Genomic DNA, 56,529 nt, shown 5'->3' on the forward strand with positions numbered 1-56,529 from the left:
CACGAGGCCGCGCTCGCCGCCCAAAAAGCCCATCGCTACGTCTATCCCGACAAGCGACTGACCTTCCAGTACACGACCTCCTCAACATCCCTCCAGAAAAAGCTCGGAGTCGCGTGATGACGGTGCATGTCACCAACCGCGACGGCGAAGAGAGCGAACTCGAGGCGCTCGAAGGCTGGCGTTTGATGGAGATCATCCGCGACTGGGGCCTGCCGATCAAAGCCGAATGCGGCGGTGCCTGCGCCTGCGCCACCTGCCATGTCTATGTCGAGCAGGACTGGCTCGCTAAGCTGCATCCGCCTCTGGAGGAGGAGATCGAACGGCTCGACGACGCTTTCGATGTCCGGCCGAATTCCCGTCTCGCCTGCCAGATCCTGATCTCGCCAGAACTCGACGGGCTCAAGGTCGCGCTGGCGCCGGACCACGGCTGAGGCATTCGAGATAAGCGAGGGCTGAATGACGACACGCTATCTTCGACCCCGTAGCCTCACCGAGGCGCTCCAGCTCAAGGCGGAGAGCGCCATGCCGCTGACGGTCCTGGCGGGCGGCACCGACGTCTACCCCGTGCGCACCCAGCGTGCCGCCTGGTTCGAGCCCCAAAATCGCGATCTGCTCGACCTCAGTCTCATCCCCGAGCTCGCCGGCATCGATCACGGCCCGGACGGCATCCGTATCGGCGCGATGGCGACATGGAGCGCCATCGCTGAGGCCGATTTCCCGCCTGCCTTCGACGCCTTGAAACAGGCAAGCCGGCAGGTCGGCGGCGTCCAGATCCAGAACCGGGCCACGATCGGCGGCAATCTCTGCAACGCTTCGCCCGCCGCTGACGGGGTGCCGCCGCTGCTCGCATTGGAGGCCGAGGTCGAACTCGCCGGCCCCCATGGAAGCCGGCGATTGCCGCTCGCCTCATTCGTGCTTGGGAACCGCAAGACCGCACTCGCGCCCGATGAATTGCTGGTCGCCATCCATGTGCCGGCACAACCGGCGCAAGCGCGCTCGACTTTCAAAAAACTCGGCGCGCGCGCCTATCTGGTGATCTCGATCGCCTCCGTCGCCATCAATCTCGCCTTGGATGAGCAGGGGCGCATTGCTTCGCTGCGGATCGCCGTCGGGGCCTGCGCGGCCGCGCCGCAGCGATTGAGCGCGATTGAGGCCCGGCTGCTCGGTCAGCTGCCCTCGCCTGCGCTGGCTGAGAGCGTCAGCGCCTCCGATCTCGCGCCCCTGTCGCCGATCGACGATGTCCGCGCCAGCGCCGCCTATCGCCGCGACGCCGCGCTTGTCCTGGTGCGGCGTGCGCTCGCCGGTTTGCTGTCTTCGCCGCTGGAGGTCGCCGCGTGAACGTCCATGATCGCTCCACCCTCAGCTCCTCGGCTCCGGCCTCTGAGGGTATCGCCTTCCGGCTCAACGGCGCGAACGTCCATCTGAGCGACGCGCCCGACACCCGGTTGAGCGAGGCGCTGCGCGGGAGCCTCAGCGCCACCGGCACCAAGATCGGCTGCGACGCCGGCGATTGCGGCGCCTGCACGGTCCTGATCGACGGCGCACAGGCCTGCGCCTGCCTGACGCCGATCGGACAAGTGGAAGGCCGCGAGATCATCACCGTCGAAGGCCTGGCGCAGGACACGCTCGGCTCAGCCCTACAGAAGGCGTTCCACGCGCATGGCGCGGCCCAATGCGGCATCTGCACGCCCGGCATGCTGATGGCGGGCTATGATCTGCTCAAGCGCAGCCCGCAGCCCGACGAGGCCGAGACCCAGGATGCGCTTGGCGGCGTGCTTTGCCGCTGCACCGGCTATCTCAAGATCGTCGAGGCCGTGCGCGACGCGCATCTTTTCATCGAGCCCGCTCCGATCGCGCCTGCCGCGAGCAGTGCGTCCGTCGGCGCGCGCATGACCCGCCTTGACGGAGAGCCCAAGGTTACCGGCACCGAGATCTATGGCGCCGATGCCGCGCCGGTCGATGCGCTCTGGCTGCGCGCCGTGCGCTGCCCCCATCCTCGCGCGCGTTTCACCCTGGGCGATCTCGACGCCTTCGTCGCAAGCCATCCAGGCCTCGTGCGCATCTTCACTGGGAAGGACGTGCCGGGCGAGAATTCCTTCGGCATCTACCCGCATCTCAAGGACCAGCCGGTCTTCTCCACCAGTGAAACCCGCTATCGCGGTGAATGCGTGCTCGCCATCGTCGGCGAGAAGGATGCGGTCGAGGCGATCCGGCTGGACGAGTTCCCGATTGCCTGGGAGGCGCTGCCGCCGATGGTCGGCGTCAAGGCGGCGCTGGGCGAGAGTGCTTTCATCCTGCACGACTTCGCCCCCGACAATGTGCTGACGCGCGGCCGCGTCGAGCGCGGCGATGTCGAGGCGGGCTTCGCGCAGGCCGCTCATGTCACCGCAGGCAGCTTCGAGACCGGCTTCGTCGAGCATGCCTATATCGAACCCGAGGCCGGCTATGCCCGGCGCGTCGGCGACACGATCGAGGTTTTTGCCTGCACCCAGGCGCCCTATATGGACCGCGACGAGGTCGCCCGCGTGCTCGGCCTGAAGCTCGAGGATGTCCGCATCATCCCCTCGGCTTGCGGCGGCGGCTTCGGCGGCAAGCTCGACGTCTCGCTGCAGCCGATGCTGGCGGTCGCGGCCTGGGTCCTCGACCGGCCGGTGCGCTGCGTCTTCGGCCGCATCGAATCGATGATCTCCTCGACCAAGCGCCACCCCTCCTCGATCGAGGCCAGGGCTGCCTGCGACGCCCAAGGCCGGCTCGTCGCCTTCGCCATGGAGGGCGATTTCGACACCGGCGCCTATTCCTCCTGGGGCCCGACGGTGGCAGGCCGCGTGCCGGTGCATGCGACCGGCCCCTACAAGGTACCCAATGTCTGCAATCTGTCGCGCGCGGTCTACACCAACGGCCCGCCAGCAGGCGCCTTTCGCGGCTTCGGCGTGCCGCAGGCCGCGATCGCGCAGGAGAGTCTGTTCGACGATCTCGCGACTGCTGCCGGCCTCGATCGGCTGGAGTTCCGCCTGATCAATGCCATCCGCGCCGGCGACACGACACCGACCGGCCAAGTCCTGCAAGCCAGCGCCGGCCTGGCCGAATGCCTGGAGAAGCTCAAACCCCATTGGCAGGCCCTGCTCGCGGATGCGGCGGCATTCAATGCAGGCGAAGGCCGCACGCGCCGCGGCGTCGGCATCGGCTGCATGTGGTACGGCATCGGTAACACCGGCATGTCGAACCCTTCGACCATGCGCATCACGCTCGACAGCACGGGCCAGCTCACCTTCTGGAACGGCGCGGTCGACATCGGCCAGGGCTCGACCACCGTGCTGACCCAGATCGCGGCCGACGCGCTCGGCCTGCCGGTCGAGGCCTTCACCCTGGTCATCGGCGACACCTTCAAAACCTTCGACGCTGGCAAGACCTCGGCCTCGCGCCAGACCTTCGTCTCCGGCCGCGCCTCGGAGGCTGCCGCCGCCGCGCTACGCAGCGAGATCCTGCGCCTGACCAATGCGGGTCCGACCGCGGCCCTGAAGCTCGCGGGCACGCAATTGCTGGTCGAGGAGAACGGCGTCATCGCGCGCATCGACCTCGCCGCCCTCCCCGCCAAGGCCGATGGCATCGTTCTGGAGGGCATCGGGAGCTTCGACCCGCCGACCGTGCCCTTGGACGAAAAAGGCCAAGGCATCCCCTACGCCACCTATGGTTTTGCGGCGCAGATCGCCTCGCTCGACGTCGATCTCGATCTCGGCACGATCAAGCTCAACCGCATCGTCGCGGCCCATGATGTCGGCCGCGCGATCAACCCGATGCTGGTCGAAGGCCAGATCCATGGCGGCATCGCACAGGGCATCGGGCTGGCGCTGCTGGAGGAATACCTGCCCGGCCGCACCGAGAATCTGCACGATTACCTGATCCCGACGGCCGGCGACGTGCCGCCGATCGAGATCATCCTGGTCGAGGATGCCGAGCCGCTCGGCCCCTCCGGCGCCAAGGGCATCGGCGAGCCGGCTCTGGTGCCGACCGCGCCGGCGATCCTCGGCGCGATCCGCCACGCGACCGGCGTGACGCCTCGGCAGGTGCCGGTGCTGCCGCATCGCTTGTGGGAATTGCTGCGGGCCAAGGACAGTGGCGACATGGATATTGGCGACAGGAATATTGGCGAGGAGACTCAGCCATGAACGAACTCAACCCCGTTCCCGCAGTGGATGCGGCACTCGCCGAGCGCTCGCGCAAATTCGGCGCGTCAGAGGGCAATGAAGGCATCGTCCGCTGCGACGCCTGCCCGGTCCTGTGTCGCATTCGCCCCGGCCGCTCCGGCGCCTGTTCGCGCTATGCCAATGACAATGGGCTGCTGATCCGCACCGACCCGGTCGTGCTGCTGGCGGAAGCCGTCGAGGTTGGTGGTCCTGTCGTGCCTTTCGCTGAAAATGCCGAGGATTGGGACGGCAGGATCCTGCCGGCGGATCGTGCCTTCGTCACCGGCATCGGCTCGGGCACGACCTATCCCGACTACAAGCCCGCCCCCTTCATCGTCTCCTCGCAGCATGAGGGGGTCGACACCGTCACGGTCGTGACCGAGGGCATCTTTTCGTATTGCGGCGTCAAGGTGAAGATCGACACCGACCGTCATCTCGGCCCGGAGACCGCTGCCGTGCGAGCCAATGGCGAGCAGGTCGGCCATGTCACCACAGCCGAATACGGCTCGCAGATGCTCTCGCTCGGCGGCGTGCGCCACCTCACCGGCGGTTCCAAGAAGGAAGGCAACGCCACCTGCGAGGCGATGCTGAAGCTCAGCAATGGCGAGGCCGTCGAGCTGACCATCGATGGCGGCCATGGCGTGATCGTGCAGGCCGGCCACGCGCCCATCGTCGACGGCAAGCCGGAGGCGCGCATGCGCGTCGGCTGCGGCTCGGCGACCATCGGCATCTTCGCCAAGCAGTGGCAGGGCCATGTCGACGAGGTCATCGTCGTCGACGACCACATCACCGGTGTGCTGACCGAGCATCAGGCCGGCCGCGTGCTCGACATGAAGCCCGCCGGCATTCGCGTGCGCGGGCGCAAATCGACGCCTGGCCGCTATTTCCAGGTCGCCCAGCCCGGCCTCGGCTGGGGCGGCACCGACATCACCGAACCGCTCTCGATCATCCAGAAGATCGATGCAGGTCTCGCCTGGCCCGGCATGCGCCTGTTGATGACGTCGACCACCGGCGAGGATTCGCTCTACTACGTCCTCGACGAGAACTTGCTGCCCGTCGAGGCCGAGATGCCGTTGGCCGTGCGGCAGGTCGTCGAGCGCATCGGCGAGAATTGCGAGCCCTCGCTCTGCACGGTCACCTTCATGGCCGGCGCCGGCGGCAGCTTGCGGGCGGGTGTCACCGAAAACCCCGTGCTGCTGACGCGCTCGGTTCAATCAGGCACGACACGGGTCACGATGGGCGGCGCGCCGGTCTATGTCTGGCCCGGCGGCGGCATCACCGTGATGGTCGATGTGCTGCGCATGCCCAAAAACGCCTTCGGCTATGTGCCGACGCCGGCAATCGTCGCGCCGATCGAATTCACCCTGCCGCGCGAACTCTATCTCGCCTCGGGCGGGCATGCCGACGAGATCGTCCCGATGGAGGAGATCTTGCGCGCCCATGGCGGGCAGGCGCGGATCGAGAGCGCGGCAGCGGAGAATCCATGGCCGCTCAGGCGGGATGCGGGGTAGCACTTCGCGTCATAAGCGCGAGGCTTCCACCTCCGCCACGTCATCCTGGCCGAAGCGAAGCGGAGCGCCGGGATCCATCGTAGAGCCAGGCGCTTTAAAGGATTGGCCCTCCGATGGATCCTGGAGCGCCGCTTGCGCGGCTTGTCCGGGATGACGTTATGCTGACGTCAGAACACATCATGCTCTCATCATGAAAACCCATCGCGTCTCCCGCCTGCCCGGCAACCGGCTGCATCTGCAGGAGGGGCCGAGCGATCTCGTCATCGCGGCCTTCGCTCCCAAGCCGCGGATCGAGCGGGCCTATGCCGCGGCCGAGGCGCGCTTCGATGGGCTTTTGACCGAACTCGCCGGCGAATTGCGCCTGTTGCGCCAGCCGCTCGACCATCAGCCGCCCTCCCTGAGAGGTGCCACGGCGCAACGCATGGCGCGCGCCTGCTGGGCCTTTCGGACGCAATACATCACGCCGATGGCCGCCGTCGCCGGCGCGGTGGCGGATACGGTCCTCACCGCGATGCTCGCCGCCGAACCCCGGCTCGAGCGCGCCTATGTCAATAATGGCGGCGATATCGCGCTGCATGTCACGCCCGGCCATCCGCTCGACATCGGCGTCGTGCCCTCGCTCACCCGCGCACGGCCGGAGGGTTTCCTGCGGCTCGATGCGGCAAGCCCGGCGCGGGGCATCGCGACCAGCGGCTGGCGCGGGCGCTCCTTCTCGCTCGGCATCGCCGACGCTGTCACCGTGCTGGCACGCTCGGCAGCCGAGGCCGACGCAGCCGCGACCGTCATCGCCAATGCCGTCGATGTGAAGGACGCGGCGATCCTGCGGCGGCCGGCGCGGGAACTCGATCCCGACAGCGATCTCAGGGAGTTGTTGGTGACGGTTGAAGTGGGACCGTTGTCACCGACGGCCGTGGCGACGGCGCTGGGGAACGGCGTCAGGGTCGCTGAGACGCTGCTGTCCGAGGGGCTGATCGAGGGCGCTCTGCTCGCCCTGGCGAATGAATGGCGCAGCGTGGGTGGGGCGTCCAATCTGTCATGATCGGGCGCGGGGAACCCCTCTCCCGGATGGGAGAGGGGCAGGGGTGAGGGCCCGCCGCTGATTGTTAGGGCGCAACTGCGCCGCAGCGCCTTCTATTGAAAGGGCACACCCTCATCCGGCGCTCCGCGCCACCTTCTCCGGCCCATCTCGGGCTTGCCCGAGATGGGCAACCCAAAGTGTCAAAGTCGGCAACAGCCGACTTTGATACGGGAGAAGGGAAGAGGCCGTCGCAGCCTGTGGGAAACGCTCCGGCATGGATCCCCTGTGTCTGCGCGGAGCCTATCCTTCGGCCGGCCAAAGGCCGGACCCGAGGGCTCCGCCCAAGAATGACGCCCCGACTACACCGACAGATACTGCGTCCTGACCGCCTCGTTGCCCTTCAGCTCGTCCATCGTGCCGGTGAAGCGGATCATGCCCTTCTCGATGATCGCGGCGCGGTCGGCGACATTGCCGGCGAAGTGCAGGTTCTGCTCCGAGATCAGCACCGAAAGACCCTCGGCCTTCAAGGCCAGGATGGTCTTGGCCATGTCCTCGACGATGACCGGCGCCAGCCCCTCGGACGGTTCGTCGAGCAGGACGAGCTTGGGGTTGCCCATCAGGGTCCGCGCGATCGTCAGCATCTGCTGCTCGCCACCCGACATCGCCCCGCCCGGCCGGTCGCGCATGCGGCCGAGATTGGGGAAGAGCGCAAACAGCCGCTCCGGCGTCCAGTGCGGCGCGTCAGAGCGCGCCGGGCGCTGCGCGACCGAAAGGTTCTCCATCACGCTAAGTTCGGAGAAGACGCGCCGGTCCTCCGGCACATAGCCGATGCCGAGGCGGGCAATCTCGAAGGGTTCGCGCCCCTGAACCGCCCGTCCCTCAAAGGTCACGGTTCCGCCGGCTGGAGGCACCAGGCCCATGATCGCCTTCATCGTGGTCGATTTGCCGGCGCCGTTGCGGCCCATCAAGGCCAGCACCTCGCCGCGGTTCATCGTGAAGCCGAGGCCCTGCAGGATATGGGCGCGACCGTAATAGGCGTCGAGTCCCGCGATTTCGAGTAACGCACTCATCTCAATGCCCTCCCGAGGTCGCGCCGGAGCCGAGATAGACGGCGCGGACATTGGGATCGCGCCGGACCTCCTCGGCCGTGCCATGGGCGATCAGCCGGCCGCGATCGAGCACGATGACGCTGTCTGAATGGGTGAAGACGACATCCATGTCGTGCTCGGTGAAAAGCACGGCAATGCCCTTGGCGGCAGCAATATCGGCGGTCAGCGCCATCAGTTCGATGCGCTCGCGCGGCGCCATGCCGGCGGTGGGCTCATCCATCAGCAGGAGTCTCGGCTGGTTGGCCAGCGCGACCGCGAGCTCGACGCGCTTGAGATCGCCATAGGCGAGCACGCCGCAAGCTCGCTCCGCCTGTTCCAGCATGCCGACCTGGGCGAGCAATGCGTCGGCGGCCTCGACATGGCGGTCGCGGGCGCGCCCGAACGGGCTCCAGATCCCGCCGGCATGGGAGATCAGCGCCATCTGAACATTCTCGCGCACCGTCATTGAGGTGAAGGTCGCGGTGATCTGGAAGGTGCGGCCGACGCCCATGCGCCAGACCACGCGCGGCTTCATGCCGGTGATCGGCCTGCCCGCCAGCAGAACCTCACCGCCATCGGGCCTGAGCTGGCCGTTGAGCATGTTGAAGCAGGTGGTCTTGCCCGCGCCATTGGGGCCGATCAGCGCCAGCATCGTGCCGGCCTGGACGGAGAAGGAGACACCGTCGACCGCGCGCACGCCGCCGAAGGATTTTTGCAGATCGCGCACGACCAGCACCGGATCTTGCGCCGCGGCGGGGACCGCCGCCTGCAGCTGCGGGACCGCGTTCATCGTCCGCCCTCCGCTGCGAGCCGGGCGGCAGGCTCGGGCTGCCTCGTCCAGCGCTCGCGCAGCAGCAGCGAAGCGCCGACCAGCCCGCGCGGGAACAGGATGACGAGCAGCACGATCGAGAGCCCGAGCCCAAAGCGCCAATACATCGTCGCCTTCATCAATTGCTCGCTCAAGCCCGCATAGGCGAAGGCGCCGATGACCGGGCCCGCCACGGTCTGCACGCCGCCGAGCAGCACCATCAGCAGCGCATCGACCGAGCGCGGGATCGCCATATAGGTCGGGAAGACCGAGCCCTTGAAGAAGGCAAAGAGCGCGCCCGCAATGCCCGCAGCAAAGGCCGCGACCGCGAAGGCGACCCATTGGATGCGCATCACGTCGAGGCCGATGGCCTCGGCCCGCAGCGGGTTGTCGCGCCCGGCCCGCAAGGCGTAGCCGAGCGGTGAGAAGATCGTCAGGCGCAAGGCGAGGATCGAGAACACGCAGACGCCGAGCGTGAGATAGTAGAAGCCGGTTTTCGAAACGGCCCAGGCCGAGGGCCAGACACCAAGAATGCCGTTGTCGCCACCGGTCAGCTCGACCCATTGGAAGGCGGTGGCCCAGGCGATCTGCGCGAAGGCGAGCGTCAGCATGGCGAGATAGACGCCCGAGAGGCGCACGCAGAACCAGCCGAAGACGACGCCCGCAATCCCCGCCAGGAAGGGCGCGAAGATCAAGGCGGGCTCCATCGAAGCGCCCAGCCATTTCACCGCCAGCGCCGCGCCATAGGCGCCGAGCCCGAAATAGGCGGCGTGGCCGAAGGAGGCCATGCCGCCCGGCCCCATCATGAAATGAAGCGAGGCGGCGAAGAGCGCGAAGATCACGAGTTCGGTCAGCGTCAGCAGGATATGGTCCGGCGCGACCAGCGGCGCGAGCACGAGCAGCAGGAGCGCGATCAGCCCGGCAAGCTTGGTCAGCTTGTCGGCCGGCAGCAGCAGCGGCTCGGCCGGACCATGGCCGCGCGCGCCGCCGATCGGCGCCTTGCCCATCAAGCCATAGGGCTTGACCACCAGGACCACCGCCATCACCAGGAAGACCAGCACCAGCGTGATCTTGGGAAAGATCAGGATGCCGAAGGCGTGCAGGATGCCGATCAGCACGGCGGCGAGATAAGCCCCCGTCACGCTGCCCAGGCCACCGACGACCACGACCACGAAGACCTCCGAGATCATCGACAGGTCCATATGCAGGTTGACCGCCTCGCGCGGGAGCTGCAGCGCGCCGCCGAGCCCTGCCAGCATCGAGCCGAAGGCGAAGACCGAGGTGAAGAGCAGGCGCTGGTTGACGCCGAGCGCGCCGACCATCTCGCGGTCCTGCGTCGCAGCCCGCACCAACGTGCCCCAGCGCGTCTTCTGGAACAGAAGCCAGAGGATGAGCAGCACGAGTGGCCCAACCGCGATCAGGAAGAGCTCATAGGTCGGGAAGCGATTGTCGAACAGGATGACGAAGCTCTTGAGGCCCGGCGCGCGCGGCCCGAGCTTGTCCTCCGGCCCCCAGGTCGCAAGCGTCAGATCCTGCAGCATCAGCACGACGCCGAAAGTGGCAAGCAATTGGAAGAGTTCCGGCGCCTGGTAGATCCGGCGCAGCACCAGGACCTCGATCACGACGCCGAGGAGCCCGACGAGCAGCGCCGCGAGCAGTACGCCGCCCCAGAAGCCAAGCGGCTCCGCCGCACCGAAAGAACTCACCAGCGTCCAGGCGAGATAGGCGCCGAGCATATAGAGCGAGCCATGCGCGAAATTCACGATGCGCGTGACGCCGAAGATGATCGACAGCCCCGACGCAACGAGAAAGAGCGAGGAGGCCGAGGCCAGCCCGTTCAGCGTCTGGGTAAGGATGAGGTCGATCATGCTGAATCCACCTTGAGCCAAAGCTCCGCCGTCATCCCGGACGCAGCGAAGCGGAGATCCGAGATCCATCCTAGAGCTCCGGAGCCTTCCGATGGATCCCGGATCTGCGCCGCTACGCGGCTTGTCCGGGATGACAGAGGTTCATGAGCCAGTTAACCAGAGGTCGCCTCACCCCGCCGGGCGCAGCGTCTTCACCTCGGCGTCGCTAGGCAGGTATTTCGCGCCGTCGGCATAGCGCCAATCGACCATCACACCCTTGCCGTCCTTGACCGCGGTCTTGCCGACAAAGGCGCCCAGCGTCGACTGGTGGTCGATGGCGCGGTATTCGGCCTGGCCGAAGGCGGAGGGGAATTTCAGGCCTTTCATAGCATCGACCAGCTTCTCATTGTCGGTCGAGCCGGCCTTGGCGAGCCCGGCCGCAATCGAGTTCATCGTATCGAAGCCGACCACCGAGCCGAGGCGCGGATAATCGTTGAACTTGGCCTTGTAGGCGTCACGGAACTTCACATGCTCCGGCGTCTGGATGTCGGCATGGGGATAGCCGGTGACGATCCAGCCGACCGGCGCTTCGGCGCCGAGCGGATCGAGATATTCAGGCTCGCCGGTCAGCATCGAGACGACCGCCCTGCCCTCGAACAAGCCGCGGGTATTGCCCTGGCGAACGAAGTTCGAGAGATCGGCGCCGAAGGTGACGTTGAAGATCGCATCGGGCTTGGAGGCCTCCAGCGCCTGCACGGTCGCGCCCGCATCGATGCGGCCGAGCGCCGGGAATTGCTCGGCGACGAATTCGACATCGGGCTTGGCCTTCTTCAGCAGCTCCTTGAACCACTTCACGCCGGATTGGCCATATTCGTAGTTCGGCGCGACCAGCGCCCATTTCTTGGCCGGGAGCTTGGCGGCCTCCTCGACCAGCATCGCCGCCTGCATGTAGGTCGAGGGGCGCAGGCGGAAGGTGTAGCGGTTGCCCTTGGCCCAGACGACCGCATCCGAGAGCGGCTCGGAGGCGACATAGAGGCGCTTGTTCTGGGCGGCGAAGTCGGCGATGGCGAGCCCGACATTGGAGAGGAAGCCGCCCGAGAGCAGATCGACCTTCTCGGCGTTGATCAGGTCGCCGGCATGGCGCACCGCATCTTCCGGCTTGCCGCCATCGTCGCGGAAGATCGTCTCGATCTTGCGCCCGAGCGCGCCGCCCGCCGCATTGATCTGCTCCAGCGCCAGCTCCCAGCCCTGGCGATAGGGCTTCAGGAAGGCGGGCTGGGCCGTGTAGCTGTTGATCTCGCCCACCTTGATGGGCCCTGCCCCTTGCGCCCGCACCAGGGCCGGCGCAGCGATCAAGGCAGCGCCGGCGGAGGCGCCGGCTAGAAGTGACCGACGGTCGATCGTCATCGCTGTTCCCCGTTCTGGCCCGGTGGCGAAACGCCCCGATGCTCGTTGACAGATGTCGCATGCCGACGCCGCTGCGTCAGCCTGCATAATCATTTGTGTACTTATGAATTTGAAGAGCCCTAAATCGCTTGTCAACGCCTAAAAAACGTCAGCCTCTGCGCAAGCCGGAGGCAGGTTTCAAGGCGGCGCGCAGCCCCGGCAAGGCCTCCTCGCCGAGCCTCACTCGGCCGCACCGAGCGACAGGCGTAATGGCGAGACCTGCGCCTCGTGCAGGGCCTGGTAGGGGCCGCCGGCGTGCACGAGGTCCTCATGCCTGCCCTGTTCGGCGATGCCGTCCTCCGTCACCACCACGATGCGGTGGGCATGGCGGATGGTGGCGAGCCGATGTGCGATGACCAAGGTCGTGCGGCCGCGCGCCAATTCGCTGAGCGAGGCCTGGATCGCCTGTTCGGTCTCGGTGTCGAGCGCCGAGGTCGCCTCGTCCAGGATCAGGATCGGCGGGTTCTTGAGGAAGATGCGGGCGATGGCGAGGCGCTGCTTCTGCCCGCCCGAGAGCTTGACGCCGCGCTCGCCGACCACGGTGTCGAGCCCGGCGGGCAGATCGGCGATCATCGCGTCGAGCCTGGCGCGGCGCGCAGCCTCGGTGATCTCGGCCTCGGTGGCATCGAGCCGGCCATAGGCGATGTTTTCGCGGATCGTGCCCGCGAACAGGAAGACATCCTGCTGCACGATGCCGATCTGCCTGCGCAAGCCGGCCAGCGTCATGTCGCGGATGTCGATGCCGTCGATGCTGATGGCGCCGGAATCGACCTCATAGAAGCGCGGCAGCAGCGAGAGCAAGGTCGTCTTGCCGGCGCCGGACGGGCCGACGAAGGCGACGGTCTCGCCGGGAGCAATGGCGAGATCGACGCCCGCCAGCACAGGGCGGCCCTTGGCATAGCCGAAACCGACGCTGGTGAAGCGGATATCGCCTTCGAGCGCCACGGGCACGATCGCGCCCGGCTTGTCCGCGATATCGGGCTGCGTCGCGAGCAGCTCCTGATAGCGCCGGAAACCGGCAATGCCCTTGGGATAGGTCTCGATCACGGCGGCGATCTTGTCGAGCGGGCGGTAGAATACGCCGACCAGCAGCAGAAAGCCGACGAAGCCGCCGATCGTCAGCGAGCCCTGCACGACATACCAGGTGCCGGCCAGCATCACCGCGAGCTGCACCAACCGCATGCCGAGATAGTTCAGCGCCTGGCTCGCCGCCATGATGCGATAGGCGTCGAGCTTGGTCGCCCGGTAGAGTTGGTTGTCGCCGGCGAAGAGCGCGCGTTCATGCGCCTCATTGGCAAAAGCCTGCACCACGCGGATGCCGCCGATATTCTCCTCCAGCCTGGCATTGAACGCGCCGACGCGGCCATATTGCGCCTGCCAGTTGCGGGTCATGCGCCCGCCATAGCGCGCCACGATGAAGCCGGCGAGCGGCACCACCAGCGCCGTCATCAAGGCCAGCTCGACATGGATATAGGCCATCAGCACGAAGGCGCCGAGGAAGGTCATCACCGCGATGAACAGGTCTTCCGGCCCGTGATGGGCGACCTCGCCGATCTCCTCCAGATCCTTGGTGACGCGGGCGACAAGATGCCCGGTCTTCTGCTCGTCATAGAAGCGGAAGGAGAGTTTTTGCAGATGGTCGAAGGCCTGCCGGCGCATCTCGGTCTCGATATTGATGCCGAGCCGGTGCCCCCAATAGGTCACGATCGCCATCAGCCCGGAATTGACCGTGTAGATCAGCAGGAGCCCCGCCCCCGCCATGAGAATCAAGGGCCAGTCGCCGCGCGGCAGCAGGATGTCGACGAATCCCCTCACCGCCAGCGGAAAGCAGAGTTCGAGCAGGCCGGAGATCACGGCGCAGCCGAAATCGACGAGGAACAGCGTCCTATGCGGGCGATAATAGGCGAGGAAGGCGCGCAGCATGGCGCTCTCATAGCAGCTTGCGCCCTGCTTGTGCCCGGTTTTTCCTGCCGGGCCGGCATGCCGGAACGAGGGCCAGAGCGCGCCAAACTGCCTCTTTAGCGCCCAGTCGGGCCAAATATGATAAAATGGCGCATTTATGGGCAGGAAGATTAAAATAGGGACAGCCATGCTGTCCCTTTCCTCTTGTCCAGAACCAAAAGAAGTCCTATCTCTTGTGCACCGCAGCAGAGATGCTGTGTCGCCCTCCTTGGGCGTTTCCTCCCTAGACTTCGGGCTGCGCTTCGGCGTAGCCCTTTTTTCTTTTGGGGCTATGCGCAGCGCGTTCGGCTGCGCGAAGGCCACGATAATCCCAAAGACACGGTGCCTCGCGGCGGATCGTCCACAAGCCTGCATTCTGCACTTGCCATCCGGGCTCGGTTTGATTAGACCCCGGCTCACCAACGCGAACGCACCGCGCCGTTGGGGGATCGTCTAACGGTAGGACCCCAGACTCTGACTCTGGTTGTCTAGGTTCGAATCCTAGTCCCCCAGCCACTTCGCTAGTGGTTGATTTTAAAGAAAAACTTCAAATCGCCGCAACGGTCGGACGTCGTGCAGCATGCTGCCGCAGGCTATGGTGGCGCCCTCAATCAGGGCATCTTCAATGCATCCCAACGATATCGCGGATTTTTGGTCAGAGTGCTCCGCGGCGGATCGGGTGCATCCTCGCGATAGAACCGCGTGGGATCGGCTCAGACTCGGCTTCAGCCCCAATGCCCTGCCTGCAGGGTTTGTAGGGCCGATTCTGAGTGCGCCCGTCGTTCTCTTGTTCTTGTCGCCGGGCTTGCACCAATCGGACGAAGCCGCATCTGATAACCCGGTTGAACAAGCTCGCTACGTGCGCATTCGGGCCGGGCGCGAGCCGCTTCCCGATAAAGACTGGCCAGCGGGATACGCTTGGTTCCGCAAGCGGGTCGCGCCCTTCACAACCGATTATGAGAATGCTCGGCATCGGATCGCCGTTCTAAATATCGGAGGATACAAGTCGGTGGACTTCACCGACCACGGCGCGCTCACCGCGCTCCCGTCATCCCGGTTTGCGGTGACTTGGGCTCAGGACGTGTTGTTTCCGCAGGCAGAGCGCGGGGAACGCGTTGTCGTCTGCCTGCGGGCCTCCAAATGGTGGGGCCTCACGCCGGGGCAGAGATATGCCGGCAAGTTGTTCGCGCCTATGGTGAACCGCGCCGGTGACATCTCGCGGGACCAAGGCAGCGGCCCTACGAGATCAGAGATTGAAGAAGCTGTGCTAGCAGCCCTGTGATCGCTGATGCCGACCGCCTTGTCAGCCATGGCTATGTGCGCGGCCGGCAGCCGTGGCGAAGGGTTATGACCATTGATTCTTAAGTCGTTGCTCGACGATGCTGAACGTCTTAAACGCCAGTCTAGCTTTCGTTGTGGAGACGCGATCGCGCTGTTTGCCGAGAGCTTTATCGATTTCCGCTCTCGTTATGGCAGATTCAGCGCCAACAATTATCTCCCGCAATAATAGGTCTGAGTCAAAATTGACGAAACATCGCCCCTGTTTGTCGGGGTCTTTCAATTTTGCAAATAATCTATATTCGCGTTCATATTGCCAATGACGGAATTTCGTTTTTACCAGCGCGCGCATCATTTCATGGGCTTCATCACTTTCTGCATCTATTGCAGCAAGCATAGAGTCATCCCATGCGAGACGTTGTCTTTGATAGCACACCTTTTCGAGCAGGTGATCCGGAACGTCAAACCCCAGGCAAAGGCCGGCATGTCGATCAGCATAATGGCTCCATTGAACTGGATTATGCCAATTGGCACTGAAGCATAAAATGCCTCCGAATTTAGCTAGGCCCGATTTTACGTTTGACCATGCCGCCCTCTCTGCTGGGGTTTTTGTCGCATAACCCAGAAGTTCGAACGGATCATTTAACCTATCAAGGCGCGAAAGCTTCAATCGTCTCAGCCGAATTGCTTGAAGGCCAAACTTTCGATTTATGAAGTGGTAAACTCTCATCAGATTCGAGCGCTACCGTGGTTCCCTGTCGCTCAAGTTTCGATTGTAGGCAGCATCTACGTCAAGGCGGAAACGCGAAATGCCCGCCGATCTGCACCGGCGGGCCTCTTGTCGTAAGTCGCCCTGGGCTCGGGCGACTATGTTCGGGCGGCCTGCCGCAAAGCGGTTGAAGCATATGCCAAATCCCGTTTCGGCGCGAGATGTCGTGCCTACAGGCTTTGCGCGGCACTAATCCTTGACGGGCGGATACATCCTGACTAGATTTTGACTGTCGCGTGACGGCCGGCGGAAACGCCAATCGACACCCGCGTAAGAGTTTCCAGAGGGGTCGAGCGAACACGCGGCACACCGGCAACGGTGGCGTCGAGAACGCGCGCGCGGACCAAACTGGCCGCAACCGGACGTAGTAAGGCGGGATACAACGCCAAGGCGTCCGCGGGGCATAAAACCGAGTTGGGCTGACATCAGGAGCCGGTGATCAACCGGCCACGCGAGGCATCCGTGTCCGCGGCACGTTCTGAGAGACCTCCGTCCATGATGAAGACGCCAAGTCGCGGTCGAGTTGCAGGTCCACCGGGTAAGGTTCCGAAATCTAGGAAGCCGGCTGTTCCTCGCGTCTCGAATCCTAACCTCGCTCTATCCAGCATCATCAATACGCTCCGCAACAACCGCGGTGCCGGCGATGCATACAGCAGGGGGTCGCTGCATATTAACGACCAGCAAAGCGGGCAAGAAGTCCGTCTCGAATGGGAGAGCGGTATCCCCGAACGTTGGTGGCAGGGGCTGTATCGCGTAATTTCCGTTCAGATCAAAGCGAGCATCAAGGGGCGGATTAGTCTCTGATACTGGGTTACCTGAGGATGTCATGAGGCCCGCCGATCTACACCGGCGGGCCTCATGTCGGAAATCTCCTTGGGCGCGCTCTCGACAACCGGATTCAGGCCGATCTACACCTGTGGCGTGCACCGCAAATGGTGTTGGCTGGCTTGGGGTCTATCGTGAAGTCGATGGGATTGATTGCTGCGGCGGCTGTCGGCGCGGCATTGGGCGGTTGCGTGTCGACAACTGAGGTAATGGACAAGCTGATGGCGTCGCAAGAACCGCCATCGCCGGCGATCCGAAAGGCGATCGTCAATGCGGCCCGCGACTATCTTGCTGATCCATATTCGATCCGCGACGTTGAGATTTCGAGCGTGATGGTGGCCGGCAACACCGGGCTTCATGTCGTTTGCGTGAAGTTCAACGCGAAGAACCGAGTCGGCGGATACACGGGGCGCACGGCGACGGCCGTGCGCTTGCAAGGGCTCCAGCCCGTTGGCGCGACCGAAAACGCACCGGGCTGCGTAGAGCCTCGGCTGAAGTATTATCCGTTCCCGGAGTCGGACGTGCTGCGCAAGCTTTAATGCGAAAGGCCCGCCGATCTGCACCGGCGGGCCTCTTGTCGTAAATTGCCCTGGGCTTAGGCAATATGCTAGCCGTCGATGAATCGGGCGCCGTCGCTCTCAACCACGTAGGCGTAATCCGAGCATCGGAAGATCGTAGTCATCATCTCCACGTTAGGATCGGAGCCGATCCGAGCTTTGAACGACAGATTGTTCCCATCAGACTGAATAACGTCGATGCCGCCAACTCGCTCAACGATAGCGAAACTGCCCGGCAGGTCTTCGACCTGCACAAGGTGCCGTTCCGTGGCGTCCGCCTCCTCCAAGTCTAGGCGAATGCATTTGCCATCCATCACGCAGCTTCCCTTTTTTCCTCATAAAGTTGCCCGTTGACCTGCACCTCGGCGAAGCGGCTGGGCTCGATCACGCCTTGATAGAGATACCAAATCTTCGCCTTCGCCTTTCCCCCGCCGGTCTCGATCATGATATTCAGCCAGTCGGGCCGCAAGCGCTTCCGAGCCCACGGGAGCCAGAGCCGCAAAGAGCGGTCATTGGACAGGATCACAACCTTGATCCGCACGGCCCGCTTGTTGGGATATCGCGCTCCTACAGGCGGCAAGCGCCCAAGGCCTTTCGGCGCGGACCTCGCCGGTGATCGCCACATTCATGCCGCCCGGTCCATCACCAACAGTCCCGGCACGCGTTCGAATTCCGCCTTGTTAAGCGTCACCAGCGCGGCGCCGTGGCGGCGGGCTTGGCCCGCGATGAGATAGTCGTATGGGCCGATCGGCGTGCCGCGCATTTCCAGCGCGGCGCGGATCTCGCCGGCATGGGCGGCATCGTCCTCCTTAAAGGGAAGAACGGCGATGCCGAGGCTGAGGAAGTTCTCCAGGAGCTGTTCCGCCGCCTCGCGCCGCTCGCTCCTAGCGAAGCCGTAGCGCAGCTCATAGAGCGCCACGACCGGCAGGCGATCGGCGTGCCCGCGCGCAACTGCTCGCCGAGCCGACGGCGCAGCGCCGAGCTGCGGCCGTTGACGATCCAGAGAACGATATTGGCGTCGAGGCAGATCATCCGTTGAAGAACACGCGCGGATCGGGATCAACAGGCGCATCCTCCGGGAGGCCCTCGGGCAGGAAGCCCTTGGCGCCCATCGCGTCGAGCTCCGCCCAGAACCGGTCAAGGTCGATCGGCGGCTTCTCCATCGGCTCAAGGATCACCTTGTCGCCGACCTTGCTGACGCGCACCTCCTTGCCTTCGAAGCGGAACCCCTTGGGGAGGCACACAGCCTGGCTGCGGCCATGAATAAACAGCTTCGCAGTGCGCTTTTCGTCTGCCCTCGGCATCGCGCGCTTCCTTCGACATCTACCCGAGATAGATATCAAATCGCGAGCGCTTCGGTCGACTCTTTGAGCAGCGCCGGCAGGCCTTTCCAGCGGATGCGATGGCCCTAACAGCCAGGCAAGTTATCTTGGTCAGTCGGCTCGCTCATAACCGCGCCGTCATCCTGGACAAGCCGCGCAGCGGCGCAGCTACGGCCAGGATGACGGCGTGGTTCCGAGTATAACAACCAGCCTCTAAGCCGCTTCCGAGCGCGCAGCCTCGCCGCTGAGATAGCTGCGTTCGAAATGGCTCATCACGCAGGAGACCATGTCGCGCGCGACATGGAGCTGGTCTTCCTGGAAGGCCAGAGCGCGTGGCGAATTGAGCACGATCTCGTAACTCGGGAAGTAGTCGACGAAGTCGAAGCGCCGGAAGAGCTCTTCGGCGACCGCTCGCAGCACCGATTTCGAGCCGCTATTGGCGACGATGACGTCGGCGTCCTTGAAGGTCGCGCCCAGTGGCACCGGCGAGACGGTGACGACGAAGCGCATCTCCGGATGGCAATGCTCGCGGATCATCGCGATGATCTGCAGCATGTCGGCAAGCGTCGCCTCATAGCCGTAATCGATGAATCGGAAGCGCTCCGGCATGCGCGCGAGCCAGGCCGGGCCGGGATGGGCGTTCATCGCAAGCCCCGTCTCCGCATCGAGCCAGGTCTCGGTCAGGCCCAGGGTGAAGAAGCAGATGCGCGCCTGCTTGATCGTCGCGGTCGCGGCGCTCAGGCGCTTGCGGTTGGCGAAGGCGGTCTCGCGGTCGAGCAGGCGCAGGCCGCTGGCATGCGGATCGAACCACTGGTCCGGCGCGAGTTCGATCAGGCCGTCATGCGGATAACTCTCGTCGAGCAGCACGCGCTTCAGTTCATGCGTCATCGAGCGCACCGAATATTTGTTCAGCGCGCCCCGGCTCAATTCGCCGCCCGCGGCCCCGCCGCCGCGCCCGGTCGTGGCGTCCCAGGTCTCGAAATGCTCGGCCGGCACGCCATGGCCCCGGGTGACCAGCGACAGGCCGCGCATCATCAGGACGTTCTCGACCTCGCGCGCGAAGCAGGAGCCCATGGTGAAGATCGGCCAGGACGGATCGATCTGGAATTTCGGCTTGTGCTCGATCTGGACGAAATCGCCGGTGGTCAGCCGGGCTTTCGCCATCCGCTCGGCCTTGCCCGAGGTCCAGCCGCGAACCGGGTTGCCGCGCATGATCGAGAGCGCGGTGCCTGCGTCGTATTCGATCTTCATCGGTATGCTCCTGCCGCTACGGACCGCCGGCGTCGCCGCCGCGGGCCCCCTCTAGAAAACCGATCGGAAGGGCACCGGTAAGAGCCGGCGCCCTGCCCGCTCACATCCGGTGCGGCACGCCGTTCGCCACCAGGAAATTCCGCATGCGGTCATAGGATTGGGCATAGGATTTCGAGAGCGCGTTCAGCGCCGCCTCCTGATAGACGGCGCGCCAGCCGCCCTCGGCCAGCGCCGCTTCCGGCACGACCGGAATCTTCAGCGTCTCCGCCAGTTCCTGGCTGCGCGTGTCATAGGCGACGAGCACGCCGGGCACGCCATGCGCCACCGCCGGCAGAACGCCATGGACGCGGTAGCCGACCGCGAGGTCGAGGCCGGCAGCGAATTCGTCGTAGCGCTCGACATCGAAGAAGCTGAACAGCTTCTTCTCGTAGATGTCGCGCATGCGCGCATCGTCGGGCCCATCCCACCAGCCGGAATGGACGAATTCGGCGACGGCCTTGGCCTTGGCGGCATCGTCGCGCAGGAAGAAGGCCTTCTCCTCCTGCTCGCCATGCGAGGACATCACCATGTCGCTCTGGCTGTCGACCTTGAGCAGGGCCTGGCGCTGGTTGCGGATATAGGTCTCGGGATTGGCCGTGTAGCTGCTGTCGAACTCGCGGCGCAGGCTGAAGGCGACCTTACGGATCTCGCGCTGGTCGGGAATCTTGATGGCGAGGTCGCGGTTGCGGGTGCGGAAGATCGAGGGGCAGCCGACGACCTCGACATTCTTGACGCCGTTATGCCGCAGCGTCTCGGCGCTGAAGGCGCCGCGCACGCCGATGGCGGCGCAGCGATCCCCGACGATGCTCCAGAATCGCTTCGAGCCCTCGGAAAGCTCGATCGCGCGGTTCAGGCTCGCCTGCGCGCCGACGCCGATGGCGTAGACCGGCAGCTTGACGCGCTCCAGCACCTCGACGGCGCGGAACCACTCCATCTTCTCATGGATGAAGTTCGAGCCGCGCACGAAGACATAGTCGAACTCGCTGGCGTAGCGCTCGATATCGGCCTCGGTCGGGTTCATGATCTTCATCGGCTCGAGATGCGCGTAGCGCAGGAGCTTCAGCGTCGAGTCGTAGACGATCATGTCGCCGATGTTGAAATAGTCGGAGAGCAGCTTCTCCATCGGCGCGCGATACCAGCGCACCTTGTCGTGGTCGTAGACCTCGCCGGCCGGGTAGATCACCAGCGCTCTCAGTGCCTTCGTGGTCGCGACAGGCCTCAGATACGAGCCCGGGGCGAGCGCTCCCGTCGCCGCATCCATGACCGCGACCGAATGCGGGCGCCCGTCGGGCAGGCGCGGCAGCGGTATGGTGAGTTCGGCAACGGTCGCATCGCCGGGAACCAGCACGCCTGGATGAATCGTGGCGTAGTCCTGCCCATCGAGCAGAAGCCGCAGATCCGGCCAGCCGCCCTCCGGCCGGCGGGCGGCCGAGACGACGATCTCGCTCGTCGTTGCGCGCAGGATCTTCACGGCCTGCCCTGTCGAGCTGGCGGTGGCGAGGTTGAGCACGGGCGCGTTCATGGTGTCTCCTTCACGATCCGGACCTTGATCCGGACGAGGTCCCGCTCCGGCCCGATCTTGCAGCCGGAGACATGTAGCTTCGTCATGAACAGGAAGGCCTCGTCGCCAGTCGTTTCGAAATTGCGTGAGGGCGAGGCCGGGTCGGCGATCGCGCCATAGGCGTAGCGCTGCTGGTCGCTACAATCCTTGCTCCACATCGTCGGATGCGTGACGAGCGTCTGCAGCGGCGTCCAATTCAGCAGGTCGCTCGACCAGCTATAGGCGACGCGCCCGCCGACGACGCCCTTGGACGGGTCGGGGCCGAGATGGAAGATCGCGAGCCAGCGCCCGCTGGCCTCATGCCGCGTCACCGAGCCGACCGTCGTCGGCAATTCCTTGAGGGGCTGGCAGGGTTTCGCCTGCGACAGGTCCCCGCGATAGGGATCGACCGCGCGCAGGGTGAAATCCGCGCCGTCATAGGCCCGCCAGCTCGTCGCATCCGCGATAGTCGTCGTCTTGAACAGGCAGACGCCGGGCTTTTGCCCCTCGCCGCCCGTCGTCGCGATCAGCACGTACCAGGCGCCGTCACGCTGGACGATGTTGGAGGGGTTGAAGAAGCCGCGATGGCGCCCCTGCCCGACATCCTGCCGGAAGGTCGGGGCCGCAACCACCGTCGGCGGCTGATCGGGGGTAAAGCTGCGCCCGCCATCGCGCGAGCGCGCCGCGGTCACGACATTGTACCAGCAGCTCATCGCCTCCTTGAAGCGACAGGCGCCGGGATGCTCATTGGCGTGATACTCGTCATGCATCAGCGCGAAGACGTCGCGGCCATTGCCGGTCCAGGTCGCGCCGATCCAGCTGAAATCGCTGAAATCGCCGGGATTGGCGCTGCGCTTGGCCTGGAAGGCGATGGCGCAGGACGAGGCGACCCGGTCGAGTCCACGGCCGATCATGGCACGGCTGCGATGGTGGCTCGCAAAAGCAACGACCTCGCCGCGATCGTCGCGATAGGCCCGCAGCGGCGCGTCGGGGATATCCCATTGCTCGCAGCGCTGCCGGGCCCAGTCGAAGACGGTCTCTTCCTGCGCGCCGGGCGCGATCTCGACGCGGTAGCCCGACGCCTGCGCGGACAAGGCGGAGGGCACTGCCAGCAGCATGAGCGCCGCCAGCGGCCCCGCAAGCTCGGCGCGACACCGCCGCATCATGCGACCTTGCGCTCCGGCTCGGCAGCGGTGGCCTTCTGCCCGAGCATCTTGTTGTCGACGCGGTTCTCGACCAGGAAGTCGCGCATCGCGCCATAGACCTGCGTGTAGTTGGCGTTGAAGCGGTCGAAGCGCGCCTGCTCCCAATACTCCTCCAGGCGGAACTCCTGCCCGGAGAAGACGTCGAAGCTCGGGATCTTGAAGGTTTCCGCGAATTCGACGGTGCGGCTGTCATAGGTGAAGTAGATCGACGGCGTGCCATTGGCGAGCGCCATCAGATTGCCGTGCAAGCGATAGCCGAGCACGAGGTCGAGCCCGCGCACGAGTTGCTGATATTCGGCGACCACGTCGGAATAGAACATCGCGCTGCGGTAGAGCCGCTCCATCTCCTCATCGAGGAACCATTCATTCGCCCAGCCATTCTCACGCAGGGCGGCGATCGCCTCCTCCTTCTGCTCGGGCGAGCCGAGCGCGAGCTTCTTCTCCTCGACCTCGCCCTGGGCCATCAGGGTCACGTCGAAGCGGCCCGCCATCGTCTTCACCAGATCGCGATGGAAGGTGAGGTAGCGCTGGATGTCCTGGGCATAGTCCCTGGAGACCTCGCGCCGCATCGTCACCCCGACCGTCTTGACCTGGTCGAGCGCCGGCAGGCGGATCGCGAGATTGGGATTGTTGGCGCGGAAGGCCGTCGGGCAGCCGATGATGCGGACATTCTTGATGCCGAGCTCATTGAGCACCTCGGCGGAATAGGTGCCGCGCACGCCGAGCGAGGCGGTGGAATCCGCGATCAAGCGCAGCACGGTCTTGGTATCCTGGCTCAATTCGAGCTTGCCGCTGACGGGCGCCTGCGCGCCGATGCCGAAGGCGATCACCGGGATCTTGAGCCGGCGCAGGACATCGACCGTCCGTTCCCAGTCCATTTCGGCATGGACATAGTTGGAGCCGCGCAGGAAGACGTAATCGTATTCGGCATTCAGCCGGTCGATCTCTGCCGGGTCGACATGGCTGATCGGCAAGGCGTCGAGCTGCTCGAAGTTCAAGAGCTTGAGCGAGGAATCGAAGACGAAGGCGTCGCCGATATTGTGATAGTGGTTGATGTGGCTGGCGAGCTGACTGTGGTCGTACCAGCGCACATTATCGTGGTCGTAAACCTCCCCGGATGGGCTGATAACGAGGATGCGGGCCATCTTTGCTTTTCCCTTTTTATGTCCGCTTGGCATCAGGCGATCATTGGCGTCGCCGTGCGGCTTGCTGGCATCGGCATGCCTCGCTCAGCGATCAGGCGCTGGTAGAGCGAGACATGGGTCGCGGCGCATTCGACATGGTTGAGCGGCGGGGTGATGCCGCCGCGCAGCCGTGACCACAGATCCGGCTCGCTCAGCGCCCGGGTCATGCAGTCGACGAGATCCTCCGGGCTGCCGGAGCGGAAATGCAGGCCGTTGACTTCATCGGTGATCTTCTCGGCCATGCCGCCGAGATTGCTGGAGAGGATCGGCCGGCCGTGGAAGAAGGCTTCCTGGATGACGATCGGCGAATTCTCCCACCAGATCGAGGGCATCACCACCCAATCGACCGAGCGCATCAGGTTCGGCATCTCATGGTTCTGGAACGCGCCGCAGAAGCGCACGCGCCGGCCGGCGCTCTCGACGAGCTTGGCGAACTTGTCCTGATAGGCCTGCGGCTGGCGCTCGAGATTGCCGCCATAGACCAGCAGGATCGAATCCTCGCCCCAGACCGCATCGGGAATGCGCGTCACGGCGTCGATCAGCACATCGGCGCCCTTATAGGGCGTAAGCTGTCCGAAATAGGCAAAGCGCGAGCGCCGCGCCGTCGGCTCCGGCAGCGGCCGCGGCGGCGCGACCTCGGGCACGTCGATCCCGTTCTCGATCACCGAGAAGCGCTCCTCCGGCAGTCCCCAGGCCTGGTAGCGCTCGGCGAGGAAGCGGCTCGGCGAGATGTAATGGTCGGCGAGGCCGAGCACGCCCTTGATGAAGGTCTCCCGCGCCAGGAAGCGGGCCGGCGAGATATCCGGAAAGCAGGCGTTGCAATCCGTCGGCGAGGCCCGGTAGCAGAGCTTGAACGCGCCGGTCTTCACCATCTGGCCGTGATGGTGGCAGATCGAGAGATATTCGTGGAACGTCACCACGATCAGCGCGTCGGGCAGCGTGTCGCGCACGGCGAAGATGCATTCGAGCCCGAGCCCGATGAAATGGTGGAAATGCACCACATCGGGCTTGAGGTCGCGCAAGGCCCGAACGAAATCGCGCTCGATCTCCTCCGTGGCGCGGTTCGAGATCAGGAAGTGGTCGTAATCCTCGGCATAATAGAGCAGCTCGCCGCCCTGCTGGCGCAGGCTCATCAGCGCCGTTCCGGCATGGCGCGGCGTGGGCGCGCCGACGCGGGCGAGATAATGCGTGTCGACGCCCTCATGGGCCTGCAGACCCTTATGCAGGTTGTAGGACGCGATCTCCGCGCCTCCGAGCGAAAACGACGGGTGCGCATGGGACACAACAAGAACCCGCATCGTCATCCTCTCATGTTCGAAATTGCGAGCGCCCAGCGGCGGTCGAAACTGGTCCGGTCCGCGAGCTGCGCCAGCGCCCCGATATGGGGCCGCGCCATCTCGCCATCGTCGACGACATAGACCTCGACCTCGGGCACCCAGAGCGAGGGCGCGCCGCCCATCCTGAGCTTGAGGCAGAGATCGAGTCCCTTCTCACCGGTGGTGAAGTAGTTCCGCGCGAAGCCGCCGGCCTCGATGAAGGCGGCGCGCGACAGGACGCAGCATTCGGTCGCGCCCGCCGCGACCTCCATCGGTCCGAGATTGCCGATGGCATCCAGGGGATAGCCGACATAGCGGTTGGAGACGCGCCGGTTGGCCCCCTCGCCATCAAGCCAGGCGCCGGCCCAGCGGATCGAATTATCCTCGAACAGCAGGGTCGGGCTCGCAACGCATTGCCCCCCTCGCCCGCGGAAGGCGCGCTCGAGCCGGCCGAGCCACCCCGGCATCCTGATCTGCGCAGCGCCCGACAGCAGAGCCACGGTCTGGAAACGGCAGGCTCGCACGCCGGCCTCCAGCGCGTCGCAGGCATCCTCGACGCCCTCGACCAGGACGAGCCTGACGGAGAGCCCGTAGAACCGCGCCAGACGCCGCGCCTCCGCGCCGATCTTGTCGAAGCTCTCGCCAGGCGCCGCCAGCACGATCGGAATGGGCCGGATCTCGGGATCGATCGCGAGAAGCGCGAACAAGGCCGAGAGCTCGCGATGACGATGGTCGAGCCCGATCACCAGGCCAAGCGGCGCCTCCGGGTCGAAGGCGCCGACATCGAAGGTCTCGACCACGCGCGGCGGCGCGATCTCGGCCGCCTGCAGGGCCGGGGCGACCTGGCGCTCGACCACGAGATTCGCCGTCGAGGAGCGCGGGTCGAGCAGGCCGAAGATGCGCTCCAGCGTCGGACGCGGCTGGCCGCGGCCAGGCTCCAGCGGCAGGAAGGCGGGGCCGGAGCTTTCGATCTCGAACTCCAGATAAAGCGGCTGTCCGGGCTCCGGTATCAGTTTCGGCGCAAAGACGATGAAGCCGTGGCTGCTGCGGCGCGCGGCGAGAGCGGGACCGAAACGCGGATCCTCCATGAAGGCCGCCGTAACGTCGGGCCGCGTCACACGCGTCCAGAGCCGATCGATGACGCAGGACTGCGCACCGCTGCGCAAGGTGACCGCACTGACCTTGCGCTCCGGATCGAACAGCCAGCCGATGATCAAGACGCCGGCGCTCTCAATGATGGTGGCGCTGTCGATGCCGGCGCGCACGGGCACGTCCAGCAGGCAGACCGTGTCGCGGCCGTCGAAGCGCTGCGAAGCACGGCGCAATTTGTCGGTCGTCGCCTGCGGGGCCGTGCCGCGCTGCAGGCCATCACGCAGATGGCCTGGAACGGTGATCGGCTCGAGCAGGACATAGCGCTCATAGACTTCAAGCGCACGCCAGCCATCGGTGCCGCGGAAGAACAGGCGCTCGATCTCGCTGGGATGGCGGATGGCGCAATCCTCCAGCATGCCGAAGAAGCCGCGCGCGCCCTCGCCGAGATCGTCGCGCTCGAAGGTGCCAGCCTCCAGAGCCGCCGGCGCTAGTCCGCCACTTGCGATCAGCAGCTTGGTGCGCCCGGCGGCGAAATTCGAACTCCAGCCCTGAAGGAAGACGCCTTCGTCGAGCGCGCCCATCACTTCGACGAAGCCGCCGGGCTTGGCGACCGACTGCAGCAGCATCCCGACCGCGCGCAGCCGGCGCGGGTTGGATTTGCCCGCCAGCAATATCTCGAGCAAGCCGTCGACCACGGTCGGGAAGGCCTGGCCCGCCTCCTCCGCCAGCGCGGCCAGGAAAGCCTGCAGCGGCAGCGGCTTCGGTGACAGGATCAGGCGCAGCGGCCGGCCCGGCCGCCCGAGCAGGATGGCGCCCGGCTCGGCGCGGTCGGCCGATGGCGCGGGCGCCAGGCACAGGAAGCCCACCGCCATGGCGGGCTCGGCCTGAGGCCGGCGCCAGGTCAGCGCCATGGTCTCGACCTTGTTGCGTGGATTGCCGTCGACCGCGACCGGAACCTTGCCCGGTATAGCGTCGCAAGCGCTCATGATCAGGATCGCGTTCTCGCCCAGCGGCGTCCAGGCGACGGTTGGAGCGGGACTCAGGCGGGTTCGTTCGGGAACGATGACTTCGCTCATGGACATCACCGATCAACCAGCGTCACGGCGAGCGTGACAAAGGACAGGAGGGCAGCAAGCCCCGACAGAAAGCCGAGAATGACGGTGACCTGCCGCAGCGGAGCACGCGCCTCCTTGCGGATGGTGACCAGCCGCTCGTCGAAGCTCGCCAAGGTTGCGTCGAAGCGCAGTTGGAAGATGTCGAGCTCGGCGAGACGCCGGCTGATATGATCTTCCCGCGCCGCCTCCACTTCGGCATCCCGCGCCGGGGCGCGGTCCTCGTTCAGGCGCAGTGCAATCTGGTCGAGCTTTTCGCCAAGCTCCTTCTGCGCGATCTGCGTGCGCCGGTTCAGCGCGATCAAAGCCTCGACGCGGTCGAAGAAACGGGCCAGCGGCACGGCGATCGCCGCCTCCGCCGCAAGCTCCGCCGGCGGTGGCAGCCTGAGTTCGAGCTCCGCACCCGTGCTCGGCGAGACGCCGATAATGGTCAGATGATCGCGCGCCGCGGCGACGGCATCGTCGAGTTCCATGGCGAAGGCGTGCTTGCCGTCACCGATGCCGTTGCGGCGCAGATCGATCCGCCCCTGATCGGCCTTCGCCTCCTGGACCGGCGCGCCATCGCGCAGCAATTTGACCGTCAGGCGCTCCTCGGGGCGCGCCTCGTCCCAGATCCAGCCATGCAGCCGGTTGCCGTCGAGCGCATCGACGCGGCCGTTCAGGCGGGCCGGCGTGACATTGGGCATGCGGATCGTGTCGTCCTGGTTCTGCGCCATCGTCATGCCGCCACCTGGAGCTTGAGCCTGTCGAACAGGCTAAGATGCGTCGCCGCGCAATCGGCCATGCCGGTTTGCGGCACGATGCCGTCGACGAGGCGCTGCCAGAGCCCGTCTTCCTCGATCGCGCGGCGCAAGGTACGCGCAAGATGCACCGGATCGCCCGGCCGCGCATGCAGGCCATCGACGCCGTCACGCACCATCTCGGCCATGCCGCCGATGCCGCTGGTGATCACCGGGCGACGATGCTGGAAAGCCTCCTGGATCACGAGCGGCGCGTTTTCCCACCAGATCGAGGGCATCACCACCCAGTCGATCTCGCTCATCAGGGCCGGCACGTCCTCGCGGCGATAGGGGCCGCAATGGGTCACCACGCCCCCGGCCGCCGTGAGGGCCTGATTGAAAGCGGTGGTGAAGGCTTCGGTCTGGAAGGGTGCACCGCCATGGATGCGCAATTCGAAGCCGGTTTCGCCGGCGGCCTTCATCAGCTTCGCCGCCTGCAGCAGGGGCAAGGCCCCCTTCCAGGGGTTGATGTTGCCGAAATAGCCGAAACTCGTCCTGCGCCCCTCAGTCGGGCGGTGCGCGACAGCATCCTGCGCCGGCCGGGCATTGGCGATGACCTCGATCTTCTCGCCGGGCAGTCCCCAGTCGAGATAGCGCTGGCGCAGGAAGTGGCTCGGCGCGACGAAGCGGTCGACCGCGGCCAGGTGCGTCTTCAGGAAGCGCTCGCGCAGCAGGAAGCGATCCGAGCCGATCTCGGGGAAGCAGCCATGGCAGGCCGTCGGCGAGGCGCCGGAGCAGCGCTGTTTGTCGGTCGGCCGCACCATCAGCCCGTCATGGTGGCAGATCGAATAATAGTCGTGCAGCGTCATCACGATCGCCGCGTTCGGCAGCAACCGGCGCGCCAGCGGCAGGAACTCCGCGCCAATCAGGACGAGGTGATGGATGTGGATGACGTCCGGCCGGAACTCCTGCAGCAGCGTCGCGAGGTCCTGCAGCGTACCGTAATGGTCGATCTGGCTGAGATGGAAGCGGTCGAAATGGCCGCTCCAAAGCAGCACGTCGCCGTTCTCGCCGGTCGCCTGGAGGGCGGTGCCGGGATGAGGCTGCCGGTGAATGCTGTTGGTGGCGCCCAGGAACAGCACCTCGCAGCCCTGCTCGCGATAGCTCCGAGCCAGGTCATGGGCGAAGATCTCGGTCCCGCCGGGATGCAGATCCGGGTGATTATGCGCGACGACGAGGATGCGACGCGTCATAGGCCACGCTCCGGGCCGCGCTCCGGCTTGATCGCGATCAGCAGGTCCTGGTAATGCGCCGCGCTGATCCCGCGCCAATGGCCGCGGCTCAGGCTGGAGACGGCCAGGCCGGCATTCTGCGTCGTCTCGAGCAGGAAACCCTCGTCGATACCGGCAGCCGCCAGCGGCGCCTCCTCGATCGCGTACCAGCCCGGCCCGTCCCGCCAGCGCTTGAACTTCAGGCGCTCCTGCCCCGTGCTCTGGCCGTCAAGCGCGAAGGCGGTCAGGAAGAGCCGGCCACCGGGCGCCAGCAGGCGCGAGGCCTCGTTGACATAGACCACGAGCTCGTCGGGCGGCAGATGGGTGGCGACCGAGACCATCGTGATGAAATCGAAGCTGCCATTGGCAAAGCCGAACTGCACCTCCGTGCCCGGCAGCGAGCCTTGCGGATTGTAGAGCGGATGGGCGATATCGAGCCGCTGGAAGCGGAAGCGCGGATAGGCCGGCGTGATCGTCTGCGCGCACCACAGGATGCCGTCCATGACGGGGTCGACACCGTCATAGCTGCCGCGCTCGGGATCAAGATATTGCGTCAGCGGCACCGCCATGCGGCCGATGCCGCAGCCGATGTCGAAGACGCGCTCCGTCGGCGACAACCGGCCCAGACGGACGAAATGACCGAGGAACTCCGAGCCGATCGCGCGATAATCGCCATCGCCGACAAAAATGCTGTCCGGCGGCGGATGCGGCAGGAAGCGGTTGGTCTGGACCGAGGCCAGCAGCCAGTCGAACTCCGGTCCGACCGGGCAGCTGGGAAGCGCCGGTTCGGGCGCAATGGGTCTCAAGGCCAGTGTCGCCGTCATGCTGCTGTCGCTCTCCTGAGATTGGCGCGGGGAAGGATGTCGGGCTCACGCAGGGACGGCTTGCGCGCGGATGCCGGGGCGTCGATCTCGCCCATCAGCAATTCGATCTGAGCGTCCCAGCGCCGGGTCTGGAGCCAGGAATTATGCTGCGAGGCGACGCCGCGCGTGTAGTCGAGGCTCTTCGAGATCGACTGCCGCTCGAGATGGTAGAGCGCCACGCTGGGCGCATAGACGATGTTGAAGCCGGCGCGCCGGATCTTCAGGCACAGATCGCTGTCCTCGTAATCGCCGATGACATAGGCGTCGTCGAAGCCACCGATCTCGGTGAACAGCGCCCGGGACATGACGATACAGGCACCGGTGACGCCCGGCACCGGCCGCTCGACATTCGCCGGGGCGTAATGGCCCGGCATGCCCTTGAAGTAATGATGGTTGAGCCAGCAGCCTTTACTGTCGCGCTTGAAGTAGAGCCCCGCATGCTGCAGCGAGCCGTCGTCATAGAGCAGCTTGGGCCCCACGGCGCCGACGCGGTTGCGCCGGTCGAGCTTACGAATGAGCGCCGGCAGCCAGCCGTCGCTGGCCGGGATCACATCGGAATTGACCAGCGCCAGCGCTTCGCCGCGCGCCAGGTGCGCGCCTGCATTGCAGGCGGCCGAGAAGCCGCCATTGCGGCCCATGACGACGAGCTGCATCGGCAGGCCATAAGCCAGGTGAAGCCCACCCAGGAGATGCGCGACCTCGGCCTCATGCTCAGGCGAGTCGAGCACATAGATCAGCTCGGCTTTGTCCGCGAACCAGGAATCTCCGGCAAAGGCCGGAATCTGGACGCGCAGGAACTCATAAGCGCGATAGAGCGGTATCACGACCGAGACGGCCGGGCGCGCCGGCGCCTTGCCGAAACGCTTGATACGCGGCTCCGGCCGATCCTCGCGCAGCTGCGCCTGACAGGCGGCGAGCATCGGGGCCAGCGTCCGCTCCATGATCTCGGCCGTCAGATGCTGAGGCGGGATCGCGGCAAGCGCCCGGGCGCGAACCGAAACCGCATCAGCCGGCTGGAGGGCCGGACGCAGGAACAGCGACGTGCCGGATTTCAGCTTCAGTTCGCAGCGCGGTTGCAGAACCGGCGCTCCGGCCGCGTAGCCGGGAACAAGCGCGGCAAACCCCGTCGCGGGCCGAGGCTCATTGCCGGGACCTCCCGGCAGCAGTGCCGGAAAGCGCTCCAGGCGGTCAAGGATCGGGGTCGCAGCCCCCTCGCCGCGATGAAGCAGCATCTGATCTAGCAGGCCGTCGGGATCGCGGAACCAGCCGCCCAGCAGCAGGCCGCCCGCATTGCACAGCGCGATATCGAGCTCCGCCGAAGGCAGGTCGTCGCTGCGGCGGACATTCTGCACCGCGAGCGGCGAGCGCCGCTGCATCTCGATCGCCAGCAGCCTGCCTTGCTCCGAGAGGCCCGACAGCTGCTCGACGATCCAGTTGCGCAACCCGTCGCGCGTGCTGGACTTGCCGGCCCACCAGCGGCCGAGCGAAGGGGCCGCCTGCCGGGCCGGCAAGGCTCGAATCACGAAACCGGCCTCGCCCTGGAGAAGGAGCAGGCCGGCGCTGCGCGCCGGCGCCTCATCCAGGATGAAATGCAAAGCACGCTGCCCTGCCCGGTCTACGGCGCCCAGGCGTGGCCGGGCGTCGAGGCGGCTGAGGCCCGCGCTGTCGAGCCGGTGGATGGATTTGATCGGGCTGAGCCCGCCTTGCACCGAGGTCTCGACAAGGACCTTGCCCTCGACCAGCACGGCCACGGGCAAGGCCGGCGCGGGCTTGGGCGAAAGGCAGAGCAGGAACTGGCGCAGAAACGAGAGATAGCTCGCCGTCGCGGACAGGCCGAACAATGACGGCCAGGGACCGACAAGCGCGCTTGCAAGCGCCAGCCTCGCCTTCGGCGTCAAGTCGCGCAAAATCTCTGCAGGCTCGGTCATGCCATGGACCAGGGCCGGGTCGAACCGCGCGGTGATGTCGCCGGCCGTGCCTTGATCGGAGAGCGTCGCGACGATGCCGTCATGCCCGCCATGGCGGAAGGCGACGACGACGCGCTCGCGGCCGTCACTCAGGCCGAGCGTGACCGCAGCCGAGGCCAGGCGCCTGCCGCCGCCGACCAGCGAGACGCCGGGACGGCCGAAAGACGGCACGTCGAGCGTCCACGACAACAGGAAAACCGATCCGCTGAGCCGGAACAGGTCGAGATGCGTTGATCCAGTGTCCACCGCTTGGGCGGGCGCAAGTGTAAGCATGAGGCGACATCCGGCTGAGCAGGGAGCGACGCCGACCGAAAAGGCCGGCGTCGCAGTTTCATCAGGCGACCGAGAAGTAGGAGTGCGGATCGCTCTGGATGTCTTCGGCCGTGACGCCGACCAGCGTCAGCGTATCGCCATGGCCGAGATCGATGATGGCGTTGCCGCCAACCGTCGTCGCACGCGCCGCCACATCCTCGGCGGAGTGAACGCCCGTGCCGTTGATGTCCGAGGCGATCTGCAGCATGTCCGAGCCGGCCTGGAAATCGAGCACGACATCGTTGCCGCCGCCACCGGCGAAGACGAAGACGTCATGGCCAGCGCCACCCGAAAGGATGTCGTCGCCGGCGCCGCCGAACAGCAGGTCATCACCCGCTCCACCTTGCAGGATGTCGTTGCCGGCGCCGCCAATGAGCACGTCATTGCCCGCACCGCCCTGCAGAAGGTCGTTACCTGCACCACCGAGGAGCAGATCGTTGCCGGCGCCACCTTGCAGGATATCGTCCCCGGCGCCGCCGAGCAGGATGTCATTGCCGGCGCCGCCCTGCAGGATGTCGTCCCCGCTACCACCGTCCAGGACGTCGTTGCCGGCTCCACCGGTCAGGAAATCGGAACCGTCATCGCCAAACAGTGCGTCATTGCCCGCATCGCCGGACAGGAAGTCGTTGCCGTGCCCCCCGAAGAGGACATCGTCGCCGCTGCCGCCGAAGATAGCGTCATTGCCGGTATCACCGAAGATCACGTCATTGCCGCTGTCGCCGAAGAGAAAATCATCTCCGCCGCCACCGTGAATGACGTCATGCCCCGCGGCGCCGTGAATGACGTCGCTGAATCGACTACCTATCAAAAAGTCGTCGAATGCACTTCCTTCTATCGTGGCCATTAGTCACCTCCTAGGCGATCTGAAAGCACCGCCAGGTCTACGGAACCAAGCCGCAGCGCCCCCTGGGTTTCGGTGCCGTTCCGATGACGCTGAAGAAGCACGCCATCGCTCGACAGGCCAAAGATTAGCCAATATGTGCAGCGCAGCAAGCCTTTTATTATGACCATTTCGCGATGCAGCAAGATTTATACTTTAAATATCGCGGTTTAATCTGTAAAACACTCCAAAATAATCTCGAAATTCGAAACGATAAATCGGGAGCAATCTTCTAAAATTGACGCAATATCCGACAGATTCCGCCCAAGCGATTGTTTTCGCTGGCGAAATTAGTCCTCGCGGAAGGCTCGATGGAAGCTGTCCGTGATAGGCGAAAGCAGATAGTCCACCGCGCGGCGCGAGCCGTTGACGATCAGCACCTCGGCCGCCATGCCGGCCTGCAGCGATATTTTATTTTCGGCGAGGCTCTCCGGTCTGATCTCGGCACGCACGATGAAGTAGGCCGCGCCGGTCTTGTCGTCGACGAGTTGATCGGCGGCGACATAGTTGACCGTCGCCAGCAGAGGCGGCAGCAGCCGGGCGTTGAAAGCTGTGAGCCGGATGCGGGTTTCGGCTCCCATCCGCACGACATCGATATCGCGCGGATCGACCTTGGCCTCGACGATCAGCGGCTCATGCTCGGGCACGATGTCGAGAATCGCCTCGCCCGCGGCGATGGCGCTGCCGGCGGTGCGCATCCGGATATTGGCGACGATGCCCTCTTGCGGCGAAAGAACGACGAGACGCCGCAGGATATCCTGCGCCTGGATGATCCGCTCGACCACTTCCGAGAGCGACAATTGCGTATCCTGCAGATCCTTGGCGATCTCGCTCTGGCGATCGAGCCCGATCGAGAGAATCTCGAGATTGGCGCCGGCCACCGCCTGCTCGGCCTTGGCCTTGCGCGCCGCCATCTCGCCGGCGCGCCCGGTCAACTCGCTCTGCTTGGTCTGGAGATCGACGAGCTGGGTGCGCTTAGCGTAGCGCTTCTCATAGAGCTCGCCGACGACGCGCGTCTCTTCGTCGATCAGCGTGCGCTGATAGCGCGTCGCGTCGATCTGGGCCTGAAGTGCGTCGGATTCGGCCTGATATTGCTCGATGACGCGCTGCTGGATGCGGATCTTTCCGTCATAGACCTGCGCACGGGCGCGAAACAGCGTGCGCTCGGCCACCATGACCTCGCGCGCAATCGGCGTCTGCGCCCTGTCGATATCGTCGGGAAAATCGATTTCGGCGGCGCTGGTCTGTTCCGCCTTGAGCCGGGCGAGCTTGGCCTCGAAACCGACCCGCTTGCCCTGGAGCTGCTGCAACTCGGCCTTGGCGCGGGCATCCTCCAGACGCAGCAGCGGCTCGCCCTGGGTAACGCGATCGCCTTCGCCCTTGAGCAGCATCTTAAGGACGCCGCCCTCGAGATGGCTCACCGTCTTGCGCTTGCTGTCGACAATGACGGTGCCGGCTGCGACCGCTGCGTTGTCGAGATGGGCGGTCAGCGCCCAGGCGCTGAAACCGCCGAAGCCAACAGCGATCGCCGTCACCCCGGCCAGGATGAGGCTGCGCAGCGTCGGCACGCGCTCATCGTCCGGCTCCGCCGCCTGCGAGTACGGGACGAGCGACCGGCCAGGCTCTTTCAGCATCGGAAGCCCACTCATGCCGTCACCTCGCGCACGGACTTCGGCTGCTCGGCTTGCTTGCCCGGCTCCATCTCGACCAGCCCGCCGGGCGTGATCATGCCGGCGATCGCGGAACGCGGACCGAACTGGTTGATGCGGCCCTCGCGCAAGACAAGGATCTTGTCGACCACCTGCATGATCGAGGGCCGATGCGCGATCAGCACCACGATCGCGCCGCTTTCGCGCGCCGCATTGACCGCGCGGATCAGGCTCTGCTCGCCCTCGGCGTCGAGATTGGCGTTGGGCTCGTCGAGCACGACCAGGCGCGGCGAGCCGTAAAGCGCGCGCGCCAGCCCGATGCGCTGGCGCTGGCCACCCGAAAGCTTGAAATCGCCGTCATTGACATTGGTGTCGTAGCCGAGCGGCATGCGGCCGATCAGCTCGTGCACGCCGGCGATGCGCGCCGCCTCCAGGATGGCGTGCGGATCAGGACTGCGCATGCGCGCGATGTTCTCAGCGATGGTGCCGTTCAGCAGTGAGACCGATTGCGGGAGGTAACCGACCATGTCGCCGAAGGAGCTGCGCTCCCAGAGATAGACATTGTGGCCGTCGAGATAGACGCCGCCGACATTCGGCTTGAGCACGCCGACGAGCAATCGCGCCAGGGTCGACTTGCCGGCGCCCGACGGTCCGACGATGCCCAGGACCTCACCCGGCTCGAGCGTGAAGGAGACGCTCTTGATCACGGTCTGCTCGGAGCCTTGCGGCGCGAAGACGACGCGGTCGATGACGAGATCGCCCTGCGTCCGCGGCGTCGGCACGGTCTGGCGCTGCGAGACGCGCGACTGCACCAGATCGCGCACCCGCTTCCAGGCGGAGGCCGCCAGCACCCATTGCCGCCAGTCCCCGATCATCGAATCAAAGGGCGCGAGCAATCGACCGAGCAGGATGCTCGCCGCCATCAGCGTGCCTGCCGAGACCTCGTTGCGGATGATCAGCACGGCGCCGGTGGCGTAGATCGCCAGCTGCATCGTCATGCGCGAGGAGCGCGTCAGCGCGGCGATGAACTTGCCGCGCCTCGTGCCAAGGTCGAGATGCTCGATCATGGCCAATTGCTGGCCGCGCCAGCGCTTGGCCAGCGCCGGCAGCATGCCCATCGCCTCAATCGTCTCGGCGTGCCGCAGGCTGGCGCCGACCTCGTTGATGCTGGCGACGCCCGCCTCATTGGCCTCCTTCAGGATGCGCCGCGTCAGGACGTCGGAGAGCACGCCGAGGATGAGCAGGATCAGCAGCGAGACGGCGCCGACGAGCCCGTAGATCGGGTGAAAGATGAACAGCACCGCCAGGAAGATCGGCGACCAGGCCGCCTCCAGCGGCGTCGCGATCGCCGAGCTCGCAATGAAATAGCGGATGTCGTTGAGATCGCGGATCGCCTGCGTGGACTGGCCCGAGCCCTGCTCGAGCGAGGCCGAGACCGCCGCCTGCAGCGCCGGCAGGTTGAGCCGGCGCGCGAAGATGCTCGCCATCGCCTGGAAAGTCAGGGAGCGGATGAACTCGATCGTGCCATAGAGCGCCAGCGCCCCCACCGCGATCACCAGGAGCATGGTCAACGTGTCCAGGCTGCGGCTGACCACGACGCGTTCCTGCACCTGGATCATGAACAGCGGCACGGTCAGCAGCAGGATATTGACGCAGAAGCTCAGGAAGCCGGCATAGGCCAAGCCCCCCGCAAAGGAGCGCTGCAAATCTCGAATCAAGGCGTCGGGCGCCTGCGTTGCAGCCTTCATTCACATCTCCGGATGAGAATCTACCACGGCCGGACGCGAGCCCTGGGACCGAAGCGACAGTTTGCATGCACAATTAACAGCATGCCCTTCAGCTCGTGTCGAGAGTATGACAGAATAGGTTGTCATAACAATTGAACAAAGCCGAAAATTAAGTCGAAAAGATGCGATAGTTTGAATTTCGAAACAGTTCAGATCTATCCACAGATTGCTAAAATCTTACACCTGCGACATCTTGGGTGGCATGTGCTTTGCGTATAGGCTATTTGACGGTGGCAGGGGATTCTTGGGGGATAGATTGCACATTTTGAAATCAGGCGGAGTAGGGAATGCATTCCAAACCGCACAGCGGCGATCAAATCCTAGGCACGGCCTTCAACGGCGATCACAGGAGTCCGACCAGGCGAAGCGACGCAGACACTAATCCGATGCGCGGCTTCGTCTCTCAGCTCGACCTCGCTCGCATGATCGAGCGGGTCAGCCGGCGCTTCCTTGACTATTTGCGGCTCGAATTGACCAAGCTCGGGGTCGACGACATCTCACCGTCACAGGTGATGGTGCTGCTGACGATCGGCGCGGGCGAGATCGCGGTGCGCGATCTGCTCGACCGAGGGCACTATGTCGGGTCGAACGCGTCCTACAATCTCAAACAGCTGGTCGAGAGCGGTTATCTCGATCGCGGCGCCTCGCCGCGCGACCGGCGCCTCGCCCGGATCTCGCTCTCGCCCAAGGGGCAGCTTCTCTGCGAGCGGCTGCGCCTGCTCGACGAGACCAGCCAGTTCGGCCAAAATCCGGAGATCGACATCGAAACCGATCTTCAGACCACCCACGACACGCTGCGCCGCCTGGAACAATGGTGGAGCGATGCGTTGCGCTATGGAGGGGTCCTGCTCGCCTCATGCACATCTTATTCGTTCATCGTTCAGGATCAGGTCAATTTGCTCACCTGATCGCGCGCCTCGTCGCCGACGGCGCCGAGGTCACGCTCATCACCGAACGGGCCGAGCAGGAGCGGCCGGGCCTCAGGCAGGTGATCTATTCCGTCGGCGAGCCGTCGACGGCCCACGCCACCCTGGCGGCGACCGACTACCATGTCCGGACCGGAGAGGCCGTGGCAGCCGAACTCGCACGGCTGCGGCGCCACGATCCGCCCGACGCCGTCATCGGCCATATCGGCTGGGGCGGCCTGCTCTTCGCGAAGGATGCGATGCCGGGCGTACCGCTGATCGGCTATTGCGAATATTACTACAATGGAGCCGGCTCAGATCTCGATTTCGATCCATCCTCGCCGGTCTCCGACGCGGAGCGCCGACGCATCCGCATGCGCAACGCGGCCCAGCTCGTCACGCTGGAGACGCTCGACGCCGCCTATGCGCCGACGCGCTGGCAACAATTGCAATATCCCCGCAGCCTGCGTTCGCGCATCGCGATCTGCCATGACGGCATCGATATGGCGGCGTGCCACCCCAATCCCGACGCCAGTTTCACCTTGCCTGACGGGCGCAGGTTGCGGCGCGGCGATCCGGTCGTGACCTTCGCGGCGCGCGATCTCGATCCCTATCGCGGTTATCCGCAGTTCATGCGCGCGGCAGCTCTCGTCGCACGCAAGCGACCTGACACGATCTTCGTTGCGGTGGGCGGTGACGGGCCCGGCTACGGCCGCCCGCGTCCGGATGGGCGACCTTGGCGCGAAGCCATGCTGAATGAGACGGGGCTGGACGCACAGATCGTCCATATCCCCTGGCTCGCCTATGAGGCGCTGATCCGGCTGTTCCAGGTCTCGGCCGCTCATGTCTATCTGAGCACGCCCTTCGTGCTGTCCTGGTCGGTGCTGGAGGCGATGGCTTGTGGCAGCCTCGTCATCGGCTCGCGCACGCCACCGGTCCAGGAGGTGATCACGGATCGGGTCAACGGCCTGCTGGTGCCGTTCTTCGATGAAGCGGCGCTGGCCGGGACCATCAATGAGGCGCTGGAAAAGCAGGCCTCCTTCGCGGGGTTGCGCCAGGCGGCACGCAACTCGGTCGCGGCGAAATACGATCTCCAGACCTGCCTCGACCGGCAGCGCGGCCTGATCGGGCGCCTCGTCGCGCAGGACGACCTGCTCCTGGCCTGACGGGCTACCCGGCCCTCTTATCGCGCTACTGCAGCCGACCGAACCCCGCCCGACGGAACGTCATCGCCTCGGTGATGAAGCGCCCGCTGCGCACCGGCCTGAAACCGGCCTCTTCCCAGCCATTGGCGGCCATCAGGCGCGCTACCATCTCATGCAGCCGCCGCAGATGATCTTCGCGATCATCGTCCAGCCATTGGCCCCACCACTCTTCAATCAATCCGATCAAAGGCTCAAGTGAAGGAGCGCCCCCTTCCGCTGCGTATTGCAACGCAGCATTCCCGGCGGGGGAAGATATGATTTCCCAAATCTGGAGAGGTTCAGTTCCTCTCAACATCAATACAACCCCTAATCGTGCCAGCCCCGCCCGCTGGCGTCCTACCCTGGAGGCAATACTAATTGAGGCTGAGGCGGGATGCAAAGCAGGAAACCATCGCCATCGCTAGATTAGGTTACAGAACACAAAACCAGATACAACACCAACGGCCGGTTGTCGTAGTGTCTGACAGCTTGGTCGTCGGCGATCCACATCACGGATCGCCTGCGATTGTTCATATATTGCCGGTTAATGCAGCGGTGATAGTCCGAAATTAATTCGGATTTTATTCGAATTCATTGACTTCCTGGAGCAAGCGCGTCTTTGCAATCTCCCGGAAAGCGCCTGCCCGGCGGCCGCGCAGCTCAGGCAAGAGCGACCCCGTTTGCAAATTTAGCCAATAACCGTGCTCGCGCGGGCCTACACTCCCCCGATCCATAATGAAGCGGAGGATTGGGCATGCCGCCGATGATCGATGCACGGATTTACCCGGCGACGACACATGAGGTCACCAACCAGTCCGGCGCTCTCACCGGTATCAATCTCTTCGAGGCGGACCGGATCCTGCGCGAGGCGGTCGAACGCGAAGGAGCGGGATGGGTCGCAGACCGCGCCTCAAGGCTCGGTGCCGCCGCCGGCGACCCGGAGATTCAGGAACATGCCCATCTCGCCAACAAGCACGGCCCTGCGCTGAAGAGCCATGACCGCTTCGGGCACCGGATCGATGCCGTCGAGTTCCATCCGAGCTACCACGCCTTGATGGGGCTCGCCTTCGGGTCGGGCGTGCATTCCCTCGCCTGGACCGCGAACCGGCCCGGCGCCCATGCCGGAAGAGCGGCTCTCAGCTATCTCTGGAACGAAATCGAGAACGGCGTCGGCTGCCCCACCGGGATGGCCTATTCAGCGATACCAAGCCTGCGCCTCGTGCCCGCCATTCGCGCGGCTTGGGAAGGCAAGGCTCTCGCCGAAGCCTATGATCCGCGCGCCATTCCCGCGACGGACAAGATCGCGGTCACCATCGGAATGGCCTTGACCGAGAAACAGGGCGGCTCGGACCTGCGGGCCAATACGACACGCGCCGCGCCGGTCAATGGCGGCGGAACCGGCGCAGAGTACCGGCTGACGGGCCATAAATGGTTCTGCTCGGCGCCGATGAGCGATGCCTTCCTGACGCTAGCCCAAACCGAGAAGGGGCCATCCTGCTTCTTCGTGCCGCGCTCATTGCCGGATGGAACGCGCAACCGCTTCTTCATCCAGCGGCTGAAGGACAAATGCGGCAATCGCTCCAACGCCTCGAGCGAGATCGAATATGACGACACCTATGCCATCCTGCTGGGCGAGGAAGGGCGCGGCGTCCGGGCCGCGATCGAAATGGCCCATCTGACCCGGCTCGACTTCGCCATCGGCTCGGCCGGGCTGATGCGCTGGGCCTTGAACCTGACGCTGCACCATACGCATGGCCGCCGGGTCTTTCAGCGCGTGCTCGCCGACCAGCCCTTGATGCGCAATGTGCTCGCCGATCTCTGCCTCGAATCGGAAGCAGCGACCGTGATCGCCTTCCGCCTCGCCCGCGCCGTGGACGAGAGCGCAGCGGGCTCGGAACAGGCCCGCCTCCTGGAGCGTATCCTCACCCCGGTCGCGAAATTCTGGAACTGCAAGCGTGTGCCGGCCTTCATCGCCGAAGCCCTCGAATGCCATGGCGGCAATGGCTTCATCGAGGAGCAGCCGATGGCGCGGCTCTATCGCGAGGCGCCGCTGAACGGGATCTGGGAGGGCACGGGCAATGTCATCTGCCTCGACGTCCTGCGCGCCCTGCAGCGCGAGCCCGATTCGGTTGCGGCGTTGCTCGACGAGCTCGCCTTGGCGCGGGGCGTCGACCATCGTCTCGACACCGCAATCGACGCCCTGGAAGTGGAGCTCTCCGACCCGCTTGAGCTGGAGCACCGCGCGCGCCAGATCACAGCGATGATCGCAACCGTCATGGAGGCCTCGCTGCTGGCGCGCCACTCGATCCCCGCCGTCTCCGACGCCTATCTCGCCTCGCGGCTGGATGGCTTGTCGAACCGGGCTTTTGGCAGCCTGCCGCGCGGGGTCGACGCCGCGGCGATCATCGCACGCTCCCGGCTGCAATAGGCTGCGGAACGAAAGGTCGCGGCGGCGGCCGGCTTTGGTTATGCTGTGATCTGGGAGATTGGCGGTTTGGCTCGCATCGATACGCGCAACAGCTCACGTTACTGGCGGGATCCGCATGTCCCCGGCCTGAGCTGCCTTGCGGCCGATTTCACCAGCCATGAATACGCGCCGCATAGCCATGACGCCTTCGTCGTCGCGGTCACCGAGGCCGGCGGCTCGGAATTCAAGAGCCGCGGTTCGACCGAGGAGGCAAGCGCTGCCACGCTTCTGGTGTTCAACCCGGCCGAGCCCCATTCGGGGCGCATGGGCTGGAGCAAGCGCTGGCGCTATCGCGGGCTCTATCTGAGCAAGCCTGCAATTGAGGCGGTGGGCCGTTCGCTCGGCATTGGCGCGACACCCTATTTCACCGCCAACGCCTTCAAGGACGAGGCTCTGGTCGCCTCCTTCCTGGCTCTGCACCAGGCGCTCGACGACGGCCGCGACGCGCTGGAGGAGCATGAGCTGCTCGTGAGCAGCTTCGGCGTGCTGTTCCGCCGCCACGGCAGCGGCGGCGAGCCCATTCCCGCCGCGCCGCGCGACCGGGAGCTCGCCGGCCTTGTCCAGGCGCTGATGAACGAGCGTTACACTGAAGAGCTCACGCTCGACGAAATGGGCGCGGTCGTCGGCCTGACGCCATTCCAGCTCATCGGACTGTTCAAGCGGGCGACGGGCCTGACGCCCCACGCCTATCTGACACAGGTCCGGCTCAAGGCCGCGCTCCGCGAGCTCAAGGCCGGCACGCCGATCGTCGAGGCCGCCCTCGCCGCCGGTTTCTGCGACCAGAGCGCGCTCAACAAGCACTTCAAGCGCTGCTTCGGCATCACCCCGCTGCAATGGCTGCGGGCGACGCGCGGCTGAACGCCGCCGCGCAATTCCAGCCAATAGCGCCCGCCGCGATTCTGCCAGGCTGTCCTGAACATCGGGCCGCCGGCTGCCGCTATGGAGCGGCGGCCGCCGGCTCAAGCCTCAGGACATCACCGGCATGGCCCGCCATTACTGCCTCGACAATCCAGACACGCTCACGCTCGCTACCACGGTGACGGAAACAGCGCCCGGGCGTTTGCTCCTCGATGAGAGCCCATTCTACCCGGGCGGCGGCGGGCAATTGCCCGATCGCGGCCTCCTGCGCTGGACCGGCGGCGAGAGCCGCATCGTCGGCTTCGAAGCGCAGGGAGGCAAGCTCTGGCATCTCCTGGAAGAGCCTGTCGAACTGCCCCCGGGTCCGGTCGAGGCCGTCGTGGACCCGGTCTTCCGCCAACTCATGCGCGAGCTCCACACCGGCCTCCATGTCGTCAACGCGCTGGTCTACCAGTCCTTCAACGGCGCCCTCGTCACCGGCGTCCAGATGAACGAGGACGGCAGCGCCCGGATCGATTTCGACCTGCCGGAGGCCGATAATGACCGGCTGCGCGCGTTGGAACCGGCGATCAACGATGTCATCAGGCAAAACCTGCCCGTCCGCGATGCCTACGTCACCGAAAGCGCAGCCTTCGACGAACCGGGCCTGATCCGCTCGCGCTCGGTTGCGCCACCTCCGGCCCCTGACGGCACGATCCGCATCGTCGAGATCGTGGGGCTCGACCGCCAGGCCTGCGGCGGGACGCATCTCGCCGCGACCGGGGCGTCACGCCCGATCCGCATCCTCAAGATCGACAACAAGGGCCGCCACAACCGCCGCCTGCGCATCGGCCTCGATGGTGCGGCATGACACATCCCGTCCCGGGACTTGCGGCTCGCCTCTGGGCGCGTCCCGCACTTCTGCTGTGGCTGCCGCCTTTGTTCTGGGCCGGCAACCTCGTACTCGGCCGGGCTCTCGGGCCAACCTTCCCGCCGGTCTCGCTCGCCGTCGGGCGCTGGCTCGTGGCGTTTGTCGTGCTCGCCCCTTTTGTGGCGCGGCGCGCCTATGAACAGCGGCAGCTCCTGCGCCAGCACGCTCTTCTCATCCTCGCCTGCGGAGCCTTCGGCGTCGCCGGCTACAACGCCCTGGGCTACCTTGCCCTCCAGACCGTGCCGGCGGCCAGCGTTGCTTTCCTGAACTCGACCTTGCCGCTGATGGTGCCGCTCGCCGCCTTTGCGCTCGGTGTCGAGCCCGTGCGACCCAAGACCCTGTTCGGTATCGCCCTCTCCTTCCTGGGCGTCACCTGGATTGTGTCGCGCGGCGATCTTGGCAGCCTCGGACATCTTTCGCTCGGCGGCGGCGAGATTCTCGTCCTGATCGCGGTCGCGAACTACGCACTCTATTCGGTCCTGATCCGGCGCAAGCCAGCCGCACTGGACCCGCTCGTCTTCCTCGCCGCAACCATGGTGACGGGCCTGCTCGTGCTGATGCCGTTCTGGGTGACCGAACTCGCCCGCGGCGCGACAATCCCGCTCGACGCAGGCTCGATTGCCGCCGTGCTTTATATCGGCGTCTTCGCCTCGCTCCTGGCCTTCGTACTGTGGAACCGCTGCGTCGCCATGCTGGGAGCGACCGTCACCGGCGCATCCTTCCACCTCGTCGCGCTGTTTACGGCAACGCTCGCCTTCCTGCTGCTGGGCGAGCCCGTCCGCTCGTTCCATCTCATCGGGATCGCGCTGATCCTGGCAGGCTTTGCCGTCGCGACCGCCAGCCGGCAGGCGCCAGCCCCTCGGCTCAACCAGGCCGACAGCCCCTCCTCGCCTTGACCTTCAGGCGAGCCGAAACCGACTTGCGAGATCAGCGCGAGAACCTGACCGGCACGGCCAGAGCGATCGTTCCGCCGCCGACGCCCTGCGGCGGCGCCGGCACCGGGCTCGCCCGCCGGACCATCGCCACGGCCTCCTCGTCGAGGATCGTATCGCCCGAGGAACCCGCCAGGCGCGCCGAGAGCACGCGCCCGCCGCGATCGATGCTGAAGGCGACCTGCACCGTGCCGGGGCTCGCCCCGCCGGGGAAGCGCTTATAGCGGTTGAGATGGGCGATCAGCGTGCCGCGCCAGCTCGCCGGCGACACCGATGGCGCAGAGGCAGCCCCGGCCGAGGGCGCGGCCATGCTGGGCGCCGTCTGGGCCTGTGCGCTCGGCGGCGCGGACGTCTGGCGCATCTGCGGGCGGCCGGGCTCGACCGGCTTGTGCCGCTCGGCCATGCGCGGCTTCGGCGGAGGCGGCTTGCGCTGCACCACCGGGCGTGGCGGCGGCGGAGGCGGCGGCAGCACCACCGGTGCATCGGCGATCTGCGGCATCTCGGGCAGCTTGATCCCGGGCTCGGGCTGCATCACCGGCAGCGGAACCTCCGGCGTCGGCTCGACCGGCGTCACCACCGGCTCAGGCTCGCGCGGCGTCTCCTCGGGCGGCTTTTCGACGACCCGCTCGGGCGCAGGCTCTGGCTGGGCCTCGACCATTTCGGGACCCGGCGCAACCTCCTGCGGCGGCGTTTCGGGCGCGACAGCGATCGGTGCGAGCTCGATCATCACGGCCGCTGGCGGCTCACCCATCGCAGCCTCGGCCTGCTGCCAGTTCAGGATCATCCAACCGGCCCCGGCATGGGCGCTGGCGACGACGAGCGCCGCCACGCTCCAGCGCAGGGCACCCGGCCAGAAGCGCGAGACACTCACATCACGCCCCATGCTCATGGCTGCCGCATCGGCGCTGCGCCGCAATCGAGATCGCAACGCACCTGCTCGCAAAGGCTGGCCTTGCCCAGCCGGTTCATTTCCAGGCCGATGACACGCTTCCTACGATCCATCGCGGAGTCTGGTCCCAATCGTCAGCCCCTCTTGGGTCCTTACGGTCCCGTTGCGGCTCAAATCCGACATGGCCAAGCGGGGCGCATATCCAAGAAACGGCTGGCTCACCCCAAAAATCGGGCTGGCTACGAAGCCTCGGACATCGCCGAACCTCACGCATTCTGCGTGGTCCCGGCAACCCGGCGGCACTGCGACGTGCCATACCAAATCGAAATTTCTTCTGCAACAACAGTAGTTTATATCAGTTCTAGACAAGCCTGGAATTCCGAATCCGGATACTGCGCAGGCCCGCACGCAACGCGGCCCAGCGCCCGCCCACGACTGGGGACGGACAGGCAGCGCATGGAGCGCTTCGGAAGGCGCGTAGCGCCATCCCTGCAAAATAAGCTTGCGCCCAATGCTGCAACGCATGACTAAACGCGACGCTGCAACCGTGATGAGGTAGCGCAACGCAGGATTGATATTATACCTGCATAAATGAATCGCGGGCTTTCCAAACACGCTCGAAATCTTCGAAAAGTGAAGATGTCTTCTCTATATAACCAATTTCCGACTACTGATCTGACAAATCGGCAGCACTGGCTGCGGCAGCGTCGTTGCGGCCCGTGCGTAGCCTGCGGTCTGGATCAGCTTCTCACCGGATCGCATGACGGTCGGCCAAGCAAAACATCACGAGCATGATGATGCCTGACATCGCCATATCGGCGCTGAGGACATTCGCCCTGTTCTCCGACGCACAGGAAAGCACGCTGCGCGAGCTCGCGCCAAGCTGCATCTTCCAGTCCTTCTCGGCCGGCATCGAGATCAACAGGGTCGGCCAGATTCCGCGCTACATCTACTGCCTGCGCTCCGGCTCCACCGAAGCCTGGGCCCGGTTGAACGATGCCGAAACTATCCTCGCCACGACAACGGCGCCGATGGTATTCGAGGTGGCCGCAACCATCCGAGATCAACCCGCTGCGTTGTCAATCGTCACGCGCGAGACTTGCGAAGCGATCGCCATCGAAAAGACGGCTTTCCTGAAGGCGGTGCGCGACGATCAGGCCGTCTGCAACGCCGCGCTGGTTCATGTTTCAGGGACCTATCTGGCGATGACGCACCGGCTTCTCGACCAGAAGCTGCGGACGGCGGAACAGCGGCTCTCGCAATGGATTCTGGCCGAGATGGATCCGAGCGGTCGCTCCGCGACCGTCGAGATCGTCTTCTCGAAACGCGCACTGGCCTATGAACTCGGCATGTCGCCGGCCAATCTGTCGCGGCTGTTCAATGTCCTGCGCGAGCACGGCATCGCGATCGATGGCAAGACCATGACCATCACCGACCTCAAAAAGCTCGAGGCATTGGCTCAAGGCTGAGAACGGAGCTCACGCTCCGCTCAAGGTCCGGCGCACGCTGTCGCGCCAGCCTGCGACCTTGCGCTCCCGCTCGCTCCCGGCCATCGCCGGCGAAAAGCGCCGGTCGAGCCGCCAGAGATCGGCGAAACGATCGGGCTCCGGCAACAGCCCCGCATCCAGCCCGGCGAGATAGGCCGCGCCCAGCGCTGTGGTCTCGAGCACCAAGGGGCGATCGACGGCGAGGTCGAGAATGTCGGCCAGCCGCTGCATCGTCCAGTCCGAAGCGACCATGCCGCCATCGACCCGCAATACCGACTGGCCCTGCCCCGCTGCCGGCCAATCAGCCCGCATCGCCTCGATCAGGTCGAGCGTCTGGTAGCAGACGCTTTCGAGCGCAGCCCGGGCGAATTCGCGCGGACCGCTGTTGCGCGTCAGTCCGAACATCGCGCCCCGCGCCTGCGCGTCCCAATGCGGCGCGCCAAGGCCGACGAAGGCCGGCACCAGATAGACCTCCTGCGCCGGATCGGCCGCTTGCGCCAAGGGCCCGGTCTCGCTCGCCTTTTCGATGATGCCGAGCCCGTCGCGCAGCCATTGCACCGCTGCTCCCGCGATGAAGATCGAGCCCTCCAGCGCATAGGTTCGTTCGCCGCCGAACTGGTAGGCGATGGTGCTGAGCAGCCGGTGCTTCGAGGCGACCGGCGCAGCCCCCGTATTGAGCAAGGCGAAGCAGCCCGTGCCATAGGTAGACTTCACCATACCGGGCGAGAAGCAGGCCTGCCCGATCGTCGCCGCCTGCTGGTCCCCGGCGATGCCGCGCACCGGGATCGGCTTGCCGAAATGCTCCGGCGCGCTCTCGCCAAACAGCGCGGCGCAATCCTTGACCTCTGGCAGAAGTGCGGCCGGAACCCTAAACAGAGCCAGCAGCTCCGCATCCCAGACGCCGCGCCCGATGTCGAACAGCATGGTGCGCGCCGCATTGGTCGCGTCGGTCGCATGCACCGCGCCGCCGGTCAGCCGCCAGAGCAGGAACGAATCGACCGTCCCGAAGGCGAGTTCGCCGGCCTCCGCCCGGCGCCGGGCGCCTGGCACATTGTCGAGCAGCCAGGCGATCTTGGTCGCGGAGAAATAGGGGTCGATCCGCAAGCCCGTTCGCCCGGCGACGAGTGCCTCATGCCCTGCCTCGACCAGCTTCGCGCAAGCTTCCGCCGTGCGCCGGTCTTGCCAGACGATGGCGCGGTGGATCGCGCGGCCCGTGCTGCGGTCCCAGATCAGCGTGGTCTCGCGCTGATTGGTGATTCCGATCGCCGCGACGTCGCCCGCGCTGAGGTTAGCCTTCGCGATCGCTGCGCGGCAGGTCGCCAGCACACTCTCCCATAGGTCTTCAGGCTCGTGCTCGACCCAACCCGAGGCAGGGAAATGCTGCGTGAATTCCTGCTGGGCGCTGGCGACGGCGCGCAATCCCTCATCGAACAAAATCGCGCGCGAGGAGGTCGTTCCCTGGTCGATCGCGAGGATATGGCGTGCTGCGCCCATGAGGCTTCCGTCCCTGCCCAATTGACGATCGACTTGCTGCGACCTGCCCGCAGACTGGCCGAAACCGGGAGCGCGCGGCAAGAGCATGATAGCCAGCATGATGGCCGGCGTTGGCCGCGGCGAAAGGTTCCGCTTGGCACTGCCATCGTGCTGTTGTTACGCTCGCTTCCGAAGCAAGCGGCCGGGCGTGTTGTCCGGCTCCCGCCGCAGTGCGAAAGCGCCTGCAGGCGGCCAGGGGATTGGAAGCGGTGGCGGTGGAGGACCGGCAGGAGCAAGGCGTCGCGACCATGGCGCCGGTGCAGGCCCATAGCGTCGATTCGCTCATGATCGGCGCAATACCCCATGGCGCGGTCACGCCCTTGCCCGTGCGCGTTTATGCGCAGCGCCCGCCCCCCGCCACCTATGCCGCGCTCGACCTCGGCACCAATAACTGCCGCCTGTTGATCGCCAGGCCCGCGCAGCACGGTTTTCGCGTCGTCGACGCCTTTTCGCGCATCGTCCGGCTCGGCGAGGGCCTGGCCGCCAGCGGCAAGCTTGGCGAGGCGGCGATGGCTCGCGCCGTCGAGGCGTTGAAGGTCTGCCAGACCAAGATGACGAATCGCGGCGTCACCCGCGCCCGCTTGGTGACGACGGAAGCCTGCCGCGCCGCAACCAACGGGCTCGAATTCGTCCGCCGTGTCGCTGACGAAGCCGAGCTCGAACTCGAGATCGTCGACCAGCGCACCGAGGCCTCGCTCGCCGTCTCGGGCTGCGCCGCGCTCGCCGATCCGGCCGCCGAAGGCGTCATCGTCTTCGATATCGGCGGCGGTTCCACCGAGATCGTCTGGATGGGCGGGCGCAACGAGGCGCGTGATCCAGCCGCGCGCATCCGCGAATGGGCTTCGCTGCCGATCGGCGTCGTCACAGTTGCCGAGCGCTATGGCGGTGTCGATGTCGATCGCGCCCTCTTCGAGCGCATGGTCGAGGATTGCACGCAGGCGCTCGAGCCCTTCGCGAAGAAGGCCTCGGCAGTGCGCTGCGCCAAGAGCTTCCACCTGCTCGGCACCTCGGGCACCGTGACCACCGTCGCCGGCATCCATCTCGGCTTAGCCCGCTATGATCGCCGCGTCGTCGATGGTTTATGGATGCGGCAGGAAGATATCCTGACGGTCATCGACCAATTGGTCGAGATGGACTATGCCGCTCGGGCGGCGAATGCCTGCATCGGCCGTGAGCGCGCCGATCTGGTGCTCGCGGGCTGCGCCATCTTCGAGGCGATCCGCCGGGCCTTTCCGAGTGACCGCGTCCGCATCGCCGATCGCGGCCTGCGCGAGGGCATCCTGCTCAGGATGATGCACGAGGATCGCGCCTGGTGGCGGCGCAGGCAGGCATGACGCCGGCACGACGATGAAAGCTGGCTGAGCGCCAGCAAAAGGATATGGGCGAACAGCCATGAGTGTCGGCAAACTGGGCGGCAAATCGAATGTCGCCGGAGCCCGCGACCTGCGGGTCAAGGTCAAGAAGGCGGGGAAGCTCAAGCATTCCTCACAGCTCTGGCTCGAGCGCCAGCTCAACGACCCCTATGTCAAGCGGGCCCGCGAACTCGGCCATCGCTCGCGCGCCGCCTTCAAGATCGAGGAGATGGACGACCGCTACAAGTTCCTCAAGACGGGACAGAAGCTGATCGATCTCGGCTGCGCGCCCGGCGGCTGGTGCCAGATCGCAGCCAAGCGCATCGGCCTCGAACAGGGCAAAGGCCGCATCGTCGGCATCGATCTGCTCCATGTCGATCCGATCCCCGGCGTCGATCTGATCGAGATGGACTTCATGGCAGAGGAGGCCCCAGCCCTCCTGACCGAACGGCTTGGCGGGCGCGCCGACGGCGTGATGTCCGACATGGCGGCCAACACAACCGGGCACAAGAAGACCGACCATCTCAAGATCATCGCGCTGGCCGAGGCCGCGCTCGAATTCGCCAACGGCATCCTGGCGCCGGGCGGCTTCTTCCTGGCGAAACTCTTCCAGGGCGGCGACAGCGCCGAATTGCTCAAGCAGCTCAAGCGCGATTTCACATTGGTGCGCAACGTCAAGCCAGCGGCGAGCCGTCCGGATTCCTCGGAGCTTTACGTGCTGGCGACGGGATTTCGGCGCAAGCCTGAACCCAGCGACGCAGCGCCGACCGGCTGAGATGACGGGCCTTCCGTTGCCGGAGACCGGGCAGGCTTTCGCGGCCTGGCGCACGGACACGGCACGCTGGTTGCCGGCAGCGCTCGACATCGCGCGCAGCCATGGCTTGCCTGCGGATAATCCTCATATCTTCGCCACGGGCACCAATCTCGTCCTGGGTCTCGGCCCGGACCTGGTCCTGAAGATCTTTCCCCCGGCCCTCAGGGGCCAGTTTATCTCCGAGCGCGTTACACTGAAGCAATTGCACAGACAGCTCGATATCCCCACGCCCGAGATCATCCTCGAAGGCGAGCGGGATCAGTGGCCTTATCTCGCAATGACCCGCCTCAGCGGCATGCTCGGCTCGGAAATCTGGCCAGTTTTGTCCGAAAGCTGGAAGGAGATCGTTCTCCGCCAGATCGGGGAGACGATCGCTCAGGTGCAGCGCGCGCCGATCGGCGAGCTCGCGCTGATCGAACCCGGCTGGGCCGAGTTCATGTCACGGCAGATCGCGGGCTGCCGGGAGCGCCAGATCCGCTTGGGATTACCGGAAAAATACTGGGACGAGCTCGATGCACTGATAGCCGCTGCCCCGGCCCTGATCCCGATGGACGCAGCACCCGTCATCCTGACCGGCGAATATATCCCCGAGAATTTCCTGCTTGAGCCCGACGGTGATGGCTGGCGGCTCGCCGGCCTCTTCGATTTCGGAGACGTCCTCGCCGGCTGGGGCGAATATGATCTTCTGGGCCCCAGCGCCTTCATGACCGAGGGACGGCCAGGCCGCGTGCGCAACCTGCTGCAGGGTTTCGGCTATTCGCCCGCCAAGATCGATCCGGGCCTGACACGGCGATTATTGACGCTGACCTTCCTGCATCGCGCCAGCGATCCCATGAGCAAGATCGCCATTCCGGGCTGGCACAAAAAGGCGGCGACGCTGGCCGAGCTTGAACGCATGCTGTGGCCGCTCGACGCCATCTAACAGCTAGGCGGCGCGCGGCGTGATCGCAGCCAGCGTCGCCCCGATCGCGCGCTTCGCCTCCATCAGATCGTAGTCGATCTGCAGCCCGAGGAAGAACCCGTCCGACATGCCGAAATAGCGCGCAAGCCGGAGATCGGTGTCGGCCGTCACCGCGCGCTTGCCCAGCACGATCTCGTTGATCCGCCTGGGCGACACGCCAATCGCATGCGCCAGGGCCGTCTGGCTGAGGCCCATTGGTCTGATGAACTCGTCCAGGAGGATGCTCCCGGCATGCGGGTTCGGCAGCAGGTCTTCAGTGGTAATCGACGATTTCGACATCGGCGGGCCCTCCTTCTGTCCAGCGGAAGCAAATCCGCCACTGCTGGTTGATCCGGATAGAATGCTGGCCGGCGCGATTGCCCCGCAGCAGTTCGAGGCGATTGCCGGGCGGCACTCGCAAATCGTCGAGGCGCTTGGCGCGATTGAGCAAACGCAGCTTGACCAGTCCCGTCGCCTGAATGTCCGACGGAAGCCGCCGCGACTGCTCGCCATCCCAGATCCTCGCAGTCTCGCTATCCCGGAAGCTGACGATCATAAGCAACCATAACGCATAACGTTATACGGTCAAAGAAATCTATTCGCGGCGGTCTCACTCCAGCCTCTGGCCCGCGAATTCCGCGCCACTCTCCGGCGCGAGTTGCGGCCGGTCGCAGCTCGTTCAATTCAGGAGCGCATCGAGCCTGGCCGCCGCGGCGCGCAGTTCGCCATCTGCAAACCCTGAAAATCCCAGAACCAGCCCCTGTTGCGGTTGAGACGTCACGAACATCGATGACAGCGCCCGCGCGCCAACGCCTGCCGCCTTCGTGGCCGCGACGATCTCGACATCGCGGCGCACGGATGTGAGCTTCGCCACCAGATGCAGCCCCTGCTCTGGCGCGGTCACATCCAGAACGCCCGCGCGGCAGGCCTGAAGCCCCGCCACCAGCGCATCGCGTGCCGCATGGACCCGCCGGCGGCTGCGGCGCAGATGCGCGGCAAAATGGCCCTCGTTCAGCAGATCCGCCAGCGCGCCTTCGGCTAGGCTCGGCGGATGCCTGTCCGTGCGAGCGCGCAGCTCAAGCACAGCATCGAGCAGCGGCTCCGGCACGACGGCGTAGCCGACCCTCAACCCTGGAAACAGCACTTTTGAGAAGGTGCCGAGATAGGCGACGCGGCCCGAGGCGTCCATGCCCTGCAAGGCGGTGAGCGGCGGCCCAGCATAGCGGAATTCGCTGTCGTAGTCGTCTTCGATGATCCAGGCCTCGTTGCGCCGCGCCCAGTCGATCAGGGCCAGGCGGCGGCGCATCGTCATCGTGATGCCAAGCGGAAACTGATGCGAGGGCGTGACGTAGACGGCCCGCGCCCGTGGGCAGAGCGCCTCCCCGAGAACCGGGTCCAGCCCCTCGGAATCGACGGGTACGCCGACAACATGGCCGCCGGAATTGGCAAGCGCCGCATGAGCCATGGGATAGCAGGGATCCTCGATCCAGACGGCGTCGCCTGGGCGGATAGCGGCACGGATCAGCAGATCGAGCCCCTGCTGGGAGCCCGAGGTCACGATGATCTGCTCGGCATCGCAGCGGACGCCGCGCGCCGAACGGAGATAAGCGGCGATGGCTTGGCGAAGCGCGAGCCCGCCCCGTGGATCGCCATAGTGGAAATGCTCCGGCCCCGGCCGGGCCAGACGCCGCGCCAGGAGGCTCCGGAACACCCGCAGCGTCCGCGCATCCGGCATGGCTACGCCAAGCGCGCAAGGCAGAGGCGGCAAGACCCCAAGATCCGGCCCGAGATCCTTGACGGCCGCCACCGGCAGATGCGGGACCTGCGCCGCGACGAAGGTTCCCGCGCCGACCCTGGCCTCGGCAAAGCCATCGGCCGTCAGCATCTCGAAAGCCGCGACCGCCGACGCGCGAGAGAGACTAAAACGCCGGGCGAGGTCACGCGTCGTCGGCAGCTTGGCTCCTGCCGGCACGACCCCGGCTTCAATCAATCGCCTGATGGCCCCGTAGAGTTCTCTGGTGCGGGGCCCCTCGCCCGGCAACACGGGCATGAGTGTCGACCAGTCCGGCGGATTGGTTGTCATTTTCAATACAAGATTGGTTCTTTTGTGAGCCAATGGCATGCCGCAGATTGCACAGGCACGACAGAAGGATGCAAGTGCGGTGACCGACACTCAGATCGACGAAGCCTTCCCCATCACCGGCCGCAACCGGGTGAAGCGCCTGCATGAACGCGGCAGCTACGACCGGGCCGCCGTCTTCGCGGTCCTTGATGCGGGCCTCCTGTGTCACGTCGCCTATGTGCTCGATGGCCAGCCCTATTGCACCCCGACGATTCACTGGCGCGAGGACGACGTCCTCTACTGGCACGGCTCCTCGGCCAGCCGCATGCTGCGCCATCTGCGCGCGGGAACGCCGGCCTGCCTGACCGTTTCCCATCTCGACGGGCTCGTGCTGGCCCGCTCGGGTTTCAATCATTCCGCCAATTACCGCTCGGCGATGTGCTTCGGCACGGCCCGGATCATCGACGATCCCGAGGAGAAGGCGCGCGCGCTCCTGGGCGTCGTCAACCGCTTCTATCCCGACCGGGCCGAAACACTGCGTCAGACCAGCACACAGGAAGCCAAGGCCACCATGGTCATCGGCATGCGGATCGAGGAGGCCTCCGCAAAAACCCGCGCCAAAGGCGTCGGCGACGATGAGGAGGATTATGATCACCCGGTCTGGGCGGGCGTGATCCCGGTCAGAACGGTTGTCGGCGCCGAAGAGCCCTGCCCGCGCTTACTGCCGGGCCTCTCGCGGCCGGAGAGCCTGTCAGCCTACCGCGAAGGCGCGCGGCTGGACGAGGCGCTCACGCAGACCCAGCGTCTCTATGAGCGCGAGCCCGAGCATTAGCGGATGGCCACAATGTCTTGAGGCATGCGGTCGGCGCGACGCATTGTTCGCCGCCTCGAAACACCCCTGACAGAATGGTGTCAGGAGCCTGCTGCTAGAGCTTTCCCGGGCAAGGGGAAAGTCGATGCATCAGGACAAGGACAAATGGCTCGGCACGCTGCTGATCGTCGCTTCGGCGATCGCCTACAGCTTGTCGGGTTATTTCACTCGCCTGGTCGATCACGATGTCTGGACCATATTGTTCTGGCGCGGAATCTTCGGCGGCGTGTTCTTGGGTGCCTATATCGCATGGCGTCATCGGCCTGATTTGCTGGGTTCTGTCCGTGCGATGGGATGGGCCGGGCTCTGGGTCACAATCCTGTCGGCTACCGCCACGATCTGCTTCATCAACGCTCTGCGGCTGACTCCAGTCGCGGATATCATGACGATCCACGCCGCGATCCCCTTCATGACCGCTATTCTCGCGCTCGTCATTGCCGGCGAGAAGGAGGATTGGACGACATGGGCGGCGAGCATCGCAGCGCTTGCCGGGGTTGCGATCATCGTGAACCCTCAGGCATCGGCAGGGCATCTCGCCGGTTACGCCTTCGCGATGGTGATGGCGCTGTCATACGCCGCAATGATGGTGGTCATCCGCAAGAATCGGCATGTTTCCATGCTGCCGGCGGCCTGCCTGTCCGCCTTCCTCTGCGCGGTCATCGCCTTGCCCTTCGCGAGCCCCGCTCACGTCACGGCAGCGAGCCTGTTCGATTTGCTCCTGTTCGGCACCGTCCAATTCGGCTTGGGCCTGCTGTTTATGACGACCGGCACACGCCTGATCTCGGCGACACGTTCCGCACTGATCGGCAGCATGGAAAACCCGCTCGCACCACTATGGGTTTGGCTGGCCTTCAGCGAGCGGCCGTCCTTGCCCGCCTGGATCGGCGGCAGCATCGTCATGACCGCCGTCATCGTCGATGTTCTCGTCAAATCGAGACGGAAGCGGGATCTCGCTGGAGAGGTCGAACACATGCCTCCCTCGCCACAGCTTTCGCGGTGATCCAGCAGACCGACCTCGAATCGCTCACTCCAGCGGCTTCTGATCCGCGATCGCCTCCGCCGTCGCCCTGCGTGCGCTGAACGGGGCGTGGCCCGAGACCTCGGCACCGGCATCGGGCGCGAGCCGCGCCATCCAGAACATCGACGAGGCCGAAACCAGCCCGACCAGCGCGAAGGCCGGCCAGAAATCGCCTGCTCCCAGCGCCTTGCCGCCATTGAAGGCATTGGCCGTCTCGAGCGCGAAGGCGCCGATGGTGACGCCGACGCTCAATGACAATTGCTGGGCGACACTGGAGAAGCTGGTCGCGCTCGACATCTCGCGATTGGAGACATCGGCATAGCTCAGTGCGTTGATGCCGGTGAATTGCAGCGAACGGAAGCAGCCGCCGATCAGCAGGACCGAGAGCATCAGCCAATGCGGCGTCAGCGGCGTGAACAGGCCCGAAGCCGCCAGGAAGGCCGCCCCGAACAGCGCATTGACCGTCAGCACGTTGCGGAAGCCGAAGCGCGCCAGGATCGTCCTGGCGAGCGTCTTCATGATCAGCGCGCCAGCGGCCGAGGCGAAGGTGATCAGCCCCGATTGCAAGGCGTCGAGACCGAAGCCGAGCTGCAGCATCAGCGGCAGCAGGAAGGGAATCGCGCCGATGCCGGTGCGGAAGATAGAGCCGCCGACCACGCCGATGCGGAAGGTCGGAATCCGCAGCAGCGACAGGTTGAGCACGGGATAGGCGGCCTTGCGCGCATGGAACCAGTAGGCGGTCAGCGCCGCGACGCCGGCTGCAACGCAGGCATAGGAGACCGCCTCCGGCACCAGATGGCGCCCGCCCGTGGCCAAGCCCAGCATCAGGCTGGCGAAGCCGAAGGACGACAGAATGAAACCACGAATGTCGAGCGGCGCGACATCCTCCTCGCGTATATCCTCGAAGAACAGGCTCGCCAGCACGATGCCGACGAGACCGATCGGAATGTTGATGAAGAAGATCCAGCGCCAGTCGAAATAGGTGGTGATGAAGCCGCCCAGTGGCGGGCCGACGACGGGGCCGACCAGCGCCGGCACGGTGAGATAGGCAAGCGCGCTGACGAGCTCCGATTTCTCGACGCTGCGCAGGATCACCAGTCGGCCAACCGGCACCATCATCGCCCCGCCCATACCCTGGATGAAGCGCGCCCCGACGAAGGCCCCGAGCGAATTCGACAGGGCGCACAGCATCGACCCGACCATGAAGACGCCGAGCGCCGCCCGGAAGACCGTGCGCGCACCATAGCGGTCCGCCATCCAGCCCGAGATCGGGATGAAGACGGCGAGGCTGACGAGATAGGAGGTCAGTGCCAGTTTCAGTGCGATCGGATCCTCGCCCAGCGATTGCGCGATCACCGGCAGCGAGGTCGCGATCACCGTGGAGTCGGTGTTCTCCATGAACAGCGCGCAAGCGACGATCAGGGGCAGGAGCTTGGCACGCTGCATCAAGACGGAAGACTCTCGACAGGAGGCCGGACGATTTGGGGGAACCATATGGAGCAGAACGCAACGGAAACATAGCTCCC

The 56,529-nt window shown here is 65.5% G+C and carries 49 protein-coding genes, 1 tRNA gene and 1 pseudogene; 21 read left to right on the forward strand and 30 right to left on the reverse strand.

From position 1 onward, the window contains the following. The 6 genes and pseudogenes from BMZ97_RS31040 to BMZ97_RS28515 all read left to right on the forward strand — a co-directional run. A pseudogene (locus BMZ97_RS31040) lies at positions 1 to 117 on the forward strand (ferredoxin--NADP(+) reductase); the annotation flags it as partial. Further along, positions 117 to 431, forward strand: a complete 315-nt coding sequence (locus BMZ97_RS28495; protein ID WP_092177844.1) for a 2Fe-2S iron-sulfur cluster-binding protein — start codon at positions 117 to 119, stop codon at positions 429 to 431. The pseudogene BMZ97_RS31040 and the gene BMZ97_RS28495, both read left to right, overlap by 1 nt. Positions 432 to 456: 25 nt before the next feature. After that, positions 457 to 1,338: an FAD binding domain-containing protein gene (locus BMZ97_RS28500; RefSeq protein WP_092177846.1), complete on the forward strand. Its 882-nt coding sequence runs from the start codon at positions 457 to 459 to the stop codon at positions 1,336 to 1,338. Beyond that, the gene (locus tag BMZ97_RS28505; protein WP_244546650.1) at positions 1,335 to 4,166 is read left to right on the forward strand and encodes a molybdopterin-dependent oxidoreductase; all 2,832 of its coding nucleotides are present in this window, start codon (positions 1,335 to 1,337) and stop codon (positions 4,164 to 4,166) included. Before BMZ97_RS28500 ends, BMZ97_RS28505 begins: the two co-directional genes overlap by 4 nt. After that, positions 4,163 to 5,695: a 6-hydroxynicotinate reductase gene (locus tag BMZ97_RS28510; RefSeq protein ID WP_092177848.1), complete on the forward strand. Its 1,533-nt coding sequence runs from the start codon at positions 4,163 to 4,165 to the stop codon at positions 5,693 to 5,695. Before BMZ97_RS28505 ends, BMZ97_RS28510 begins: the two co-directional genes overlap by 4 nt. Before the next feature lie 190 nt (positions 5,696 to 5,885). Continuing rightward, the gene (locus tag BMZ97_RS28515) at positions 5,886 to 6,734 is read left to right on the forward strand and encodes a UPF0280 family protein (protein WP_092177850.1); all 849 of its coding nucleotides are present in this window, start codon (positions 5,886 to 5,888) and stop codon (positions 6,732 to 6,734) included. A gap of 338 nt (positions 6,735 to 7,072) precedes the next feature. On the opposite strand, the gene BMZ97_RS28520 is transcribed toward BMZ97_RS28515, so the two are convergent. From BMZ97_RS28520 to BMZ97_RS28540, 5 genes are all read right to left on the reverse strand, one after another. Then, the gene (locus BMZ97_RS28520) at positions 7,073 to 7,783 is read right to left on the reverse strand and encodes an ABC transporter ATP-binding protein (RefSeq protein ID WP_092177852.1); all 711 of its coding nucleotides are present in this window, start codon (positions 7,781 to 7,783) and stop codon (positions 7,073 to 7,075) included. A 1-nt stretch (position 7,784) separates the two neighbouring features. After that, entirely contained in the window at positions 7,785 to 8,591 is an 807-nt protein-coding gene (locus tag BMZ97_RS28525; protein ID WP_092177854.1) for an ABC transporter ATP-binding protein, read from the reverse strand. Next, positions 8,588 to 10,477 carry an ABC transporter permease gene (locus tag BMZ97_RS28530; RefSeq protein ID WP_092177856.1) on the reverse strand — a complete coding sequence of 630 codons (1,890 nt, stop codon included), beginning with the start codon at positions 10,475 to 10,477 and terminating at the stop codon, positions 8,588 to 8,590. The genes BMZ97_RS28525 and BMZ97_RS28530 overlap by 4 nt, the downstream gene beginning before the upstream one ends. A 168-nt stretch (positions 10,478 to 10,645) precedes the next feature. Beyond that, positions 10,646 to 11,857: an ABC transporter substrate-binding protein gene (locus BMZ97_RS28535; protein ID WP_244546659.1), complete on the reverse strand. Its 1,212-nt coding sequence runs from the start codon at positions 11,855 to 11,857 to the stop codon at positions 10,646 to 10,648. A 225-nt stretch (positions 11,858 to 12,082) separates the two neighbouring features. Next, positions 12,083 to 13,825 carry an ABC transporter ATP-binding protein gene (locus BMZ97_RS28540; protein WP_092177860.1) on the reverse strand — a complete coding sequence of 581 codons (1,743 nt, stop codon included), beginning with the start codon at positions 13,823 to 13,825 and terminating at the stop codon, positions 12,083 to 12,085. Positions 13,826 to 14,285: 460 nt separating this feature from the next. Between BMZ97_RS28540 and BMZ97_RS28545 the strand changes: the two genes are divergently transcribed. Both BMZ97_RS28545 and BMZ97_RS28550 read left to right on the forward strand, forming a co-directional pair. Further along, positions 14,286 to 14,359 (forward strand) — tRNA-Gln (locus BMZ97_RS28545). Between the two features lie 109 nt (positions 14,360 to 14,468). Continuing rightward, positions 14,469 to 15,125 (forward strand): hypothetical protein, encoded by a 657-nt coding sequence (locus tag BMZ97_RS28550; RefSeq protein ID WP_092177862.1) that lies wholly within the window; start codon positions 14,469 to 14,471, stop codon positions 15,123 to 15,125. A 63-nt stretch (positions 15,126 to 15,188) separates the two neighbouring features. On the opposite strand, the gene BMZ97_RS28555 is transcribed toward BMZ97_RS28550, so the two are convergent. Further along, the gene (locus tag BMZ97_RS28555; protein WP_210188355.1) at positions 15,189 to 15,791 is read right to left on the reverse strand and encodes a DUF2971 domain-containing protein; all 603 of its coding nucleotides are present in this window, start codon (positions 15,789 to 15,791) and stop codon (positions 15,189 to 15,191) included. A gap of 1,058 nt (positions 15,792 to 16,849) precedes the next feature. Between BMZ97_RS28555 and BMZ97_RS28560 the strand changes: the two genes are divergently transcribed. Further along, positions 16,850 to 17,254, forward strand: coding sequence for a hypothetical protein (locus BMZ97_RS28560; protein ID WP_139221376.1), 405 nt, complete (start codon positions 16,850 to 16,852; stop codon positions 17,252 to 17,254). A gap of 68 nt (positions 17,255 to 17,322) precedes the next feature. Here the strand turns inward: BMZ97_RS28560 and BMZ97_RS28565 are convergent, their stop codons facing one another. The 17 genes from BMZ97_RS28565 to BMZ97_RS28645 all read right to left on the reverse strand — a co-directional run bounded on the left by BMZ97_RS28565 (position 17,323) and on the right by BMZ97_RS28645 (position 36,742). After that, positions 17,323 to 17,586, reverse strand: coding sequence for a hypothetical protein (locus BMZ97_RS28565; RefSeq protein ID WP_092177868.1), 264 nt, complete (start codon positions 17,584 to 17,586; stop codon positions 17,323 to 17,325). Further along, positions 17,586 to 17,813 carry a hypothetical protein gene (locus BMZ97_RS28570; protein ID WP_092177870.1) on the reverse strand — a complete coding sequence of 76 codons (228 nt, stop codon included), beginning with the start codon at positions 17,811 to 17,813 and terminating at the stop codon, positions 17,586 to 17,588. The genes BMZ97_RS28565 and BMZ97_RS28570 overlap by 1 nt, the downstream gene beginning before the upstream one ends. Before the next feature lie 84 nt (positions 17,814 to 17,897). Next, positions 17,898 to 18,335, reverse strand: a complete 438-nt coding sequence (locus tag BMZ97_RS28575) for a PIN domain-containing protein (RefSeq protein ID WP_244546651.1) — start codon at positions 18,333 to 18,335, stop codon at positions 17,898 to 17,900. Continuing rightward, positions 18,301 to 18,576, reverse strand: a complete 276-nt coding sequence (locus BMZ97_RS28580) for an antitoxin (protein ID WP_092177872.1) — start codon at positions 18,574 to 18,576, stop codon at positions 18,301 to 18,303. The genes BMZ97_RS28575 and BMZ97_RS28580 overlap by 35 nt, the downstream gene beginning before the upstream one ends. Positions 18,577 to 18,807: 231 nt before the next feature. Then, entirely contained in the window at positions 18,808 to 19,845 is a 1,038-nt protein-coding gene (locus tag BMZ97_RS28585; RefSeq protein ID WP_092177874.1) for a GSCFA domain-containing protein, read from the reverse strand. Between the two features lie 100 nt (positions 19,846 to 19,945). Continuing rightward, positions 19,946 to 21,406, reverse strand: a complete 1,461-nt coding sequence (locus BMZ97_RS28590; protein WP_092177876.1) for a polysaccharide pyruvyl transferase family protein — start codon at positions 21,404 to 21,406, stop codon at positions 19,946 to 19,948. Beyond that, entirely contained in the window at positions 21,403 to 22,590 is a 1,188-nt protein-coding gene (locus tag BMZ97_RS28595; protein ID WP_092177878.1) for a hypothetical protein, read from the reverse strand. The genes BMZ97_RS28590 and BMZ97_RS28595 overlap by 4 nt, the downstream gene beginning before the upstream one ends. After that, entirely contained in the window at positions 22,587 to 23,774 is a 1,188-nt protein-coding gene (locus tag BMZ97_RS28600; protein WP_092177880.1) for a polysaccharide pyruvyl transferase family protein, read from the reverse strand. Before BMZ97_RS28600 ends, BMZ97_RS28595 begins: the two co-directional genes overlap by 4 nt. Positions 23,775 to 23,806: 32 nt before the next feature. Then, positions 23,807 to 25,117, reverse strand: a complete 1,311-nt coding sequence (locus BMZ97_RS28605) for a glycosyltransferase family 4 protein (RefSeq protein WP_092177882.1) — start codon at positions 25,115 to 25,117, stop codon at positions 23,807 to 23,809. After that, a complete protein-coding gene (locus BMZ97_RS28610; RefSeq protein WP_139221377.1) occupies positions 25,114 to 27,297 on the reverse strand; it encodes a glycosyltransferase family 2 protein in 2,184 nt (727 codons plus the stop codon). Before BMZ97_RS28610 ends, BMZ97_RS28605 begins: the two co-directional genes overlap by 4 nt. A 5-nt stretch (positions 27,298 to 27,302) precedes the next feature. Then, entirely contained in the window at positions 27,303 to 28,055 is a 753-nt protein-coding gene (locus tag BMZ97_RS28615) for a hypothetical protein (protein WP_092177886.1), read from the reverse strand. Further along, the gene (locus BMZ97_RS28620) at positions 28,052 to 29,305 is read right to left on the reverse strand and encodes a glycosyltransferase family 4 protein (protein ID WP_092177888.1); all 1,254 of its coding nucleotides are present in this window, start codon (positions 29,303 to 29,305) and stop codon (positions 28,052 to 28,054) included. The genes BMZ97_RS28615 and BMZ97_RS28620 overlap by 4 nt, the downstream gene beginning before the upstream one ends. Next, positions 29,302 to 30,147: a class I SAM-dependent methyltransferase gene (locus BMZ97_RS28625; RefSeq protein ID WP_092177890.1), complete on the reverse strand. Its 846-nt coding sequence runs from the start codon at positions 30,145 to 30,147 to the stop codon at positions 29,302 to 29,304. Before BMZ97_RS28625 ends, BMZ97_RS28620 begins: the two co-directional genes overlap by 4 nt. Continuing rightward, positions 30,144 to 32,426, reverse strand: coding sequence for a glycosyltransferase (locus tag BMZ97_RS28630; protein WP_092177892.1), 2,283 nt, complete (start codon positions 32,424 to 32,426; stop codon positions 30,144 to 30,146). The genes BMZ97_RS28625 and BMZ97_RS28630 overlap by 4 nt, the downstream gene beginning before the upstream one ends. A gap of 61 nt (positions 32,427 to 32,487) precedes the next feature. Continuing rightward, positions 32,488 to 33,309, reverse strand: coding sequence for a calcium-binding protein (locus BMZ97_RS28635; RefSeq protein ID WP_092177894.1), 822 nt, complete (start codon positions 33,307 to 33,309; stop codon positions 32,488 to 32,490). Between the two features lie 326 nt (positions 33,310 to 33,635). Next, positions 33,636 to 34,994, reverse strand: a complete 1,359-nt coding sequence (locus BMZ97_RS28640) for an HlyD family type I secretion periplasmic adaptor subunit (protein WP_210188356.1) — start codon at positions 34,992 to 34,994, stop codon at positions 33,636 to 33,638. Further along, positions 34,991 to 36,742 carry a type I secretion system permease/ATPase gene (locus BMZ97_RS28645; RefSeq protein WP_092177898.1) on the reverse strand — a complete coding sequence of 584 codons (1,752 nt, stop codon included), beginning with the start codon at positions 36,740 to 36,742 and terminating at the stop codon, positions 34,991 to 34,993. The genes BMZ97_RS28640 and BMZ97_RS28645 overlap by 4 nt, the downstream gene beginning before the upstream one ends. Before the next feature lie 425 nt (positions 36,743 to 37,167). On the opposite strand from BMZ97_RS28645, the gene BMZ97_RS28650 reads away from it, so the two are divergent. Then, on the forward strand, positions 37,168 to 37,689 hold the full coding sequence (locus BMZ97_RS28650) for a MarR family transcriptional regulator (RefSeq protein WP_069691928.1): 522 nt from the start codon (positions 37,168 to 37,170) through the stop codon (positions 37,687 to 37,689). Continuing rightward, positions 37,638 to 38,852, forward strand: coding sequence for a glycosyltransferase (locus BMZ97_RS28655; protein ID WP_092177900.1), 1,215 nt, complete (start codon positions 37,638 to 37,640; stop codon positions 38,850 to 38,852). Before BMZ97_RS28650 ends, BMZ97_RS28655 begins: the two co-directional genes overlap by 52 nt. Positions 38,853 to 38,877: 25 nt before the next feature. On the opposite strand, the gene BMZ97_RS28660 is transcribed toward BMZ97_RS28655, so the two are convergent. Beyond that, the gene (locus BMZ97_RS28660; protein ID WP_139221378.1) at positions 38,878 to 39,120 is read right to left on the reverse strand and encodes a hypothetical protein; all 243 of its coding nucleotides are present in this window, start codon (positions 39,118 to 39,120) and stop codon (positions 38,878 to 38,880) included. Positions 39,121 to 39,624: 504 nt separating this feature from the next. Here BMZ97_RS28660 and BMZ97_RS28665 point away from each other — a divergent pair. The 4 genes from BMZ97_RS28665 to BMZ97_RS28680 all read left to right on the forward strand — a co-directional run bounded on the left by BMZ97_RS28665 (position 39,625) and on the right by BMZ97_RS28680 (position 44,001). Next, positions 39,625 to 41,298, forward strand: coding sequence for an acyl-CoA dehydrogenase family protein (locus BMZ97_RS28665; protein ID WP_244546652.1), 1,674 nt, complete (start codon positions 39,625 to 39,627; stop codon positions 41,296 to 41,298). 66 nt (positions 41,299 to 41,364) lie between these two features. Continuing rightward, positions 41,365 to 42,195 (forward strand): AraC family transcriptional regulator, encoded by an 831-nt coding sequence (locus BMZ97_RS28670; RefSeq protein WP_092178004.1) that lies wholly within the window; start codon positions 41,365 to 41,367, stop codon positions 42,193 to 42,195. A 124-nt stretch (positions 42,196 to 42,319) separates the two neighbouring features. Then, on the forward strand, positions 42,320 to 43,045 hold the full coding sequence (locus BMZ97_RS28675) for an alanyl-tRNA editing protein (protein ID WP_092177904.1): 726 nt from the start codon (positions 42,320 to 42,322) through the stop codon (positions 43,043 to 43,045). After that, positions 43,042 to 44,001 (forward strand): DMT family transporter, encoded by a 960-nt coding sequence (locus tag BMZ97_RS28680; protein ID WP_092177906.1) that lies wholly within the window; start codon positions 43,042 to 43,044, stop codon positions 43,999 to 44,001. Before BMZ97_RS28675 ends, BMZ97_RS28680 begins: the two co-directional genes overlap by 4 nt. Before the next feature lie 31 nt (positions 44,002 to 44,032). Here BMZ97_RS28680 and BMZ97_RS28685 read toward each other — a convergent pair whose 3' ends face one another. Next, complete coding sequence (locus BMZ97_RS28685; RefSeq protein WP_092178006.1) at positions 44,033 to 44,926, reverse strand: energy transducer TonB family protein; 894 nt, start codon at positions 44,924 to 44,926, stop codon at positions 44,033 to 44,035. 797 nt (positions 44,927 to 45,723) lie between these two features. Between BMZ97_RS28685 and BMZ97_RS28690 the strand changes: the two genes are divergently transcribed. Then, a complete protein-coding gene (locus tag BMZ97_RS28690; RefSeq protein WP_175525786.1) occupies positions 45,724 to 46,395 on the forward strand; it encodes a helix-turn-helix domain-containing protein in 672 nt (223 codons plus the stop codon). Positions 46,396 to 46,404: 9 nt separating this feature from the next. Here BMZ97_RS28690 and glpK read toward each other — a convergent pair whose 3' ends face one another. Next, positions 46,405 to 47,907 (reverse strand): glycerol kinase GlpK, encoded by a 1,503-nt coding sequence (gene glpK, locus BMZ97_RS28695; protein WP_092177911.1) that lies wholly within the window; start codon positions 47,905 to 47,907, stop codon positions 46,405 to 46,407. Positions 47,908 to 48,116: 209 nt separating this feature from the next. On the opposite strand from glpK, the gene BMZ97_RS28700 reads away from it, so the two are divergent. From BMZ97_RS28700 to BMZ97_RS28710, 3 genes are read left to right on the forward strand one after another with little or no spacing between them, the layout of a single operon-like run. Then, positions 48,117 to 49,280 carry a Ppx/GppA phosphatase family protein gene (locus tag BMZ97_RS28700; protein ID WP_244546653.1) on the forward strand — a complete coding sequence of 388 codons (1,164 nt, stop codon included), beginning with the start codon at positions 48,117 to 48,119 and terminating at the stop codon, positions 49,278 to 49,280. 58 nt (positions 49,281 to 49,338) lie between these two features. After that, entirely contained in the window at positions 49,339 to 50,073 is a 735-nt protein-coding gene (locus tag BMZ97_RS28705; RefSeq protein WP_092177913.1) for an RlmE family RNA methyltransferase, read from the forward strand. A 1-nt stretch (position 50,074) separates the two neighbouring features. Next, on the forward strand, positions 50,075 to 51,034 hold the full coding sequence (locus tag BMZ97_RS28710) for an aminoglycoside phosphotransferase family protein (RefSeq protein ID WP_092177915.1): 960 nt from the start codon (positions 50,075 to 50,077) through the stop codon (positions 51,032 to 51,034). A gap of 3 nt (positions 51,035 to 51,037) precedes the next feature. On the opposite strand, the gene BMZ97_RS28715 is transcribed toward BMZ97_RS28710, so the two are convergent. From BMZ97_RS28715 to BMZ97_RS28725, 3 genes are all read right to left on the reverse strand, one after another. Next, positions 51,038 to 51,352, reverse strand: a complete 315-nt coding sequence (locus BMZ97_RS28715; protein WP_092177917.1) for a HigA family addiction module antitoxin — start codon at positions 51,350 to 51,352, stop codon at positions 51,038 to 51,040. Then, on the reverse strand, positions 51,327 to 51,608 hold the full coding sequence (locus BMZ97_RS28720) for a type II toxin-antitoxin system RelE/ParE family toxin (protein WP_092177919.1): 282 nt from the start codon (positions 51,606 to 51,608) through the stop codon (positions 51,327 to 51,329). The genes BMZ97_RS28715 and BMZ97_RS28720 overlap by 26 nt, the downstream gene beginning before the upstream one ends. A 123-nt stretch (positions 51,609 to 51,731) precedes the next feature. Next, positions 51,732 to 53,102, reverse strand: coding sequence for a MocR-like pyridoxine biosynthesis transcription factor PdxR (locus BMZ97_RS28725; RefSeq protein WP_244546654.1), 1,371 nt, complete (start codon positions 53,100 to 53,102; stop codon positions 51,732 to 51,734). Between the two features lie 112 nt (positions 53,103 to 53,214). Here BMZ97_RS28725 and BMZ97_RS28730 point away from each other — a divergent pair, with 112 nt between their 5' ends. Beyond that, on the forward strand, positions 53,215 to 53,946 hold the full coding sequence (locus BMZ97_RS28730; protein WP_244546655.1) for a pyridoxamine 5'-phosphate oxidase family protein: 732 nt from the start codon (positions 53,215 to 53,217) through the stop codon (positions 53,944 to 53,946). 124 nt (positions 53,947 to 54,070) lie between these two features. Continuing rightward, entirely contained in the window at positions 54,071 to 54,985 is a 915-nt protein-coding gene (locus BMZ97_RS28735; RefSeq protein ID WP_092177925.1) for a DMT family transporter, read from the forward strand. A gap of 24 nt (positions 54,986 to 55,009) precedes the next feature. On the opposite strand, the gene BMZ97_RS28740 is transcribed toward BMZ97_RS28735, so the two are convergent. Then, entirely contained in the window at positions 55,010 to 56,449 is a 1,440-nt protein-coding gene (locus BMZ97_RS28740) for an MFS transporter (RefSeq protein WP_092177927.1), read from the reverse strand. Positions 56,450 to 56,529: the final 80 nt, after the last annotated feature.

This window comes from Allobosea sp. OK403, assembly GCF_900113835.1.
Taxonomy (GTDB): Bacteria; Pseudomonadota; Alphaproteobacteria; order Rhizobiales; family Beijerinckiaceae; genus Allobosea.

What these genes read in the sequence shown, in the direction of transcription:
- BMZ97_RS28495 (WP_092177844.1), top strand. Translation starts at nt 117, where the DNA reads ATGACGGTGCATGTCACCAACCGCGACGGCGAAGAGAGCGAACTCGAG.
- BMZ97_RS28500 (WP_092177846.1), top strand. Translation starts at nt 457, where the DNA reads ATGACGACACGCTATCTTCGACCCCGTAGCCTCACCGAGGCGCTCCAG.
- BMZ97_RS28510 (WP_092177848.1), top strand. Translation starts at nt 4,163, where the DNA reads ATGAACGAACTCAACCCCGTTCCCGCAGTGGATGCGGCACTCGCCGAG.
- BMZ97_RS28515 (WP_092177850.1), top strand. Translation starts at nt 5,886, where the DNA reads ATGAAAACCCATCGCGTCTCCCGCCTGCCCGGCAACCGGCTGCATCTG.
- BMZ97_RS28520 (WP_092177852.1), bottom strand. Translation starts at nt 7,783, where the DNA reads ATGAGTGCGTTACTCGAAATCGCGGGACTCGACGCCTATTACGGTCGC.
- BMZ97_RS28525 (WP_092177854.1), bottom strand. Translation starts at nt 8,591, where the DNA reads ATGAACGCGGTCCCGCAGCTGCAGGCGGCGGTCCCCGCCGCGGCGCAA.
- BMZ97_RS28530 (WP_092177856.1), bottom strand. Translation starts at nt 10,477, where the DNA reads ATGATCGACCTCATCCTTACCCAGACGCTGAACGGGCTGGCCTCGGCC.
- BMZ97_RS28540 (WP_092177860.1), bottom strand. Translation starts at nt 13,825, where the DNA reads ATGCTGCGCGCCTTCCTCGCCTATTATCGCCCGCATAGGACGCTGTTC.
- BMZ97_RS28550 (WP_092177862.1), top strand. Translation starts at nt 14,469, where the DNA reads ATGCATCCCAACGATATCGCGGATTTTTGGTCAGAGTGCTCCGCGGCG.
- BMZ97_RS28565 (WP_092177868.1), bottom strand. Translation starts at nt 17,586, where the DNA reads ATGGATGGCAAATGCATTCGCCTAGACTTGGAGGAGGCGGACGCCACG.
- BMZ97_RS28580 (WP_092177872.1), bottom strand. Translation starts at nt 18,576, where the DNA reads ATGCCGAGGGCAGACGAAAAGCGCACTGCGAAGCTGTTTATTCATGGC.
- BMZ97_RS28585 (WP_092177874.1), bottom strand. Translation starts at nt 19,845, where the DNA reads ATGAAGATCGAATACGACGCAGGCACCGCGCTCTCGATCATGCGCGGC.
- BMZ97_RS28590 (WP_092177876.1), bottom strand. Translation starts at nt 21,406, where the DNA reads ATGAACGCGCCCGTGCTCAACCTCGCCACCGCCAGCTCGACAGGGCAG.
- BMZ97_RS28595 (WP_092177878.1), bottom strand. Translation starts at nt 22,590, where the DNA reads ATGATGCGGCGGTGTCGCGCCGAGCTTGCGGGGCCGCTGGCGGCGCTC.
- BMZ97_RS28600 (WP_092177880.1), bottom strand. Translation starts at nt 23,774, where the DNA reads ATGGCCCGCATCCTCGTTATCAGCCCATCCGGGGAGGTTTACGACCAC.
- BMZ97_RS28605 (WP_092177882.1), bottom strand. Translation starts at nt 25,117, where the DNA reads ATGACGATGCGGGTTCTTGTTGTGTCCCATGCGCACCCGTCGTTTTCG.
- BMZ97_RS28610 (WP_139221377.1), bottom strand. Translation starts at nt 27,297, where the DNA reads ATGAGCGAAGTCATCGTTCCCGAACGAACCCGCCTGAGTCCCGCTCCA.
- BMZ97_RS28615 (WP_092177886.1), bottom strand. Translation starts at nt 28,055, where the DNA reads ATGACGATGGCGCAGAACCAGGACGACACGATCCGCATGCCCAATGTC.
- BMZ97_RS28620 (WP_092177888.1), bottom strand. Translation starts at nt 29,305, where the DNA reads ATGACGCGTCGCATCCTCGTCGTCGCGCATAATCACCCGGATCTGCAT.
- BMZ97_RS28625 (WP_092177890.1), bottom strand. Translation starts at nt 30,147, where the DNA reads ATGACGGCGACACTGGCCTTGAGACCCATTGCGCCCGAACCGGCGCTT.
- BMZ97_RS28630 (WP_092177892.1), bottom strand. Translation starts at nt 32,426, where the DNA reads ATGCTTACACTTGCGCCCGCCCAAGCGGTGGACACTGGATCAACGCAT.
- BMZ97_RS28635 (WP_092177894.1), bottom strand. Translation starts at nt 33,309, where the DNA reads ATGGCCACGATAGAAGGAAGTGCATTCGACGACTTTTTGATAGGTAGT.
- BMZ97_RS28640 (WP_210188356.1), bottom strand. Translation starts at nt 34,994, where the DNA reads ATGAGTGGGCTTCCGATGCTGAAAGAGCCTGGCCGGTCGCTCGTCCCG.
- BMZ97_RS28645 (WP_092177898.1), bottom strand. Translation starts at nt 36,742, where the DNA reads ATGAAGGCTGCAACGCAGGCGCCCGACGCCTTGATTCGAGATTTGCAG.
- BMZ97_RS28650 (WP_069691928.1), top strand. Translation starts at nt 37,168, where the DNA reads ATGCGCGGCTTCGTCTCTCAGCTCGACCTCGCTCGCATGATCGAGCGG.
- BMZ97_RS28655 (WP_092177900.1), top strand. Translation starts at nt 37,638, where the DNA reads ATGCACATCTTATTCGTTCATCGTTCAGGATCAGGTCAATTTGCTCAC.
- BMZ97_RS28665 (WP_244546652.1), top strand. Translation starts at nt 39,625, where the DNA reads ATGCCGCCGATGATCGATGCACGGATTTACCCGGCGACGACACATGAG.
- BMZ97_RS28675 (WP_092177904.1), top strand. Translation starts at nt 42,320, where the DNA reads ATGGCCCGCCATTACTGCCTCGACAATCCAGACACGCTCACGCTCGCT.
- BMZ97_RS28680 (WP_092177906.1), top strand. Translation starts at nt 43,042, where the DNA reads ATGACACATCCCGTCCCGGGACTTGCGGCTCGCCTCTGGGCGCGTCCC.
- BMZ97_RS28685 (WP_092178006.1), bottom strand. Translation starts at nt 44,926, where the DNA reads ATGAGCATGGGGCGTGATGTGAGTGTCTCGCGCTTCTGGCCGGGTGCC.
- BMZ97_RS28690 (WP_175525786.1), top strand. Translation starts at nt 45,724, where the DNA reads ATGCCTGACATCGCCATATCGGCGCTGAGGACATTCGCCCTGTTCTCC.
- glpK (WP_092177911.1), bottom strand. Translation starts at nt 47,907, where the DNA reads ATGGGCGCAGCACGCCATATCCTCGCGATCGACCAGGGAACGACCTCC.
- BMZ97_RS28705 (WP_092177913.1), top strand. Translation starts at nt 49,339, where the DNA reads ATGAGTGTCGGCAAACTGGGCGGCAAATCGAATGTCGCCGGAGCCCGC.
- BMZ97_RS28710 (WP_092177915.1), top strand. Translation starts at nt 50,075, where the DNA reads ATGACGGGCCTTCCGTTGCCGGAGACCGGGCAGGCTTTCGCGGCCTGG.
- BMZ97_RS28715 (WP_092177917.1), bottom strand. Translation starts at nt 51,352, where the DNA reads ATGTCGAAATCGTCGATTACCACTGAAGACCTGCTGCCGAACCCGCAT.
- BMZ97_RS28720 (WP_092177919.1), bottom strand. Translation starts at nt 51,608, where the DNA reads ATGATCGTCAGCTTCCGGGATAGCGAGACTGCGAGGATCTGGGATGGC.
- BMZ97_RS28725 (WP_244546654.1), bottom strand. Translation starts at nt 53,102, where the DNA reads ATGCCCGTGTTGCCGGGCGAGGGGCCCCGCACCAGAGAACTCTACGGG.
- BMZ97_RS28735 (WP_092177925.1), top strand. Translation starts at nt 54,071, where the DNA reads ATGCATCAGGACAAGGACAAATGGCTCGGCACGCTGCTGATCGTCGCT.
- BMZ97_RS28740 (WP_092177927.1), bottom strand. Translation starts at nt 56,449, where the DNA reads ATGCAGCGTGCCAAGCTCCTGCCCCTGATCGTCGCTTGCGCGCTGTTC.